A 57,671-nucleotide genomic window follows, 5' to 3' on the forward strand; every position below is an offset into this window, starting at 1 on the left:
GTTGGTGGCAGCGTGAGCGTGGGAACGACGGTCACGCCGATTCCGGCTTCCACCATTGCGAGAATGGTCGCGTTGTCCACGACTTCGTATTTAATCTGCGGCTTCAGCTGTCTTCTACCGAATTCCTGATGGAGCAGGAGCTCACAGCCAGCCATAGGCATGATAAAGGGCTCTTGTGCGAGCTGCTCGAAGGTGACAGTCCCTTCCTTTGCCAGGGGATGCTGCGCAGACACGACAGCCGTAAGTGGATCTTGCATCAGTGTCATCCCATCCAACCCTTCCTCCGGGAGGACATGGAATCCAACGTCGATTACTCCGGTGCGTATCCACTCTTTGATTTCCGGATACGTTCCCTCAAAAAGGCGCGTTTCCAAGTGAGGATGCAGGCTGCCCAGCTCTCGAATGAGCGGAAGCACCAAATGCTCGGTGGCACTCGGGAAAGAGCCGATGCGAATGGTCGTATGGAGCAGGCCAGAAGATTGGGAGGCAATCTCTTTGATTCGGGACGAATGCGCCAAGATCACCCGTGCCGAGGAGACGATTTCTTCGCCGGCTGCCGTAAGCGTAACGCCAGTGCGATTTCGTACAAACAGGGAGATGCCCAGCTCTTTCTCCAAGGAACCGATGGTATGACTCACTCCGGATTGACTCAGGCCGATCTCCTCCCCAGCCCGCGTAAAGTTGCCGATATTCGCAACAGCTACCAGTACCTCCATTTGAAACAAGGTCATGCCTCTCGTCCTTTCATGAAGGAAATATCATGCCTAGCATGGGAAACTCTCATTTTACACAGAATCGCGGGAGAATTATGATAATGACCAAGGAAGCAGACGCGATTCATTCAAAGGAGAGAGCGAAATGAAATTGGTGAATGTTTATCACGTGGACGCCTTTACAAAGGACCCCTTCGCCGGGAATCCCGCTGGCGTGGTTCCGGATGCTGATACTTTGACTGTACAGCAAATGCAGCAGATTGCCAACGAGCTGAACCTGCCAGAGTCGGCCTTTTTGATGCAGAGTGATCATCCAGAGGCTGATTATCGCATCCGTTATTTTACCCCTACCACGGAGATCAACTTTTGCGGGCATGCCACAGTCGGGTCATCCTGGCTTCTCGCGACGGAGCGCGGATGGCTGGAAAAGGGCCGCCCCATCGTTTTCGAGACAAATGTCGGACTCATTCCAGTCGCGCTGGAAGTGGAAGCAGGGAAGCTGCAAAAGGTGACGATGACACAGATCAGCCCCTCTGTGCGGGAGATAGACTTGAATCAGGAGGAGGTCGCGCGAATGGTCGGGATTCGACCGGAAGACCTGGATGATCGCTATCCGATGAAACTGGCTTCGACGGGTGGCTTGCATCTGCTGGTGCCTGTCCGGACGAGGGAGGCGATTGATCGGGCCATTCCGGTCTTGTCAGAATTGGGGGCTTTGAACAAAGAGCACGGCATCACCACGACTCATCTGTTTACGTGGGATGCGCCAGAAGGATATGACGTGTACACCCGTGATTTTGCCCCGGCGATCGGGATACCTGAGGATCCGGTCACAGGTGCAGCCAATGGAGCTTTGTCAGGCTATTTTGCCCTCGAAGGCTTTTTGGGAGAAGGAGAAATCCACCAGCTAGTAATCGGCCAGGGTCATGCGATGGGTCGACCAGGAACACTGACTGTTACTGTCGAGACAGCAGGAGCTGATCCCGTCATTCATGTCGGAGGTGCCGCGCATATCACCATCGCGGGTCAGCTCCGTCTTAGAGAGGACCTGTGAAATAGGAGCAGCCCCCGTCAAGTCCGCTTCAGCCGGATTGACGGGGCTTTTACATTTGGGTGGTGATTGGGGAGTGGTTCAATACGGCTGCCAGCGCAGCTTGCGTGCCTGTGCAAAGCGCTCCTCCACATAGGGCCAATGAACGATGTTCCACCAGGCCTCCACGTATTTATCCCGCTCGTTTTGGTACTGGAGAAAATAAGAATGCTCCCAGACGTCTAGGGCGAGAAGGGGATGGTATCCCATTGCGAAAGATTTTGATGTTTTTCAGCCGTCAGGATCTCCAGATGCTGCGCGCGCGGGGCCCAGACCAGGATCGCCCAGCCAGGTCCCTCCACTTTGATGGCCGCCTGCGTGAAATGCTTTTTAAACGCATCAAAGGAGCCGAAGTAGCGTTTGATCGCTTCAGCGAGATCTCCGCTCGGCTCACCGCCGCCATTTGGGCTCATGGAAGGCCAGAAGATCGTATGCAGGTAGTGACCGGCTCCGTTGAAGGCAAGCTCCCGCTCCCAATGACGAACCAGATCAAAATTTCCATTTGCGCGGGCTTCTGCCAGCTTCACCTCGGCCGTATTCAGATCATCGACGTACTTTTTGTGCAGCTTATCGTGATGGATGCGCATGGTATCGGCATCGATGTATGGCTCCAACGCTTGATAGTCATAAGGAAGCGGGGGAAGGGTATGGCGTCCAGCATTGACTGGGCGTGCGACGGGTACCGGCTCGCGCTGGGCGGGGTACGAGACAGGGGTTACGACTGTCTCAGCCGCGTCCTGTTCATTCAGCTGTACGAGTCGCAGGAAACGGTGAAACTGCTCCTGGACTTCTTCAGCTTTGGCAACCATTTGGGGAAGCTCTTCTAACTCGCTGCTTGTGTTCAATCGTTTCGCTTTTCTGCCCAGCTGCGTGAAAGTTTCCTCGAATTTGTGCAAATGGCGTTCCAACTCGCGGTTCAATTTCTTGTGGCTCCTCAAATGCTTTATCCATTGGCGTCCCCATTGGCTCCAATCTTGAAGCTGTCTCGTTTGCTCTTCCAATGAACATTCCTCCTGCCATAGGCGATTCTCTCTCCCAAGGTATGAAAAACGCCCAGAGAAGGTGCGGCATTCGCGGAGTACAAGAAATTTAAACCCCGCATATGGTAGTAGCACACATGTCAGAGTGGTATGCTGTACTATATTCATCACAACAGGGGAGACACAACTGCATGAGTAGAGAGCGAGCGATAGCCGTCATTGATTCAGGAGTAGGAGGATTAACCGTAGCCAAGGAAGTCATGCGTCAGCTGCCAGGGGAACGGATTCTATATGTAGGTGACAATGCACGTTGTCCGTACGGCTCCAAATCGCCGGAGGACATTCGTGCCTACAGTTTTCAAATGATTGATTTTGTGATGAACACCCCGCTTAAGGCGTTGGTCATCGCTTGCAACACCGCGACAGCGGTCGTTTTGGAGGAAGCAAAAGCAAATCTGCCGCTCCCTGTCATCGGGGTCATTGATCCCGGGGCGCGTGCGGCTGTCCAAGCGACCAAGAGCGGTCATATCGGGGTCATCGGTACTGAAACGACGATCCGTACAAAAGCTTATGAGCGCGCATTGCTGCGAGTTGGGCAAGATCTTACCGTGACGGGCATGGCCTGTCCCGCTTTTGTGCCACTGGTGGAGAACCATATGGCCGACTCGGATGAAGCGCGGCGTGCGGTGAGAGAGACGCTGGCTCCGCTTGTGGGGCAAGAGCTGGACACATTGATTCTCGGATGCACGCACTACCCGCTGCTGGCGCCCATCATCCAAGAAGTGATGGGGGATCAGGTCACCTTGATCAACTCCGCAGAGGAAACAGCGCGAGAGCTTTCCCAGCAGATCGCGGCGATTGGGGAAAATGCGCAGACTGCTTCCTCGATCAGCGCACCTTCGCACTTGTTCGTGACGAGTGGTGAGACAGACCGCTTCCGCTCGATTGCGGAAGAATGGCTGGGGTGCCATGTGCATGTCATGCATCACACCTTGGAAAAGTCTTTTCAATCGTAATTGCCGACTTTCAACGCATAAACCCAAGCCCTGCTCGTATACATGGTAGTACAAAGTGTCTGGAGGAGGGCTGGGAAATGAAGATACGAAGCATTGGCCAAGCGACAGCTGTTCTAGGAGTCAGCGCCTTGCTGCTGTCGGGCTGCGGTCTCTTTGGCCCGGAAAAGGAAGCGACGAGTATTGATGCTCCGCCGCAGTCGCAGGTGGCGGTTGAATTGCCCGACGCGACTGCGCCTGCTGATAGCTCTGCGCAAGGAACAGAGACTGCCGTCAAAGGAACCGCGGAGCGAACCGTTTATCTTTTGGATGCAAACGGGTACGTGGTGCCCGTGTCATTGACGCTTCCCAAAGAGGAAGGGGTCGCCAAGCAGATCCTGAGCTACATGGTCAAGGGAGGTCCTGTAGAGAGCTTGCTGCAGGGAGGCTTTACCGCCGTTCTGCCTCAAGGGACGGAAGTAAAAGGCATCGTGATCAAGAACGGAGTGGCTACGATCGACTTCTCCAAAGAGTTTAAAGGGTATGAGGAGAAGGACGAAAAACGGATTCTGGACGCCGTGACTCGAGCTATGACCGAATTTAGCAATGTGAAGACGGTTCAGATCTGGGTAAACGGCACCCCGCTGACTGAGATGCCGGCGGCAAGCACGCCAATCACTCAGCTCGATCGCGGCCATGGCGTCAACCTCGAGCTGGCGGATGGCGCAGTGCCAGGCAACACGTCTTCCGTCACCGTTTTCTTCCAGGGGCAGCTCGATGACTCGCGCACGTATTTTGTGCCCGTCACCCGTCTGGTCCCTGCCACGGCAGACATAGCGAAGGCGACTGTCGAAGAGCTGATCAAAGGACCGAAAGAAGGCTCCCAGCTGTTCAGTTCCTTGCTTCGCACGACCCGTGTCCTGGATGTGAAGCAGGAAAAGGATCTGCTCACCGTTAACTTGAGCAGCGACATTCTCAAGTATGACGATGGCAAGGAGGCAAGCCCGGAAGCATTGGAGTCTCTCGTCCTGTCCTTGACGGAGAGCACGGGCATTCCGAAAGTGCAGCTGCTGGTAGAAGGGAAACCGCTCTCCAATGCAGACTACACCAAGCCGGTGAGCCGTCCTGTCCAGCTCAATCCGATGCAGTTTTAATCCAATTCAGGTGCACGAACACGCTCGATTTTCCGGGCGTGTTTTTTGCGCGGACAGGGAGGCTCTCCACAAAGACCAGCCCCCTGCCAACATCGAACTTGCCGATCGCAACCTTTTTTCAGGCAGAGGAATACAGCCGTCCATGATTCATGCGAATATTTGCAATTGATGCAAATAGCCAGTAGGCGTTTGATCAGTGGCAGACCAAATCCTGCCTCTGGTATAATGAGCGAAGTGTACCAAAGCGATTTAGGAGGAACTTGGAATGAGAGTGGATGGCCGCGCCCATGACCAATTGCGCCCGATTACCATTACGCGCAATTACATTAAACACGCAGAAGGATCTTGCCTGATTGAAGTAGGAGACACAAAGGTGATTTGCACGGCTACCTTGGAGGAGAGGGTACCGCCGTTTATGCGTGGTGGCGGGAAGGGATGGATCACAGCCGAGTACTCCATGCTCCCGCGTGCGACAGCTACGCGAAATGCACGGGAGTCGTCCAAAGGAAAAGTAGGCGGACGTACGATGGAGATCCAGCGCCTGATCGGACGCGCTCTGCGTTCCGTTGTTCATTTGGAAGCAATGGGTGAGAGAACGATTTGGATCGATTGCGACGTGATTCAAGCAGATGGCGGCACGAGAACCGCTTCTATTACCGGGGCATTCGTGGCGATGGTCGACGCGATGCAAAAGCTCGTGGCTAGCGGTGCGTGGAAACAGCTTCCCCTCCACGATTTCCTGGCAGCTACTTCGGTAGGAGTCATCGGGGAAGAGACGCTGCTGGACTTGAATTATAAAGAAGACTCGACCGCCACTGTCGATATGAACGTGGTGATGACTGGCAAAGGCAAATTTGTCGAGCTCCAGGGAACAGGAGAGGATGCGCCATTTACCGCAGATCAGCTGCAGGACATGATCGCGCTCGCCAAATCCGGGATCAATCAGCTGATTGCCGGCCAAAAACAAGCATTGGCAGATGTGCCGTTGACGTTTGCCGACAACGTAGCGGAGGAGAGCCATGTCTGATCGCAAACAGGTGGTTTTGGCCACGCGCAACCAGGGGAAAGTGAAGGAGTTTAACAAGCTCTTTGCCGAATTGGGCTGGGAAGGAATCAGTCTGGAGGGTTTTGACGGTGTTCCTGAAGTGGTGGAGGACGGAGATACGTTTGAAGCCAATGCCGTTAAAAAAGCAGTTACCATTTCTACATACTTAGGGTTGCCGGCAGTGGGAGACGATTCGGGTCTGGAAGTTGACGCTCTGCACGGCAGCCCAGGCGTATACTCCGCCCGTTATGCGGGCGAGAATGCGACCGACGAAGCAAACTGGCGTAAGCTCTTAGGAGAGATGGATTCCGTGCCGGATGAAGAACGTACCGCGCGTTTTCGCTGCACACTGGCGTTTGTGGAGCCAGGTCAAGACCCAGTCATTGCGACTGGAGCATGCGAGGGAGTCATCGCACGCGAGCCCGCGGGCACAAACGGCTTTGGCTACGATCCCGTCTTTTACTTGCCGCAGATGGGGAAAATGATGGCGCAGCTTTCGCCGGATGAGAAGAATCAAATCAGCCACAGAGCACGTGCCATGCGTCAATTGCTGGATGCGTTGAAATAGTGGTTTTGGCTCCATCACGATTCGCAAAAGAGAGAACAGGAGAGTGAGGGCAGCATGGGGATTCTGGTCATAAGCGATACCCACGGTCTGGTGAGGGAAGTTCAGAGGGTGACTGACAGGCATGCGGTGGAGAAAATGTTGCACTGTGGCGATTTTTGTGTCGATCACAATCGGGATCCCTTTTCCCGCATGACCCTCGTGCGAGGCAACTGCGACACGGCCAATGAAGTGCCGACCGAACAGGAGACGAAATGGCGCGACCTCCATATCCTGCAGACCCACGGGCATCTGTACGGCGTGAAAAGCACGCTTTTGCGCCTTCACTACCGCGCGGAGGAGACGGGCGCGAATGTCGTGATCTTTGGACACTCCCATGTTCCCGCATGCGGAGTGGTTCGGGACATTCTGTTCCTCAATCCGGGCAGCCTGCAATTGCCGCGAGGCTTTGAAGTGCCCACTTACGCCATCATCGAACAGACAGGAGTGACGCAGAGTACGGTTCTCCTATCCGTTTCTTACTATGATCACCACGGGAATCCCGTCCGAAGTCTGGGAGGAAATTACTCCGTTAGACGTTGAATGAGAGGCTTGTTGAAAATGAAAAGATTTGTGCTATACTAGAATGGTTATAATGGCTAGAATATTATCGTCTGAGCCCGAATCAAGATTGCACGATCGGGCAGACGGTGTTCTTTGATCCAATCTAGGAGGGGAAGTTTACGTGGCAGCAAATTGGGAAAAGGTAGAGAATAACCAGGGAGTCCTGACGGTTGAAGTAGATGCTTCGCAAGTAGACGCAGCATTGGACCAAGCGTTCAAAAAAGTAGTACAAAAAGTTCAGGTTCCTGGATTCCGCAAAGGGAAAGTTCCGCGCAAAATGTTTGAAGCGCGTTTTGGTGTAGAATCTTTGTATCAAGATGCACTCGACATTCTGCTTCCTACTGCATACGGACAAGCTGTGAAAGAAGCTGGCATCGAGCCGGTTGACCGTCCAGAAGTTGACGTAGCGCAAATGGAGCAAGGGAAAACCCTGATCTTCAAAGCGACTGTAACCGTGAAACCAGAAGTGAAGCTCGGCGATTACAAAAACCTGAGCATCGAAGAGAAAGATTTCTCCGTAACCGAAGAGAGCCTCGACGCAGAGCTGAAACGCATGCAAGAGCGCCACGCTGAACTGGTTGCAGTAGAAGAAGGCGCTGCACAAAACGGCGACCTGGCAGTCATCGACTTCGAAGGCTTCCAAGACGGTGTTGCTTTTGAAGGCGGAAAAGCTGAAGACTACTCTCTGGAGCTGGGTTCCGGTACTTTCATCGCTGGCTTTGAAGAGCAAGTAGTCGGCATGAACGTAGGCGAAGAGAAAGACATCACCGTAACATTCCCAGAAGAATACCACTCTCCGAACCTCGCAGGTAAAGAAGCGGTATTCAAAGTGAAGCTCAGCAGCCTGAAGCGCAAAAACCTGCCAGCTTTGGACGATGAGTTCGCTAAAGACGTGAGCGAGTTCGACACGCTGGAAGAGCTGAAAGCAGACACCAAGAAAAAGCTCGAAGAAAAAACCGCGCAAGAAAAAGATCAATATGTTCGTGAACAGCTGGTTCTGAAAGCAGCTGAAAACGCTGAGATCGATCTGCCGGCTGTCATGGTTGAGCATGAGCTGGATCAAATGGTAAGCGAGTTCGGCCAACGCCTCCAATACCAAGGAATGACACTGGAGCTGTACTTCCAGTTCTCCGGTATGGATGAAAGCCAACTGCGTGACCAACTGCGTGCAGATGCAACATCCCGTGTACGTACGTCCCTGACGCTCGAAGCAATCGGAAAAGCAGAAAACATCGAAGCTACGGAAGAAGATGTAAACGAAGAGCTGAACAAGCTGGCTGGCGTATATGGCCGCCCTGCTGACGAGCTGCGCAAAATCTTCTCCGCACAAGATGGCATGGCTGCACTGTACCGCGACGTGCAAACTCGCAAAACAGTAGATTTCCTGGTTGCAGAAAGCAAAGTAAGTGCATAAGCTTAGGAAGAACGAATGATGGACCAGTGGTCGGGCTATCCTGAACGTGACAGAATCGATATGCGCTCGCGCTTATTGATTCTGGAGCGCATGTAAACCTTCCGCTCAATCGCGGTCGCTCATTCCTGAATTGACCCCGATAGAGGTTTACTTACTGCTATCATTGAAGATGACAAGGCACGATTCTCTCGTGCCTTGTTTTTCCACCAATGGATATTTTCAAAAGTCCTTCTCACTGCAAGTCGAGGTCGCATAGTCGCGAATCGTCCTCAAAATGAGGTTCTTTTCGGCAAAGGAGGAGCATACATATGTTGATCCCTATGGTCATCGAGCAAACGAGCAGAGGCGAACGCTCCTATGATATCTACTCGCGCCTCTTGAAAGACCGGATTATCCTTTTGGGCACAGAGATTGATGATGAAGTCGCCAATCTGATCGTCGCCCAACTGCTGTTTTTGCAGGCAGAAGATCCGGACAAAGACATATCGCTATACATAAACTCTCCAGGCGGTTCCGTAACCGCAGGCATGGCTATTTACGACACGATGCAGTACATCAAGCCAGATGTTTCCACCATTTGCGTGGGAATGGCTGCGAGCATGGGGGCTTTCCTCTTGGCGGCGGGTGCAAAAGGCAAGCGTTTTGCCTTGCCAAACAGTGAAGTCATGATTCACCAACCGCTCGGTGGTGTGCGCGGGCAGGCGGAGGACATCCGGATCCATGCCGACTGGATTCTGAAAACCAAGCGCCAGCTGAATGAAATTTTGTCGGAGCGGACGGGTCAGCCTATTGAACGAGTAGAGGCGGATACAGATCGCGATAATTTCATGAGTGCAGAAGACGCAAAGGCCTATGGCTTGATTGACGCTATTATTGAACGCAAAAACTGACCCGTTGTGAGGTGAAGCGCATGTTTAAGTTTAACGACGACAAAGGCCAACTGAAGTGCTCCTTCTGCGGCAAGTCCCAGGAACAGGTGCGCAAGCTGGTAGCTGGTCCTGGTGTATACATTTGTGATGAGTGTATCGAGCTGTGCAATGAAATTGTGCAGGAAGAGCTGGGCACTGAAGAAGAAATCGATATGAAAGAAATCCCGAAACCGGTGGAGATCCGCAAAATCCTGGACGACTATGTCATCGGACAGGATCTGGCGAAAAAATCCCTGTCTGTAGCGGTGTACAACCACTACAAACGGATTAACTCCGGTGCCAAGATCGAGGATGTGGAACTGCAAAAATCCAACATCATGCTGATCGGGCCTACTGGTAGCGGGAAAACCTTGCTCGCGCAAACGCTGGCTCGTATTTTGAATGTACCGTTTGCGATCGCGGATGCTACTTCTTTGACGGAAGCTGGCTACGTGGGCGAAGACGTGGAAAATATTTTGCTGAAGCTGATTCAGGCAGCTGATTACGATGTGGAGAAAGCCGAAAAAGGCATCATTTACATCGACGAGATCGACAAAGTGGCCCGTAAATCGGAAAACCCATCGATCACGCGTGATGTTTCCGGAGAAGGCGTACAGCAAGCTCTGCTGAAAATCTTGGAAGGTACCGTTGCGAGCGTTCCACCTCAAGGAGGCCGCAAGCATCCACATCAGGAGTTCATCCAGATCGATACCTCCAATATCCTGTTCATTTGCGGTGGTGCATTTGACGGGGTAGAGCAAATCATCAAGCGCCGTTTGGGCAAAAAAGTCATCGGTTTCGGCGCTGACTTCGGTGAAGGAGTCAAAGGAGACCTGAAGGCGGGCGAGTATCTGAAATACGTACTGCCAGAAGACCTCTTGAAATTCGGCCTCATTCCGGAGTTCGTGGGTCGTCTGCCGGTACTGGCTACATTGGAGCCGCTGGATGAAGAGACGCTCGTACGCATCTTGACCGAGCCGAAAAACTCCCTGGTGAAGCAGTACCAAAAACTGCTGAGCCTCGATGGAGTAGAGCTTGAGTTTGATGCAGGTGCTCTCCTGCAGATTGCCAAGGAAGCGATCAAGCGCAACACCGGCGCGCGCGGACTGCGTGCGATCATCGAGCAAATCATGCTCGACATGATGTATGAGCTTCCGTCTCGTGAAGATGTCGGCAAGTGCGTCATCACCGAAGAAACGGTTCGTGATAAAGTAAAGCCGCAGCTCATGAACAAAGAAGGCAATGAGGTTCGCGGAGAAACTGCATAAGTATTTTCTGGTAAATGGACCGCTCCGAGCAATCGGTGCGGTCTTTTTGTCTTTTCCAGAGCCTCTCGCCGAGCCATCGTTTGGTTTACGTCTACGATTGCGGGGCAATACTACAAGATATAGTTCAAGAGACGCTTTTACATAGGTGCAATGGGAGGGATTCAAATGGACTATACGACATTGGTCATTGCCGTCATCGAGGTAGTCGTTGGGATCGTAATTGGGACCTACTTTTGGAACTTGCTGAGAGCGCAGCGGAATACCAAGACATCTACGGAAAAGGAATCGAGAAAGGACCTGGATTCGATTCGCCGGATGAGAATGGTCGCACTGACTGAGCCTTTATCAGAAAAGACAAGACCGGCCAAATTGGAGGAAATCGTGGGGCAGGAGGATGGACTCAGAGCATTGCGAGCAGCGCTGTGCGGTCCCAATCCGCAGCACGTGATCGTATACGGACCGCCGGGAGTAGGGAAAACCGCAGCAGCGAGGGTCGTGCTGGAGGAAGCCAAGAAGAACCAACTGTCCCCGTTTTCATCTGATGCCAAGTTCATCGAGATCGATGCCACGATTGCCCGGTTTGACGAACGCGGAATAGCGGATCCGTTGATTGGCTCCGTTCATGACCCGATTTACCAAGGGGCGGGCTCGCTGGGACAGGCAGGAATTCCTCAGCCAAAGCCAGGCGCGGTTACCAAAGCGCATGGGGGCATGCTGTTTCTCGATGAAATCGGTGAGCTTCATCCTGTACAGATGAACAAGCTCTTGAAAGTGCTGGAAGATCGCAAAGTCATGCTGGAGAGCGCTTATTACAGCGAGGAAAACACTCAAATCCCATCGCATATTCATGATGTGTTCAAGTACGGACTTCCTGCTGATTTCCGCTTGGTAGGTGCGACGACGAGACTGCCGGAGGAGCTGCCGGCTGCGTTGCGCTCGCGCTGTCTGGAAATCTTCTTCCGCCCTTTGAAGCCGGGAGAAATCGGCAGCATTGTAAGGACGGCCGTAGGAAAGATGGATCTGGCGATTGACGATGCGGCGGTGTCTGTGATCGAACGCTATGCGACCAATGGTCGGGAAGCGATCAATACATTGCAAATCGCGGCAGGACTCGCTCTGACCGAGGAACGTAATAATATCATAGCTGCGGATGTAGAATGGGTCATGCACAGCAGTCAAAAGTCGCCCCGCCCTGAAAAGCAGGTGCATGAGACGCCGCAGGTCGGCTTGGTAAACGGACTTGCTGTGTACGGTCCCAACATGGGCAGTGTCATGGAGCTGGAGGTCACGGCTTCACCGGCTATGGTGCCCGGTCAAGGGAGAATGGCGGTTACGGGCATGGCAGAGGAAGAAGAAATGGGCAGCCGCAGCAGGACCATTCGACGGAAATCCATGGCCAAAGGGTCGGTGGAAAATGTGTTGACCGTGCTTCATCGGATGGGCGTGCGTCCCTATGATTACGATCTGCATATTAATTTTCCTGGCGGGATTCCCGTTGACGGTCCATCTGCCGGGATCACGATTGCGACAGCGATTTACTCGGCGATCCGTGGGATTCCGGTCGACAATCAGTTGGCGATGACGGGTGAAGTGAGCATTCACGGGAAAGTAAAGCCAGTGGGTGGCGTTGTGGCCAAAGTGGAAGCGGCTAAACAAGCGGGAGCGACGCGTGTGCTTATTCCGGAGGAGAACTGGCAAAGCATTTTTGCCGAGATGCACGGAATCGAAATCATCCCGGTAGCCACGGTTGCTCAGGTGATTCATCTGGCAGTGCCAGAGCAGGTTCAACCTGAGGCTGAGACAGCAGGCTTCACTCTTCAATTGCCTGCGGAGGATCTGGCATCTTCGCCATTTTCCTTGTAACACTCGGGAGCGCATGCAAATTAGACATCGGTTTGCGTTTGCGCTACAATGGAAAAAAGCTTCTGCTTGCAAAGAGGTTTGGGCCATGCCCGCTTTGCTTTTGGGGGCGCCGTGCAGGAGCGAAAACGGCTGTTTCGGCCGTTTTTGCATGTGCGACTATCGAAGGTATTGACGTGTACGCAGACGATGGTAAAAGCGCGACGAGGCTACGCCGTCCCACTGGTGTAGCCGAGTTTTCTCATTAGCTGACTCTTGGTAAGAGGGATAGATTCAACAAGGAGAGGTGCATCCGCTTGGGCGAACGTTCCGGTAAGAGAGAATTACCGCTTCTCCCGTTGCGAGGCTTGCTTGTATATCCGACTATGGTTCTTCATTTGGACGTTGGACGGGAAAAGTCCATTCGTGCATTGGAGCAAGCGATGGTGGACGACAACAAGATCTTGCTTGCGACGCAGGAAGAAGTACACATAGAAGAACCTGATGCTGAACAAATCTACAGCATCGGAACCGTTGCGCGCGTAAAACAAATGCTGAAGCTGCCAAACGGTACGATCCGTGTATTGGTGGAAGGCTTGCAGCGTGCCAAAATCGAGGAATATCTTCAAAAAGAAGATTACTTCGTCGTGTCCATTACATACTTGAAGGAAGAAAAAGCGGAAGAAAACGAAGTGGAAGCGTTGATGCGCTCTTTGCTGACCCATTTCGAGCAGTATATCAAGCTGTCGAAAAAGGTTTCTCCCGAGACGCTCACATCCGTGCAGGACATCGAAGAACCAGGAAGGCTGGCTGATGTCATCGCCTCCCATCTGCCGCTCAAAATGAAGGATAAACAGGAGATTCTGGAGACAGTCAATATCCAGGAGCGTTTGGAAATCCTTTTGACCATTTTGAACAACGAGCGCGAAGTTCTGGAGCTGGAGCGAAAAATCGGCAATCGCGTGAAGAAGCAGATGGAGCGCACGCAAAAGGAATATTACCTGCGTGAGCAAATGAAGGCGATCCAGAAAGAGCTCGGGGACAAGGACGGGCGACAGGGCGAAGTCGATGAGCTGCGCGCTCAGCTGGAAAAGTCCGACGCACCGGAGCGCATCAAAGCCAAGATCGAGAAAGAGCTGGAGCGCCTGGAGAAAATGCCGTCTACTTCTGCAGAGGGCTCTGTCATCCGCACCTACATCGATACGCTGTTTGCGCTGCCGTGGACCAAGACGACAGAAGACAATCTCGACATCAAGCATGCGGAAGAAGTGCTGGATGAAGATCACTACGGACTGGAAAAACCGAAAGAGCGCGTACTGGAGTACTTGGCTGTACAGAAGCTGGTCAATTCCATGCGCGGTCCGATTCTCTGCCTGGTAGGTCCTCCAGGGGTGGGGAAAACCTCTCTGGCCCGCTCTGTTGCACGAGCGCTGGGTCGTGAGTTCGTGCGGATATCCCTCGGGGGTGTACGGGATGAAGCTGAGATTCGCGGACATCGCCGTACGTACGTAGGGGCTCTGCCGGGACGCATTATTCAAGGGATGAAGCAGGCGGGTACGATCAATCCCGTGTTCCTGCTGGATGAGATCGACAAGCTCGCGTCTGATTTCCGCGGGGATCCAGCGTCAGCTTTGCTGGAAGTGCTCGACCCGAACCAAAATGACAAGTTCAGCGATCATTATATAGAAGAAACGTATGACTTGACGAACGTCATGTTCATTACGACCGCAAACAGCCTCGACACCATTCCGCGACCATTGCTCGACCGGATGGAAGTCATTTCGATTTCGGGCTACACGGAGCTGGAAAAACTGAATATCCTCCGCGGCTACCTGCTGCCGAAGCAGATGGAAGATCATGGTCTCGGCAAGGATAAGCTGCAAATGAACGAGGATGCCATGCTTAAGCTGGTCCGCCTGTACACGCGCGAAGCCGGTGTGCGCAACCTGAACAGGGAAGCGGCCAATGTCTGTCGAAAAGCGGCCAAGATCATCGTCGGCGGAGAGAAGAAGCGTGTAGTGGTGACGGCCAAAACGCTGGAAGCCCTCCTCGGAAAACCTCGCTACCGCTACGGTCTGGCTGAGAAAAAAGACCAGGTCGGCTCTGTAACGGGTCTCGCCTGGACACAGGCTGGCGGGGATACGCTGAACGTGGAAGTCAGCATCCTTGCAGGGAAAGGCAAGCTGACCTTGACTGGACAGCTGGGCGATGTGATGAAGGAATCCGCTCAGGCGGCATTCAGCTATATTCGTTCCCGTGCGAGCGAATGGGGAATCGATCCGGAGTTCCACGAAAAGAACGACATCCATATCCACGTTCCGGAAGGCGCCATTCCAAAGGATGGTCCATCTGCAGGCATTACGATGGCGACTGCGCTCGTATCGGCGCTGACCGGAATTCCTGTGAAAAAGGAAGTCGGAATGACAGGTGAAATCACCCTGCGCGGCCGGGTGCTTCCAATCGGCGGACTGAAGGAAAAATGCATGTCCGCTCATCGGGCAGGACTCACGACCATCATTTTGCCAAAAGACAATGAGAAAGACATCGAAGATATTCCAGAAAGCGTACGGGAAGCCCTCACGTTCTATCCGGTTGAGCATTTGGACGAAGTGCTGCGGCATGCCCTGACGAAACAGCCAGTAGGTGACAAAAAATGAAAGTAACTTCATCCGAGTTTGTCATCAGTGCTGTAGGACCCAAGCAGTACCCGGAGGACGGCCTGCACGAGATTGCCCTCGTGGGCCGTTCCAACGTAGGTAAGTCGTCTCTTTTGAACAAAATGATGAATCGCAAAGGGCTGGCGCGCATCAGTTCCCGCCCTGGCAAAACGCAGACGTTGAATTACTTCCGCGTCAACAACATGCTCTATTTCGTTGACTTCCCTGGCTACGGCTACGCAAAAGTGGCCAAGACCATTAAAGAGCAATGGGGCAAAATGATTGAAGGCTACCTCAAGAATCGCAAAGAGCTCCGTTTTGTGATTCAATTGGTGGACATTCGCCACGCTCCGAGCAAGGACGATATTGCCATGTACGATTGGTGCAAGCAAATCGGAATTCCGACCGTGGTAGTCGCTACCAAAGGGGATAAGATTGCACGCGGACGCTGGCTGCAGCATACGAAGGTCATCCGTCAAAGCTTGAGACTGCGCGGCGATGATACGATCATTATCTTTTCGTCCGAGACAGGACAAGGCAAGGATGAGCTGTGGGGCGAGATTCTTCGCCGCTTGCGTGCAGGCGACTCGGAAGCAGAAACCGATAAGGCGCATGGTTCACATGCACCTGCGCAAGAAACACCGGCACCTGCGATGCAGAAAAACGACTAGAGAATGGAACAGGTCGTGACCCAATCCGGAGGGGGAAAGGGGAGGCAGTTTTCGTGAGCGAGCTTGCACGCTTTGCCGTACGCGGTGTGATCGAAGGTTTTTACGGAACGCCCTGGACGCACGCAGAGCGGCTGGACATGATCGATTTCCTCAGTCGGCATGATTACAATACGTACTTTTATTCCCCGAAGGACGATTTGTACCTGCGGGAAAAATGGATGGAAATACACCCTGATGCTGCCTATCGAGAGATCGATGAGCTGATCCGTGCTACCCAGCAAGGGGGCATCCGATTCGTATACTGCCTAAGTCCGGGCCTTAGCATGGAGTACTCCAACCGCGGGCATAGTGACAGGCTTTTGCACAAATATCGTTCGATGTTTGACAGAGGCGTTCGGTATTTTGGTCTCCTTTTTGATGATATCCCGATGCACCTTTTGCATTCGGAAGACGTCGAGCGTTATGCACACCTGGCCGAAGCGCATGTCGATGTGACGATGAGGGTGTGGGAGGCAGTAAGTCAATGGTCGGATGAGGTCAAGCTCGTGATTTGCCCGACCCAGTACAATGGCCTCGGTAAAGAACCGTACATCCAGCATCTGGGGCTTCATCTGCCGGTTGAGATTGACCTTTTCTGGACGGGGCGCTTTGTCTGTTCACCCTTTTTGACGGATGGCGATGCGCAGCGCTTTCAGAAGTATACACAGCATAAGCCGCTGTATTGGGACAATTATCCGGTAAACGATCTAGCCATGGCGAACGAGCTGCACATTGGGCCATTGCGACACCGTGACCCAGAGCTGTGGAGCCACTCGGCTGGCTATGTGGCCAATGCTATGTCCAGGCCGGAATGCTCGAAGATTCCTTTGATTACGACAGCTGCCTATTTGCGTGATCCGCATGGCTATGATCCGCAGACAGCTTGGGAGCAAGCCGTGATCGAAGTGGCGGGACCCGTGGATGCAGCGGCATTTATGCGGTTTGCCGATAACGTGCAGAGCTCCTTTCTCAACGAAATCGAGTCACCAGCGATGATGGAAGCCTTGCTGAAGTTTCGTTTCCAGTTCCTTCAGGGAGATCGGCGTGAAGCGGTGATGCAGCTGCAAGCGTTGTTCGTCGAGATGGAGGAGTCCGCCGAGCAGCTGCTGAAGGGGATGACAAACCAGAAGCTGGCGATTGAATGCAGGCCGTGGCTGGAGAAGTATCGGCATTGGGCAAAAGTCGGGCAATCCGCGGTTGGCCTGGTAGAAGCAGGGACGAGTGGGCGGCTGACGCAAGCCGCATACCACTTGCTGAAGCTCAAGCAATGGCTAAAACGGACGGAGAGGCTTCCCCACAAGGTGTGCGGTCAAGTCATGAAGCTGTTCGTAGAGGCTGTCCTGCAGGAAGTGCGCAAGCCGACGTAATCGGTCGCAAATAAAGAAAAGGTTCCTTTTCCATGGAGGAGAAGGAACCTTTTTTTCATGCTGCAAGGGATCAGGCAGACTCACTGCCGTCATTTGCCTTTCCCTTTCGTGTGCGGCTGCTCTGCATCCATTGCTGAATCGGGAGCTCGGCGAGGATCATCCCCACAAAAATCATGAGACATCCGGTGAGCTGGCGTCCGCTCAAGATCTCATTGATGAAAACATAGGAGGTCAATGCGGCAAATACGGGCTCCAGAGCAAAAATGAGTGCGACTCTGGTCGAACTGGTCTGCTTTTGCAGGGCAGTTTGAGCAAGAAAAGCCAAGGCCGTCGCAAAAATGGAAGTGATGACGAGGCCAAACGCGACTTCAGGGCTGAACAAAATCTGTGGATCAAACGCACGGCCATAGTCTTCAAAGAAGAAGGCATAGATCCAGCTCATGACGGCGACGGTTCCCAGCTGTGTGATCGCGAGCGGCAGGGCTGGGAAATGCGGCGCGTACTTTCCCGTAAAGACGATCTGCATGGCGAAGCAGATTGCGCATCCGAAGACGAGGATATCTCCGAGATTAAAGGAGAACTCCTGGCTTTGCGTCAGCAAGTAGAGCCCGACAGCGGCAAGAACAACACCGACCACAGCAGCGGGCTTGACCCGTTCCTTCATCAATAGAAGGGAAAACAGCGGCACCAGGACGACGGACAATCCGGTGATAAAGCCTGCTTTGGAAGGCGTCGTATACAAGAGCCCGACGGTTTGCAGGGCGTATCCGAGACAGAGCCAGAAGCCGAGGATGATGCCGGCTTTAAACAGCGGGCCGCGCCACTCCTTCCATTGATGACGGTAAAGAACAGCTTGGATGATGACTAGAAAAAGAGCGGCTACTGTGAAGCGGACTGCGTTGAACGTATTGGGAGGCAGGGATGAGATCGCCTGCTGGACGATTAGGAATGTACTCCCCCAAATAAATGCAATGAGAAAAAGCGTGGTGTCTGCCATCCATGGTTTTTTCAATGACTCTTTTCTCTCCCTCCAGAACAATTCAAAATCTTTCTGATGTTTCATATCTAGCCTGCATCATAAGCCATTCTACACATGAACGCAAGGTGATCTGCCAAAGACTTTCGACAGTCGAAATTTGGCAAGTGCAGTCCGTTAATAAATTTTTCACAATTACTGGTGGTCGATTCTGGACATAATGTTATAATAATAGTGCATTTTACACATGGTGTAAGGAAGCACGTCATTCTGGGAGGACATTATGGATATTCTTTTGCTGGGCCTCAATTATAAAACGGCGCCTGTCGAAATTCGCGAAAAGTTTACATTCAGCGATGACGGGACCGCACGTGCTCTTCATCTACTCTCCCAGACGAAGAGTATCGCCGAATGCATCATTCTCGGAACGTGCAATCGCACGGAGATTTATGTTGTATGTGATCAGGCCAACATCGGCCGTGATTATACTCGCCGCTTTTTGGCGGAATGGTTTGGTGTGGAGAAAGAGCAATTCAAGGATCATTTGTATATAAAGGAAAACGAGCAGGCGATCGATCACCTGTTCCGCGTCTCCTCCGGTCTCGATTCCATGGTTGTGGGCGAGACGCAAATCTTGGGTCAGGTGCGGGATGCCTTTCTGCTGGCGCAAGAGCATGCGACGACAGGGACGGTGTTCAACACGCTGTTCAAGCAGGCGATTACATTTGCGAAGCGTGCGCATACAGAGACGGCGATCGGACAAAATGCCGTATCGGTCAGCTATGCTGCAGTCGAGCTCGGGAAAAAGATCTTCGGCTCCTTTGCCGGCAAATCCGTACTGATCGTCGGGGCAGGAAAAATGAGTGAGCTGACCGCCAAGCATTTGCATGCGAACGGATCGGAAAAAGTCGTCGTTGCCAACCGGACGCTGGAAAGAGCGCAGCTGCTGGCAGAAAAATTCAAAGGGGATTCCTGTACGATGGAGCAGCTGCCAGAAGCGCTGCTCACCGCAGACATCGTCATCAGTTCGACCGGGGCAAACGGTTATGTCCTGGGTAAAAATGAACTGGCGCCCATCATGAAAAAGCGCAAGCATCGTCCGTTGTTCCTGGTGGACATTGCGGTGCCGCGTGATCTGAACCCAGACCTGCACGATCTGGACAATGTGTTCCTGTACGATATTGATGACCTGGAAGGAATCGTGGCGAGCAACGTGGCGGAGCGTTCCCGGGAAGCCGATCGCATCGACGCCATGATCCAAGACGAGATCGTCGCTTTCACCAACTGGTACCAAACGCTGGGTGTGGCTCCTCTGATTGCAGCTCTGCGTGAAAAAACGTTGGGTGTCCAAGCAGAAGCGATACGGAAGATCGAAAACAAGCTGCCTAACCTGACAGAACGAGAGCTACATATCATCCGTAAGACCACGAAAGGAATCGTCAATCAGCTCATGCATGATCCGGTCGTGCGACTGAAAGAAATGGCGGCTTCGAGAAATGGTGAAGAGGTATTGGAGATGTTCACCAAGATGTTTGCCTTGGAGGAAATTCTGGAGCGCACGGAACAGGAAGCGAAGTGGGCAGACGAGAAAACCAAACAGGTATCCCCTCGTGAGCAGGTTCTGGCATCCCGCGTCCGTGACTAGTAGAGCGGACAACTACTGATAGAAACCGATGGGAAAGAGGGGAGAGAGTGCATGGCCGAGGTGAGATGGATCTACGACCTGACGATCTTTCTCTACGCTGCAAGTGTTCTCTTCTATTTTAACGACTTCTTGCAAAGCAACCGGAAAGTCAATCGCCTGGCTTTCGGGTTGCTTGTTGTCGTTTGGGCCTTGCAAACCGCTTTTTTTGTTTCACAGACCATTATGAAAACGTATTTTCCTGTCATCACCTTGTTTGAAACGCTCTTTTTTTATTCGTGGGTGTTGGTGAGTCTGTCACTCGCCATTCACTATTTTTTTCGAATAGATTTACTGGTGTTTTTTACCAACATCATCGGGTTTGTCGTTCTGGTCATGTCGATGTTCTTGCCGGAGACTCCGATCGTGGCTGTCTCCAGCATCCTGACATCGGAGCTGCTTCTGACGCATGTGACACTCGCGATGTTTAGCTACGGGGCGTTTTCGCTTTCGATGATTTTCTCAGGAATGTATCTGCTGCAGCACAAGATGCTCAAGGAACGGCGATGGACACAGCTGCTGAGGCGCCTGCCGAGCTTGGACCAGCTGGAAGGCTACGCCTACCGGATGAACATGCTGGGTGTGCCGATGCTGCTATTGTCTATTGTACTGGGGATTATTTGGGGAAAAATGGTATTGCCGGAGAAGTTTATGTTCGATGCAAAAGTGTTCCTTTCCATCATGGTGCTTGTCAGCTATTCGATTTGGCTTTACAAGCGGTACCGGGACACCATGCCGATGCGCAGGATGCAGCAGTGGAACGTCTCGGCGTTTGCCTTGCTGCTCATCAACTTCTTTGGAGCGAACACATCTACATTTCACAGCTGGTGGTAAGGCTGTTCTAGGAGGCTATCATGAAAAATTGGAACGTGGGTACGCGTCGCAGCCGATTGGCTTTGATTCAAACGAATTGGGTGGTCGATCAACTGAAAAAGGTCTCTCCCGAATCGGAGTTCACCTTGCACGAGATCGTGACCAAAGGCGACCGAATCCTGGACGTGACGCTGTCCAAAGTCGGCGGAAAAGGCTTGTTTGTCAAAGAGATCGAACAATCTCTGTACGATAAAGAAACGGACTTCGCCGTTCACAGCTTGAAGGACATGCCTGCTGAATTACCGGAAGGACTGGTAATCGGAGCGATCCCGAAGCGGGTCGATCCTCGGGATGTGCTGCTTTCCAAGGATGGAAAAACGCTGGATGAGCTGCCTGAAGGAGCGGTGGTGGGTACAAGCAGCCTGCGGCGTGCCGCCCAGCTGATGGCGTATCGCCCTGACATTCAGATTGAATCCTTGCGTGGCAATATCGACACGCGCATGCGCAAGCTGGAGGAAGGGAATTTTGACGGAATTATTTTGGCCGCTGCAGGTCTGGAGCGCGCCAGCTTCGAGGGGACCATTTCACAGTATTTGCCGGTAGAAATCAGTCTGCCTGCAGTCGGTCAGGGTGCACTTGCGATCGAGTGCCGCTCAGACGATGAAGAGACACTCGAACTGCTGCGACGTCTCGACGATCAGCCGACGAGATTGGCTGTAACGGCGGAGCGCAGCTTCCTGCACAAGCTTCAGGGTGGCTGCCAGGTGCCGATCGGGGCGTATGCGACCATCGGTGAAGGGAATTTGATTACCATGACAGGCATGGTGGGTTCCCCTGACGGCAAGCAAATGTTTAAAAATACAGCGAGCGGTCATGATCCCCTCGCACTGGGCATACAAGTAGCGGAGGCGTTGCTTGCACAAGGCGCAGGAGACGTTCTGGCTGAGGTCTTGCGGGAGAATCAGCAATGACCAAGCCGGATGCGCAGGCTGGATCTGCTGGAGCGCTCACCGGCAAGCGCATCATGGTGACGCGGGCTCGCAGCCAGGTGCGGGAGCTGGTGGATACGATAGAAGGATTGGGAGGAGAGGCGTATGCCTTTCCTATTCTGAAAATGGTGGAGCCGGACGATAAGCGTAATCTGGACGAGGCCATCGCAAAGCTAGGCACTTTTGACTGGGTGATCTTTACCAGTGTCAACGGCGTTCGGTTCTTTGTGGAGCGGATGCGAGAGATTGGTGTAGGGATCGAGGCAATCAAGGGCCAGGTAGCGGCGGTCGGACCCAAGACGGCAGCGGCACTGACAGAGCAAGGGCTGAATGTAGCGGTCATCCCATCCGATTATGTGGCGGAAGGGCTTTTGACCAGCCTGCACGATCAGTTGAAGCCGGGGCAGCGTGTCCTCCTGCCTCGTGCTGACATCGCCCGCAAGACTTTGCCGAAGGAGCTTGCTGCGCTAGGCATGGCCGTGACTGAGGTAGATGTTTACCATACCGTCATTGACGGCGAGCAAGCGCCTGAGGCAGCTAGGCGCCTGAGAAACAAAGAAATAGACAGCATCCTGTTTACGAGCTCTTCCACCGTGACCCATTTCATACAAGCGATGGCTCCTTTTGCCGAAAAGGGTTGGCTCGACCAGGTGAAAATCGCCTGCATCGGACCGATCACTGCCGAAACGGCGCGGAAAAACGGGCTGACGGTTCACGTGGTAGCGACAGAATTTACAGTGGAAGGCTTGCTTGCAGCTTTGATAGAAAAATTGGGAGGGAAATGACATGACACAAACATTTGACCGCCATCGCCGCCTGCGTAGAAGCGCGGCCATGCGCAATCTGGTTCGGGAAAATCACGTTCGGATGGAGGATTTGATCTATCCACTGTTTGTCGTAGAAGGCAGCAACGTAAAAAACGAAATCCCGTCCATGCCAGGTGTGTATCACCTTTCCTTGGATCAATTGGCTATCGAGATGAAAGAAATCGTAGAGGCAGGGATCCAGTCCGTCATCATGTTTGGCGTGCCGGAAGAAAAAGATGCATGCGGCTCTGGAGCGTATGACGACAATGCCATTACGCAGGAAGCGATTCGTCAGATCAAGGAAGCTTATCCGGAAATGGTCGTCATCGCAGATACCTGTCTGTGTGAATATACCGATCACGGTCATTGCGGCGTGCTGCAAGACGGTGATGTAGATAATGACGAATCTCTCAAGCTCTTGGCTCAAACAGCCGTTTCCCAAGCGAAGGCAGGGGCTGACATCATTGCACCTTCCAATATGATGGACGGATTCGTGATTGCGATCCGGGAAGCTCTCGACGAAGCAGGGTTTACCCATATTCCGATCATGTCCTATGCCGTCAAATACGCGTCTGCGTTCTACGGTCCTTTCCGCGAAGCAGCGAATTCCACGCCGCAGTTTGGCGACCGCAAAAGCTATCAAATGGACCCTTCCAATTCGCGTGAAGGTTTGCGTGAAGCGGCTTCCGATGTGAAGGAAGGAGCAGACTTCCTGATCGTCAAGCCTGGTCTCGCATTCATGGACATGGTGGTGCGCCTGCGTGAAAACTTCAACCAGCCGATCGTGGCATACAACGTGAGCGGCGAGTATTCCATGGTGAAGGCAGCGGCCGCGAATGGCTGGATCGACGAAGAGAAGATCGTGATGGAGACACTGGTCGGCTTCAAGCGTGCGGGTGCCGATTTGATCATTACGTATCACGCGAAAGACGTTTCCAAATGGCTGAAAGGGTGAGCAGAGGATGAAGCGTGAAAAATCAACGGAGCTCTTTGCAGAAGCGCAGCACTACATACCAGGCGGCGTAAACAGCCCGGTTCGTGCTTTTAAAAGCGTCGGCGGAAATCCGATCTACATCGAAAAAGGAGAAGGCTCCCGAATCTTCGATGTGGACGGAAACAGCTATATCGATTACATCGGCTCTTGGGGACCGCTGATTCTCGGTCATGCGCATCCGCGTGTACTGTCAGCGATTACGGAAGTAGCTGCGCTGGGCACGAGCTTTGGTGCACCGACTGAGCGCGAGACAGATATGGCGAAGCTGGTATGCGAGCTCGTGCCATCCGTGGAAGTGGTACGGATGGTGAACTCCGGTACGGAAGCTACCATGAGCGCACTGCGTCTGGCGCGCGGCTATACCAAGCGCAATAAAATCATGAAGTTCGAAGGCTGCTACCACGGCCATGCGGACAGCCTGCTGATCAAAGCGGGTTCCGGCGTGGCTACGCTGGGTCTCCCGGACAGCCCGGGTGTACCTGAAGGAACGGCGGTCAATACCATCACGGTTCCCTACAACGATCTGGAAAGCGTCAAGCTCGCTTTCTCCTCGTACGGAGACGATATCGCTGCGGTCATCGTCGAGCCAGTCGGCGGCAACATGGGTGTCGTTCCTCCACTGCCAGGCTTCCTGGAAGGATTGCGTGAAATCACCCAGCAACACGGCGCCCTGCTCATTTTTGATGAAGTGATGACAGGCTTCCGCGTGGCTCGCGGCGGTGCACAAGAGCTGTTTGGAATCACGCCGGATTTGACTACCATGGGGAAAGTCATCGGTGGCGGTCTGCCGGTCGGGGCGTACGGCGGAAAACGGGAGATCATGCAGCAGATCGCTCCGGCGGGTCCGATCTATCAGGCAGGTACCCTTTCTGGGAATCCGCTGGCGATGGCTGCCGGATTGACTACGCTGCAAGAGCTGAGCAAGCCAGGTGCCTATGAGCAGCTGGAAAAACTGTCGGCGCGTCTGGCAGAAGGCCTCGCGGGCAACGCGAGCAAGCTCGGCATTCCGCACACACTCAACCGTGTCGGCTCCATGGTGTGCCTGTTCTTTACAGACACGCCTGTCGTCAACTACGAGACAGCGAAAACCTCCGATCTGGAGCGCTTCTCCGCGTACTTCAGCCACCTGCTGGAGGAAGGCATCATGATTCCGCCTTCCCAGTTTGAAGGGATGTTCGTATCCCTGGCTCACTCCGAGGCGGACATCGAAAGAACGATTGAAGCCAGCTATCAAGCAATGAAAAAGCTGTAACGTATAAGCAAACCCACCTGAGCAAGATCAGGTGGGTTTCTAATTTTTACATGCTTTGTCTGACGAGTGTGATAAAATGAGTGGGAAAAACTGGTCGAAAGGGAGTGGACCCCATGAGCGGTAGCCCTGTAGTGGTACCCGAAAAACATCTGATTGGACTTAGCTTTTCCGGTAACTTTCCGGCACTAGTAGCGGAGATGCCCAAGCTGTGGGCGACTTTTCTGCAGCGGCAGTCCGAAATTCCACTCGTGATCCAGCCTGACATTCGCTATGACATCAGCAGCGAGAATCGCTCCTACCAAATGCATACGGAGTACATCGCTGTGGAGGTAGAGCGGTTCGAGCGCATTCCCGTGGGGATGGTCGGCTTTACGATCCCTGAGAGGAGATACGCTCGCTTTACCCATACAGGACCGATGGAGCGAGTGCAGGCTACTTATCGGAGCGCGTTTGAATGGCTAAGCCAACAGGGGCTTCAGGTAGATGAGACTGTCATGCGGATGGAACAATACGACCAGCGCTTTGTCCCTTCTGTGCATCCGCCTGAGCGTGCTGAGAATGCTTATGACATCTTCATCCCGATCTTGTGATCCCCATGCGCAGCTGTTTGGTGACGAAATCGTCTAGAGCCGTCATGACCTCCTCAAAGACAGTCAGCGAAGCTTTTAGGTCCCATCCGACTTCCAGCGAGTGATTGGCGCCTGGGACGATATGGAGATGCACATTTGGCTTTGTCTCCCTCAGCTTCTCGAGCAAAGGCTCCTGATAGAAGTGGTCAGTAGAGCCGATCACGAGGTAAACAGGATGGTTCGATTTCAGCAAGTTTGCGGCTACCTGCTCGCTCGTCAGGATCGGAGTCAGCAGGATGGCTGTGGCTGCTGAGAATTCGGGATTTTGCAGCAATCCGTCGATGATGGGCATGGTCCCGATGGATTTTCCCAAAAAGAAGATCTGCTCATACGGCTGCTCCGCGAGTACCTTGGTGACGACCGCGTGGACATCCGGCTGCATCCACTGACTTCGCTCTTCCATGGAGAGATCCCCAAAGGCGATATTGTCCTTTCCATAGGCATAGTGGATATGTACGATGTCTGCCTGATGGCTGAGCATCAGCATCGTCGAGTAGTGCAGGTAAGGCTTGTCGAACAGATAGCTCGATCCTGGACAGAAAAAGCAGATCGCACGCGAGCGAGTCTGTCCGGGCTGGATGTAGGTGTAGCTGACTTCCTGGTTGTTTCGGCCGACTGCATGGAAAGTAGCTGTCCGTACCATAAAAGATAGTCTCCTCTCCTCGAAAGGTTGAAATGGAAGGGATTGTGTTACATATCATAAGGGGGGAAACCCTACCTGACAAGCATTCTTTCGCCTTGGACAGGGAAGTATTTTGAACAAAGACTGGAAAGGAAGATGGCAGATGGTCAAGCAAGTACAGCTGGGAAATGGACTAGAGATCGCATATCGGGAAGAAGGAAGCGACAAAAAGGAGACGGTCGTGCTGCTGCACGGCTTTTGCGGAAGCTCTGGCTATTGGAGCAAAATTCTCCCTGCGCTATCGCAATCGTATCGTGTGCTCGCGGTAGACTTGCGAGGACATGGAGGGAGTGCTGCTCCGGATGAACCGTATACAATGGAGCGTTTTGCAGAGGACCTGTCATTGCTGGTGGACAAGCTCGAATTGGGACCGATCCATCTTTTTGGCCATTCCCTCGGTGGATATGTGACTCTCGCATTTGCGCAGAAGTACGCAGACAAGCTCAAAAGCTTTGGACTGATTCACTCAACGGGCTATCCTGACGATGAAGCCGCCAAGGCGAACCGGGATAAGGGTGCCGAGAACATCCGGGAGAACGGGATGGAGCCATTTATCAAAGCGCTTGTCCCCAAGCTGTTTGCCCCTGGGCACGTATCGACGATGCCAGAGGACGTGCAGGTGGCTAAAGAAATTGGTTTTGCCACCAAGCCGACAGGTGCCATCCAAACACTGAAAGGCATGCGGGATCGAGACGATCGCAACGAGGTGCTCCAAAACACGAAACTTCCTGTTCTTTTAGTCGCGGGTCGCGAGGATCAGATCATTCCGAGTGAAAAAACTTTCATCGTGAACGGACCGAACGTGGAGCAAGTGCTGCTCAGCAATTCCGGGCACATGGGCATGCTGGAAGAACCAGAGGCAATGGCAGATGCCATCGTCCGATTTGTGTCGAAAAATTAGAGAAACCCCACCAATGGCCTAGCAAATTTTGCTATAATGGACAGGGAATCCTATCAATATAGATACATATGAGAGGGGAATTACAAATGAAAAAAGCACGTCGCATCACCATGACGGCTTTTGCGTCCGTTGTCTTCGCTTCCATGATGGCAACCTCCGCATTTGCCGCTCCGCTCCACCCAGTCCAGCACGCGGATTGGATGGTAAAAAAATCGATCATCTCTGCTGGTCAAAACGGGGATCTGGCTCTAGACCGCAGCGTGACTTTGGCCGAGGCGGCTGTTGTATTTGCCAAGCTGAAGGGCGTTAAGATCGCTGCGCCGGTAAAAGGCGAAACCTGGGCGACTCCTTATCTGGCTTGGGCGAAAACACAGGGTGCTGTAACGCAGGACGATTTCAAAAAACCTGCGCAAGTGCTGACTTCCGCGAAGCTGGCTGATATCGCGAAAAAGCTGGGCTACACACTCGCACTGGAAAACAAGGCGACCGTGACTCGCGGCGAGTTCTTCAATGCATTGGGTGAAGCGGCTACGACACACATCACCCTCGCTCATACCAACGACACACATGGACATATCCAAGAAGATAAAGGGCAAAAGGAATTCGGCTACGCGAAAATCGCGACTCTCCTGAAAGATTGGCGCGCAGAAAACCCGAACTTCCTGCTGCTTGATGCAGGTGACACCTTCCAAGGTACGGTTTTCGTAAACCAATTCAAGGGCGAATCCATCGTGCCGATCCTCAACAGCCTGGATTACACGCTGATGACGGCGGGTAACCACGAATTTGACTTCGGCTATGAGCAGCTGCTGAAGCTCCGCGATTCCCTGGATCATCCGGTAATCAATGCCAACGTATTCACCGCGGATGGTAAAAACCTGCTGGTTCCGACTTACAAGGCTGAGATCGGTGGCAAGAAGTTCGCATTCGTAGGCTTCGTTGCGGAAGACACTCCTGTTTTGACTCACCCTGACAACGTAAAGGGCTTGACCTTCAAAAGCCCAGTGGAAGTGGCAAAAACAATCGTTCCTGAACTGAAGAAAGAAGCGGACCACGTGGTGGTAGTTTCCCATATCGGTGTGGACGTAGACCGTGAAATCGCGAAAAACGTTCCTGGAATCGATCTGATCGTAGGCGGACACTCCCACACCCCGCTGAAAACACCTGAAGTAGTGAACGGCACATACATCGTTCAAGACTGGGAGTACGGCAAATCCCTGGGACGCGCTGACCTGTACTACCTGGGCGAAGAACTGGTAGCATTCTCTGGCGGATTGAAAGAGTACGACGAAAACGTGCAGGCTGACCCAGAAGTGGACAAAATGGTGAAAGACATCGTGAATCAAATCGACAGCGTGATGAACGTGGTCATTGCGAAGTCCGAGGTTCCATTGGATGGCGACCGCACGCTCGTGCGCACCCGTGAGACCAACGTCGGAAACCTGATTGCGGATATCATGCTGGAGCGTACCCAATCCATCAAAGGTCATGAAGCAGACGTAGCGCTGGCAAACGGCGGCGGAATTCGCACCCAGCTGGATGCAGGTGACATCACGAAGAAAAACCTTTACACACTGCTGCCTTTCGAGAACAACACGTTGGCGATCGTGGAAGTCACTGGCGAAGAGCTCTTAAAAGCTCTGGAGAACGGCGTGAGCCAGGTAGAAACGGGTGCAGGTCGCTTCCCGCAAATCAGCGGCATGAGCTTCACGTACAACCCTACCAAGCCAGCCGGCGACCGTGTCATCGAAGTGAAAGTAGGCGACAAGCCGCTTGACCTGACCAAAACGTACAAAGTAGCGACAATCGACTTCCTGGCAGCAGGCGGCGATGGCTACGAGTCGTTCAAAAAGCCTTTCTTCAACACCGGCCTGTCGATGTACAGCGTCGTAGAAGAAGCGCTGATCAAGCGCCAAGTGGTCAATCCAAAAGTGGAAGGCCGCATTGTCGAAGTAAAATAAACGATTATTTGTGCGACAGGGAGCATCGAGGCTCCCTGTCTCTTTGATTTCCTAAAGTACCTTGCAATATATAATACCTATTTGGTAAGCTTTTACATGGGTGATGTGCATTGAATGTTCAGTTTAAAAAGGGCGTACTAGAGCTATGCGTGCTGGTTTTGACGGCCAAGCGCGACCGATATGGCTATGAGCTCGTTGCCAGCATCTCGGAAAAGTTTCACATCGCTGAAGGAACGGTGTACCCTTTGCTGCGTCGGTTGACCCAGGAAGGTTTTTTTACCACGTATTTAAAGGAATCTCAAGAAGGTCCGCCGCGCAAGTATTATCAGTTGACGGAACAAGGACGTCAGTACATGAACGATCTTGTTTTGGAATGGCGCATTTTCGACCGCGGTGTCAACCAGATCATAGGGGAGGGACTCGGTTATGACAAGGCGTGAGTTCATGGATGAATTGGGCACGCTTCTCGGTGAATTGCCCGACAAGGAAAGGCTGGATATTTTAGCTGACTATACGGAGCACTTTTTAATGGGGATCCAGGAAGGAAAGAGCGAGCATGAAATTGCGGACGCATTGGGAAGTCCAAAGGTAGTGGCCAGAGAGCTTCTCGCAGGGTATCGCATCACGCAAGCGCAATCCAATGCATCCGTCGGGAACATGACACGTGCGATCGTAGCAACTGTCAGCCTCGGATTTTTCAATCTCATTTTTGTGTTGGGACCTTTTATGGCGCTGATCGGTGTCTTGATAGCCTTTTACGGGGTATCCGTATCCTTGCTGGTTGCACCGCTGGGGATGCTCGCCCAGTACGGCGTCCCCAATCTGTCTCACGAGCGGCTTTTCCTGTTGTTTGGCAGTCTGGCTTCTGTCGGATTGGGGGGAATGCTTGTGATCGGCTTAGTGCGTTTGACCAAATGGCTGTACCGTCAATTTTTGCGGTATCTCCAGTTCAACGTGCAAATGATCAGGGGGAAATAAAATGAGAAACCTGGGCAAAAAACTCTTTGGACTATGCTTGCTTCTCTTTATCATCGGAGCGGGCGGACTCGTATGGTTATTTTCCAAACAGGAATACTTCACATTTTCATTAAAAGAAGTGAACGATGAACGGGTGGTAGAGAAGCCGATCAAGGGTCTGAATCTGTCGACGGATACGACGGATGTGATCGTGAGTCCGAGCACAAATTCGTCTGCCATCGTCCGTTTGGCAGGCAATGCAGCGGAACAGCAAATGGACCGGCTCCAGTTTTCGAGCGATGTGGGCTCAGACGGCATCCTCCGGGTCATGGTGCGTGAGCAAAGCCATCTCAATCTGTTTTTCATGGGAAATGGGCATCTGCAGGTAGAAGTCCTGCTGCCTGAGGCCATGTATGAGAGCATTGCGCTGAAGAGCGAGACAGGCGATATCAGAAGCAGTGCGCTTCAATCGAAACAAGCAACCATATCGACCAGCACGGGAGATATTGAACTGGCTGGCTTCCAGGGCGATGAGCTGCAGATCGATACCGACACAGGGGACATGAGGCTTCTCCGGATTCATTCCGCTTTGAAGGTGGATAGCAGCACTGGAGATGTAAACAAGCTGGTTCTTTCAGAGGTTACCTATCCGGTAGACATTCGCACGGATACGGGAGATGTGCACATCTCAGCCGACAAAAAGCCCACGGACGCCAGGTTGGAGCTGGAATCCGATACGGGTGACATCCATGTCGATTGGCCAGAGCTGAAATATGACCAAAAGCAAGAAAACCTGGTCGAAGCGACTGTCGGTTCAGGAAGTTCGCTATTATCCGTAAAAACAGCGACGGGAGATATCCGCATTCAATAGGGGAAGTTTGGAAACACTGATGGAAGAGCTTGGGAAAAGAAAGAAACGAAAAGATTTTGACACAAAAGGTCCCTACATTGTCGAATGCCCAATGGTATCATGAAGTAGGGGAAGATTCTTGTGTAAAGAGAGGTTTATTCATGACCGCAAAACCATTTAACGATACTTTTTTGAAAGCGTGCCGAAAGGAAGCGACGGACCATGTGCCTGTATGGTACATGCGTCAAGCTGGACGCTACCAGCCTGAATACCGCGCGATTCGAGCGAAGCATAGCTTTTTTGAAATGAATTACATACCTGAAGTCTGTGCAGAAGTGACACGCTTGCCAGTGGAACAGCTCGGAGTGGATGCCGCTATCCTGTTTGCAGACATCATGACTCCGCTAAAGCCAATCGGAGTGGATGTGAACATCGAATCGGGGATTGGGCCGGTGATTGCCAATCCGATTCAGTCGCTCGCCGATGTCCATCGCCTGCATGAGCTGGAACCGGAGACGCATGTGCCTTATATTCTGGAATCCATCAAAATCTTGCGTCAGCAGCTGTCTGTTCCGCTGATCGGTTTTGCCGGTGCGCCGTTTACCCTCGCCAGCTACATGATCGAAGGCGGTCCATCCAAGCATTATCACAAGACCAAAGCATTCATGTACACGGAGCCGCAAGCATGGCAAGCGCTGATGGACAAATTGGGTGACATGACGATCACGTACTTAAAAGCCCAAATTGCCGCGGGCGCTCAAGCGGTACAGGTGTTTGACTCCTGGGTAGGAGCTTTGAACGACGAAGATTACCGCGAATACATTACTCCAGTGATGAACCGAATTTTCAATGCGTTGAAAGATACGAACGTGCCAACGATTTATTTCGGGATTGGAGCCGGCCACTTGTTGATGGATTGGAATCGCCTGCCGGTAGACGTAGTCGGTCTGGATTGGCGCACGTCTATTACGACTGCGAGAGAAATGGGCGTGACCAAAACGCTGCAAGGGAACCTGGATCCGACTTTGCTGCTGGCGCCGTGGGAGAAGCTCGAGGCAAAAGCGAAAGAAATTCTGGACGAAGGAACCAAGCAGCCAGGGTTCATTTTCAATCTGGGGCACGGTGTATTCCCGGATGCAAAGGTAGAGACGCTGCAAAAGCTGACGCAGTTCATTCATAGCTACAAACAGGGCGTGTAACCAGGAGGTGCAAAGACGATGGCAAAAAGAAAGACAGGACTTCTGCTCATGGCGTACGGTACGCCGCGCAGCAGAGAGGACATCGAACCTTATTACACACATATCCGGCGCGGTCGCAAGCCGCCCGAGGAGCTGCTGGAGGATCTGAAGGCACGCTACGAGGCTGTCGGGGGACTGAATCGCTTTGCTGAGATTACGGACGAGCAAGTGGACGCCTTGGTGAAAGAAATGAATGAGCGTTATCCGGACCGCGAATTTGTCGGGTACCTGGGGCTCAAGCATATATCTCCATTTATCGAGGATGCTGTCGAGCAAATGAAGCGCGACGGGATCACGGAGGCTGTCAGTCTGGTTCTCGCACCGCATTACTCCAGCTACAGCGTAAAAGAGTATAACGGGCGGGCAAAAGAGCATGCAGAGTCCATTGGCGGTCCAGTTATTCACAGTATTGAAAGCTGGTATTTGGAGCCTGGATTTATCGATTATTGGGTAAAAGTGATCACGGATACGTTTGCCTCGATGCCTGCAGCGGATAAGGAGAAGGCGGTAGTCATTTTCTCCGCGCACAGTTTGCCAGAGAAGATCCTGAATGCGGGTGACCCGTATCCGCAGCAGCTGGAAGAGACAGCGAAAACGATTGCCGAGAAGGCGGGCATTCCAGATTTTGCGATCGGCTGGCAGAGCGCAGGCAACACACCCGAACCATGGCTGGGACCGGATGTTCAGGATTTGACCCGTGAGCTGCATGAAAAGCATGGCTTTACTGCATTTGTGTACTGTCCGGTCGGATTCGTTGCGGAGCATCTCGAAGTGCTGTACGACAACGATTACGAATGCAAGGCTGTGACAGAAGAGCTGGGCGTCCATTATTACCGCCCTCCGATGCCGAATGCCAGACCTGCCTTTATCTCCTGTCTGGCTGATGCCGTCGGGAAAAAGCTGGCGGACTAGGGGATCGATGGTATGAGCGAAAAAACATATCATATTACGATTGTAGGTGGCGGCATCACTGGACTGGCCGCCGCCTTTTACTTGCAAAAGGAAGTGGAAGCGAAGGGGCTGCCCATTCGCTTTCAAGTCGTGGAAGAAAAAGAACGGTTGGGTGGCAAGATCAAGACTTGGAGACATGACGGGTTTGTCATCGAGCAAGGACCTGACTCTTTCCTGGAGAGAAAGACGAGTGCAGCTCAGCTGGCGAAGGATCTCGGCCTGGAGAATGATCTCGTGCGCAACAGCACCGGACAAGCGTACATCTGGCACAAGGATCGGCTCATGCCCATTCCGGAAGGGGCGGTCATGGGAGTTCCGACGAAGGTCATGCCGTTTGTGACCTCGGAGCTGATTTCCTGGCCCGGGAAAATCCGCGCGGCTGCGGATTTGTTTTTGCCTGCCTCAACAGGAGACGGGGATATCTCAGTCGGTGACTTTTTTCGCAGACGTCTTGGAGATGAGGTCATTGAAAACCTGATTCAGCCGCTTTTGTCAGGGGTCTATTCAGGAGATATCGACAATCTCAGTCTGTTGGCCAGCTTCCCGCAGTTCGCCCAGATGGAAAAGCAGCACCGTAGTCTCATTTTGGCGATGAAGCATTCGCGGCCCCAGTCGAAAGACCAGGGAAAGCCGAAGGGGATCTTCCTTACCCTGAAAAATGGATTGGAGTCGTTGGTAGAAGGCGTAGAAAGCAAGCTCCCTGCTGACGCGGTTCGCAAAAGCACAGGGGTGCAGGAGCTGATCAAGCGCGAGTCAGGCGGCTATACGCTCATCACAAAAGACGGTGAGCGCATCGAGACGGATGCTGTCTTGTTCACCGTTCCTCATGCGGTGGCAGAGCCGCTGCTGCGCCCTTACGCGTCCGTTCCCACCCTGTCACAGGCCAATCCGCACATGGTCGCAACGATCAGCTTGGCGTTTCCGGAAACCGCCGTCGACATTGGAATGGAGGGGACCGGGTTTATCGTTCCGCGCAACTCGGGGGCCAAGATTACAGCGTGCACCTGGGCTCATCGCAAGTGGCCGCATACGACTCCTGCCGGCAAGGCATTGCTTCGCTGTTTCGTCGGGAAAGCCAAAGAGCAGGCATTCATGCAATTGACGGACGAAGAGATCGTGGAGGTAGCCTTGCGTGACCTGCACAAGACCATGACGATTCGCCAGGAGCCTGATTTTTATCGAGTGACCCGCTTGCAAAACGCGATCCCGTATGTCGTGGGGCACCAGGCTTGGGTGCGGGACGTCTCGGGAAAAGTGGCGGAGAGCCTCCCAGGCGTGCTCCTGGCAGGTGCTTCCTACAGTGGAGTAGGGGTGCCGGATTGCATTGATCAAGGAAAGAAAGCTGTGACGAAATTAATCGAAATGGTCCTGCCGGGGAAATAGCTCCCCGGTTTTTTTATTGGAAATGAAAAAAAGATGGTGACTTCAACAAAGCTGAGGGTGGGAGAAGAAGGTTAGCGATCTTGCGAAGTGTGGTTTGGAATTTCCGGTGCTAAACGGCTCGTCCTGTCCATATAGTATAGGGAAATGTCCTGCACCTGAAAGGAGGAGCATGAATGGCGTTACAGGATGGACTGCTCTCGTTTGCCATCAAGGAGACCATTTTCCTCTCATCCGATAGAGCCGGAATAGGAGAATTGCAAGAGCTGGAGCTGGTACCGGATGTAGAGGTGTTGGAGAACGATTCCTACATCTCCATTACAGGCTGCTTGCAGCTGTTTGGGAAGTACGAGCCGATCAGGGATGCCGCTGAGACAGAGGGCGGTGGAGCGGAAACTCTGGTTCAGGCCATGACTTTCTCTCCGTTTCGTCCTGAAGGAACAGAGGGGCCGTATTATGGCTGGGAGGAGCAAATCGGACATCGCGTCCCGCTCAATATCACGATTCCTCTCGAGCGAATTGCAGAGATCGGGGATATTTATGCCATTGTGGACAGCTTCGATTACAAGCTGGAATCACCGCATCAGCTGCTGATTGAAGCAGAGCTGAAGATCGTCGGGATTGTGCTCTCCGACCAGCCGACTCAATCCAGCGCAAATCCAAATCCTTACGAGCAGCCTGAAGCAGCACACGAGGAAGAGGCATGGGAGTTTGCCCATGTGGCATCGAATCAGACGGAAGGCGTTCCTGAGCTGACTTCACTCGAGGACATCGAGCAAAAGCTGGCTCAACTGGAGCAGCAGCTGGAGCTACAGGGCGAGCCGGTCGCGTACGAGTCAGGGGCCGTCGAGCCGGTGTCTTACGAATCAGGGACGTACGAGTCAGGAGTAGAACAGCCGGTGTCTTATGAATCAGAGACTTACGGATCAGAGTCGTACGAATCAGAGTCGTACGAATCAGAGTCGTACGAATCAGGGGGATATGCAGCGGAAGAGTCGACCTCTCTGTATGATGCTCCGGCCATGGAAGTGGCTGCGCGCGACTATTATCCCGATCAGCATTTCGGTGAAGTGACGGAACCGGATGAGGCGCAGCTCGCTTCGTATCCAGAGGAGAGGTATGCAGACGCACCGTTGTCATGGGAGGCGGATCAGCCTGCCATTGAGTCTGCCGCATACGCTTCACCTGTATACGGAACGCAGGTGACCAACGCTGACCAGACGGAGCAGTGGGTGGATGTACCTGTCCAGCGGGAGGAGCAAGAGGAAGCTACCCTCGCCATTCACGATCATCATGAGCCTGACTTTACCCCAGTCGTTACCGATGAGACGCAAGAAGCGGAAGCGGAGTTGGAAGCGTCTGGGCAAGAGGACGTAACAGACGTGGCTGCTGAGTTTGACGCGAGCGATGAGGTGGAGCTGAAAATTGCCATCTCCGGCAAGCCATCCCGTGAAGAGGCGGGCAACGTTAACATTACGTCGATTTTCTCGCAAGCAAGTCGTGCCAAACAGGAAGCAATGGCTCTGGAGGCGGAATCGTCAGCTAGCTCCTCTTCACGTAGAGGGTCATCTGCGAATTCCAGCCCTAACACGTTGGAAGCCATGCAAAATCTCACCTCGTTCATTCGCAATAAGGAGGAGCGCTCGAGTCAGTTGAAAATGTGCATTATCCAGCGGGATGAGACATTGGAGCTGATTTCCCAACGCTATTCCTTGCCCGTTTCCAAAATTGTCGAAGTGAACCGATTGGCTTCCGAGCAGCTTGTCGCCGGACAAATCCTGTACATTCCACAGTGAGGAGTGGGGGACCGTGGACAAGATTGATCTTTCCGAGGTTTGTCAAAACTACCGCGCCCGCGTGATTCGTGTCACGCCTCTTGACGATTATTACTTACTGGAGACAAACCGGGGCCCCAAAGAATTGCACGTTTGGCCGCGTGTCGATGTGATGCGCTGGTCGTTTGCCTGGCGCGAACGACTGGCGCGTCAGGGGTTTCGCGAGGTCGAGCGTTTTATTCGCACGCGGGAATCCAAGCCATACGTACTCGTGGGCAAACAAGGAGTCACGATGACAGACCATCTGCGGAAGGTCGATTCCTATCCGTCTACTGTATACACGAGCTACCAGTGTGGCCGCGTCGTCGCCATGATGCATCAATCGCAGCAGGAAAGCAATTTGCTGGCGGGGATCGATTACTTGCAGCAAGAACAGATGAAGGCAGAAACCGAGTGGACCCGCGCCAAAGCGTTGGTCGAGTCATTCCGCTCCAAGTACAGGAGGGAGAAGGGGGAGAAGCGCTGGGTAGCTGGGCTGATGGATCCGCTGCTGCAGAGGATGGAACGCTCGACTATCATGCTGGGAAGCGACAGCATTGCCGCCGATTCTGTGGGCGTCTCTCACCGGGATCTCTTTCGTGACAACTGGGGACTGGTGAGTGGGAAGCTGCATCTGAGGGGGTTCTTTCGACCTGCTCTGTCCGTTCAGCAGCGAGATGTCGCAAGCTATTTGCGGGATGTCTACCTGAGGAATCAGGATTTGCAGCAGGTTGATTCGTTCCTCGATGGCTATGAGGAAGTAAAGCCTCTCAGCTATGGTGACTACACCCTGCTGCTTGCGTTCATGGCAAGACCTCGTGAAATCTGGAAAAGTGTGGAGTCTTATGTAAAACGCGTAGCGGTCAACGAGGATGTACCGATAACAGGGATTGAGCAGGCGCTTTTGAGCCAGCAATCCATCGATACTCTTTTGAGGCACATCGCCGATCGGGCCGAGCGACCAAGGAGTGAGGGAATCCATGAGCCGCTTTGAAGACATTTTTCCGTTGTTTCAGGAGTACGACATGTATGCCCAGAACATCGATGTCCTGAAGGAGCCAAACGTCTTCAAGGCGATCACTCCGTATGGCTCGTACGTCTGCAAGCGGACTTCGGCACCTGGTCAGCGTCTGCAGCACGTCAGCGATGTACTTCGCCAATTGAAGAAGAGAGGCTGGGACGGAGCAGTCCCGTTTTTACACACCAAATACGACGACCCGTTTGTCCAATTTCAAGATGCCACCTATTATCTGACTTCTTGGCAGCCCAACAGCGAACCGGGCGAAGACCAGCCATTGGCCTGGGCTACCCCTACCCTGGAGCGATTGGCTGAGCTGCACCATTTGACGCAAAACTATCGCTTTGACGATCCGAGACAAGTGGAGCCATTGATCGATTCCTTGCTCATCCGTTGGGGCTATTGGCAGAGGCAAATGGAAAAGGCGGCGCAAATTGCAAACGAGCGTCCGTACCAATCCCCGTTCGATCTGGTCTTTTTGGCGAATCGTGCATTCATCCAAGAGATGGCCAAGACGGCAAAGGACCTTTTGCAGGACTGGCGTGAACGGCATGAGACGCATGCTCATTTTCGTTTGTCCATGATCCACGGATCCCCCCATCCCGCACACGTCATCCTGGATCGCTTTGGAAAAGGCAAACTGCTGAATTTTGACCGTGCTACCTTTGATACGCCGATTCGAGATCTGACCTTGTTTTATCGGATGTATTTCCAGATGGCGGGAGATGAGGTCGGAGCTTCTCAGCTGTTCCATCACTACGCCTCCATCTTTCCGTTGCGACCAGAGGAAATCGAGCTTTTGGCTGCCTTCCTCTCTTATCCGGAGCGAATCATGAGGGATGTGGATATTTATTACAACGGCCGCAAAGAGTGGAGTGAGCTGTACGCGGTCAAACGGCTGGAAAAAGATATGGACCGCCTGATGCGACTGCATCGTTGGGTCCAACAGGCTTTTTAGCGAGCAGCGTCTCACCGCGTGGGGCGTTGTTTTTCTTTTTCTCAGCACCATTCCAGAGCAATAGCGACATATGCCAGGGCCAGAATTCCGAGAATGACGACATCAAAGGAGGTTGGGAGGATGATGGTGCGGATGAATTGAAAGGTAATGAGAGGAATGAGCACCTGTTTGAATCCATACTTGATTCGCAAATAGGTGGGATTGTACTTCCAACGGAAATTCATCAAAATCACCTCATTCCAGCATATGCGCCAAATGGTGGGACAGTGCTAGATTGGCAAAAGATGATAGCAGTAGTTCGGGACTTTATTTGTCCGGGATCAGGTTTGAATCGTCAGGCAAACGGGAACGTAAATGGTCAGGAACCAAAAGGACGCACACATAAAGGTGATCGACATGTTAGGGGAATCCTTGCTTTTCGTGCTGGGAGTATGCGCAGGTGCGTTCATTTTGGCACGCGTAAGTGGACTCTCTTCCGTAAAGCGCTGGTATCATGCTTCTGTTTTGCAAGGACTGGGTTTAATCACATGGGGGGCAGGGAAATTTGTGACACTGTTTCCCTCTCTGGAGCTGCAACAAGCTTTTCTGCCCTCCTTCGTGATGACGTATACGTTTTTTCTGTTGTCCATTCATGCGCTTCAGCACTCGACTTTGACCTATGAATCCTGGAAAACCACTTTTGATACAGTGGCTTTGATCATCACGAGCATGACGATGGTCATCCTGCATGAAATGGGTTACTGCAATTCCGAACCGGAGAATATTCCGTACATGCTGCCTCTGCTTGGCGGGATGTTTGTCGTCATTCCCGCTATTACGCTTCTCGCAGAAAGCGGGCAGGGGGAAGCTCCAAAAGCAGCAGAGAGGAGCAGAAGGGCGCTGGTGGCACTCGCCACGATCTTGTTTGCAGTCTGCTCGATTCTGCAACCGTTCGTTCCCCAGGCTGCAATTCTGGCGCTGGGCGTGATCTTCCTGGCTGTTTTGCTGCGGGCGCATTTCGGATGGGAGAATCAAGGGCTATTGCCTGCTGATCAGGCAGATTATCGCTATCTTTTTCAGAAGCTGACTTTTTGCAAAAGAGATGTCATCATGGTGCAAGTCATGCTGCTGCTGTGTGTGGCTCTGCTCATCGGCGCTCCCGACCTTCCTGCTTACGGGAGGATGGGGTTGTGGGTAGCGATCGCGTTTGGCTGCATCCGCGTGTATTTGACGATACGGGACAATCGTACGCAAATGAATCGGACGTATTTTTCTGCCGCAAGACTCGAACAAAAATACGAAGAGCAATTGGCTTTGACGAGAAAATCCAATGAACAACTGAGTCATGTGCTGGAGCTCAAGCAAAACTATGAGCACGTGCTGATTGCGAGCAATGAACAAAGCTTGCGGGAGGTAACCTATGAAACCTTGCAGCAAGTGATAGAAGAGCTGGTAGAAACGTGGTTCACAAAAATGGATTCCCTCGTCTATATGAGACTCTCACTGGAATCGCAAAATCAGACAGTCTACTATCAAACCGAGAGAGGCGAGAAAAACCGTCTTGATGTGCTGCATCAGGTGTCGGAGCAGATCGTCGCGAATGAAAAGCTGGATTCTGCACTGACCCCCAGGTACGTGAGTCTTGAGGCCTATACGAGTGCAGAGGACATCCAGCAAAAAGAGTTGGAACAATCTTTATTCCAATTGCTTCTGATCAACGTGAGGGGGCTTGCGCAGCGCTGCCTGCAGCAGCATCAAGCATTGGAGCTGCGGTTTATGGAATCGGAAATGGAGCTGGCCAGACAGATTCAATCCACGCTGGTGCCGAAAGAGCAGCTGACGCTGGAGAGATTGCGTGCGCGAGCCGTTTATGCACCTTTTACCTATGTTGGTGGGGATTATGTTGATTACATTCGTGTCGATGAACGGTATACTTGTTTTATTGTAGCGGATGTATCCGGTCACGGACTGCCTGCGAGTCTGCTGGCTTCGGGAATTCGCAGTGCGGTCAGAGCCGTGCTGCAAAAGAGCTGGTCGCCAGATGAAGTGCTGACGAGACTCAATCAGCTGCTGTACGACGACCTGTCCAAAACCAGATCCTTTGTAACGATGCTGGTCGCCCTGTATGATGCAGACGAGCATGCCCTGCTGCTGAGTCGCGCCGGTCATCCGAGGCCGATCTATATGTCGGCAACGCAAAAGATGGTTTTGCCTTGTGTCGGAGGGGTTGGTCTAGGGCTTTTGCCTGATAGCACGTACCCGCTCGAAAAAGTACCATTGTTAGAAGAGGGCTTTCTGCTTTTATATACAGATGGACTCATGGAGTCCGGAAGAAAAGAACTAGTTCGCGATACTCATTCATGGCTTCATGGCTTTTCCCTGTTGATGGACGAGCATGGGAATGTACTGGAGCATTTGATGGATGGGGTGGAATCGTACATATGGGAAGTGACTCGCCAAGGACGACAGACAGATGATTTGTCCGTCTTGATCCTGTATTTTCAATCCTATTCGGCACAGCCGTTTCCGGACATCGATGTGTCTACGGCACCGGCTGCCCGTTTATGATTGCCCTGCGAAAGGAGGATGACATGTGATTTTGTGTGAGGGTTGTCCTGACAATCCCGCTTGCGATAATTGCCTGATCGAGCTTCGATGTGGGGGGTCGGCTCAAAAGGTAATCCCTCCACGGCCAGTCCGGATCACGAACCTTTCTACATCGGAAGAATGCCAGGCCCAGCTTGTCACAGTCAGTCGGACAGCCATTGGCCTGTTCAGTTACGAGAAACCGCTGCACGGACGTATGGAGGTTGAGCTCGCCGGCGATTTTCGGATCATCGGGGACGGACTGCACGGGATCCATGGCGTTCCGTATTATGTGATCGATATTGAGAAAGTTTTGCGTCGGGATGAAGTGCTCGAACGTCTGCTGCTTGAAGAGTTTCACAACTGGCATATGAGCGGCGAGCTCGACCCGTCCGAACTTTTGGTGGATCTGAAAGAAAGAGATGATGAACGAGGGCGCCTGATCAGGCAGGAGCTGCAGAAGCTCTCCATCCTGCGGCAGATCGGGACCATTTTTCTGTATTTGTTTGATGAAGGCAATCTGAGGCCGCTGGGAACATCGCGAGCGGAACGCGACATTGAGAGGGAAATGTATCGCCTGATCACGGATGGCAGGAGCTCCCTGGATTCTTTTCGCGAGCAGCTCATTTCCGAAGACGGCCGAAAGCTGTTTGAAATGTACGCTTCTCCCTTGCCTGATCAAACGTTCGGGATCGCACTGATCGATGTGACGGAAGCGATTGCGGAAGAGAGGAAGCGTCAGCGAAGGGAATGGGAAATCTACAAGGATATTTTGGGAGTGGTTACCCATAACAAGCTGCTCCTGCTAAATGACGAGGAGCTGTTTTTTCTGCTCCGCAACGGTCACAAATCGTTTGCCATGGACGTGCGTGCTCCAAAGGATCTGGCACAGCTGCGGCGGGCGTGCAAGCGTGCCCTAGAGCCGCTCGGATTGTCCGACAAGCGCATCCTGCAATTTCTGGTCGCTGTCAATGAAGCGGCTTCGAACACCTTAAAGCATGGCGATGGCGGGACGATCACGGTGTACGTGTCGAACGAGCAGCACATGTGCAGAGCGGTCATTCATGATGAGGGCCAAGGCATCCTGCTGGAAGAGCTGCCGAGAGCGACTCTGCAGCAAGGGTATTCGACTCGTCATTCCCTCGGCGCAGGGTTTCATGTCATGCTGCAATATTGTGATCGGGTTTATCTGGGCAGCTCTCTCGCAGGGACCAAGCTCATCCTCGAATGCGAGGCCACTTCCTAGAGAATGTGCTGTCATTTACGAAAATGTTTGTACTCGTGTGAAAAAGGGTATCTAGTAATTGAGGGAGTACGGTGGGGACCTATACATCAATGAGAGGAGTTTATACATGGACTATCGGGCGACAGAAACAAATGGGCAAGCCACGCTATTTTTTGCCGGGGAACTGGATATGGCTGTGGGAGACCGGGTAGGGGAGTTGCTCCAGCAATATGGAGGACGCAACGAATCCGTTACTGTCGATTTCCAGGGCGTCTCTTTTGTTGACTCATCGGGGATAGGCAGCCTGTTTTTTACGACGAAAGAACTGCTGGCACTAGGCAAGCAAGTAGAAATTGTGAATGTGCGAGAAGAGATCTTGGATATCTTGAGTGTGCTCGGCTTTACGGAGGCTTTGGGAATCTCCGTGGGGAAAGCCGTTGAAACTGGGTTTGACGCGAAACCGACTGATTGTATATAATAACGTAGAAATGTCCATGATAATTCCATATGTAAGCAACGTGGAGTGGGAAGAGTAAGTCAGGAACCCTTGTCAGAGAGGAGAATCAATAGCTGCGAGATTCTCTAAGGTGACGAATGACTGAAGGTCGCCCAGGAGTTGTTCCGGTGAGACGTACGTTCAGCCGGAAACGGTTCGCAACCGTTATCGTGTTTGAGGGAATACGCATCGTCATCGACCGTGCGTGTTAACAAAGGTGGTACCGCGAAAATATCCTTTCGTCCTTTGGATGAAGGGTTTTTTTATTTTCTGGCGGCCTCAGCCGAAGATCTGCCTTCTGCAAGAGTGCTTCCAGCATGTTTTTTATTAAGGAGGAGTCACGCATGTCATCTCAACCAACACAAGACATCGACCAGCTGCTGCCGAAAAACTATGATCCAAAAGCGGCTGAAACCAAATGGTATCCCTATTGGATTCAAAAGCAATTTTTCAAAGCGGAGCGCGATCCGAACAAACGACCATTTACGATCGTGATTCCCCCGCCAAACGTAACAGGGAAGCTCCATCTGGGCCATGCGCTGGATACGACCCTGCAGGACATCATCACGCGGACTAAGCGGATGCAAGACTACAGCACGTTGTTCCTGCCGGGAATGGACCATGCAGGGATTGCGACGCAAGCGCGTGTTGAAGCAACACTGCGTGAGGAAGGCATCTCCCGTCATGACCTCGGCCGCGAAAAGTTCGTGGAAAAGGTGTGGGAGTGGAAGCACATTTACGCATCGCACATCCGTGAGCAGTGGGAAAAGCTGGGCCTGGCCCTCGATTATTCCCGCGAGCGCTTTACGATGGATGAGGGCCTGTCCCGCGCTGTTCGCGAAGTGTTTGTTCGCCTCTATGAAAAAGGGCTGATCTATCGCGGCAACCGTATCATCAACTGGGACCCTGCGGCTCGCACTGCACTTTCCGACATCGAAGTAATCTATAAGGAAGTAAAAGGTGCCCTGCACCATATGCGCTACCCGCTCTCTGATGGCTCTGGCTACATCGAGGTGGCGACGACCCGTCCGGAAACCATGCTGGGCGATACTGCGGTAGCGGTACACCCGGAGGACGAGCGCTACAAAAACCTGGTTGGCAAAACCGTCATTCTGCCAATCGTAGGACGCGAAATTCCGATCGTGGCGGACGATTATGTCGATCCTGAATTTGGTTCAGGTGCAGTGAAAATCACGCCAGCACACGACCCGAACGACTTTGAACTGGGACTTCGACACAACCTGCCGCAAATCGTGGTCATGGATGAGACGGGTACGATGAATGAGCAGGCAGGCATTTACAAAGGCATGGATCGTTTCGCTTGCCGCAAGCAGATCATCAAAGACCTGAGCGAGCAAGGTGTCATGTTCAAGGTCGAGGAGCACATTCACCAAGTGGGACACAGCGAGCGCAGCGATGCTGTCGTAGAGCCTTACCTGTCCACACAATGGTTCGTAAAAATGCAGCCGCTGGCAGATGAAGCCCTCGCAAATGCAGCGAGCGAAGAGAGCGTGAAGTTTGTACCGGAGCGCTTTAAAAACAACTATCTGCGCTGGATCGAGAATATCCGCGACTGGTGCATTTCCCGTCAGCTGTGGTGGGGACACCGCATTCCTGCATGGTATTGCGCCGATTGCGGCGAGACGATCGTATCCCGCGAAGATGTGACGGAGTGCCCGAGCTGCCACAGCCACAAGCTGGAGCAGGACAACGACGTGCTCGATACATGGTTCTCTTCCGGTCTGTGGCCGTTTTCCACGCTGGGCTGGCCGGATGACAGCGAAGACATGAAGTACTTCTATCCGACGAATGTACTCGTAACAGGCTACGATATCATCTTCTTCTGGGTAGCCCGCATGATTTTCAGCGGGATGGAATTCACCGGGAAAAATCCGTTTGAAACGGTACTGATTCACGGCATCATTCGCGACTCCGAAGGGCGCAAGATGTCCAAGTCGCTCGGCAACGGTGTCGATCCGATGGAAGTCATTGAAAAATACGGGGCAGATGCCTTGCGCTATACGCTGGCAACAGGCAACTCTCCAGGGAATGACCAACGTTTCTATTGGGAGAAGGTTGAGGCAAACCGTAACTTTGCCAACAAGATCTGGAACGCATCTCGCTTTGCTTTGATGAATCTGGAAGGCTTCCGCTACGAAGATATCGACCTCGGCGGTGAACTCACCACGCCAGACAAGTGGATATTATCCCGCCTGCAAGCGACGATCGCGGATGCGACCCGCCTGACGGATGCATTTGAATTCGGGGAAGTTGGCCGTGTGCTCTACAACTTCATCTGGGACGATTTGTGCGACTGGTACATCGAAATGGCGAAGCTGCCGCTCTACGGAACCGATGAGGCAGCGAAAAAGACTACGCAATCCGTCCTGGTCACCGTGCTCGATCAGACATTGCGCCTGCTGCACCCATTCATGCCATTCATCACTGAAGAAATTTGGCAGGCTCTGCCGCACCAGGGCGAAAGCATCACGGTAGCTGCCTGGCCGACTGTGAAGGAAGAGTGGATTTTTGCCGATGCCGAAGCGGAGATGAATCTCTTGATGGAGGTCATCCGCAGCGTTCGCAACATCCGTGCAGAAGTGAATGTACCGATGTCCAAGAAAATCGAGCTGTTGATCAAGCCGAGCGATGCGATTTCCGCCGAGCGCCTGACACGCGGTCAAGACTACATCACTCGATTCTGCAATCCGGAGCGTCTGGAAATCAGCGAGCAGCTGGCGACACCGGATAAAGCGATGTCGGCCATCATCACGGGAGCTGAGATGTTCTTGCCGCTGGCTGGCCTGATCGATCTGGATCAGGAAATCAAGCGTCTGGATAAAGAACTGGCCACCCTGCACAGCGAAGTAGAGCGCATCGAAAAGAAATTGAACAATGCAGGCTTTATGGCGAAAGCTCCAGAAAAAGTCGTAGCAGAAGAAAGAGCCAAAATGGCGGACTACATGGAAAAGCGGGATAAAGTGATCGCTCGACTTGCTGAATTGAAGAGCGAATGATCCGCCCCATCAGCGCATATTTTTGAGAATGGAGCATGGTAGCATGCATGCAGAAGAACAATTTACCCAATACAAGCAAGCGCTTGACTGGCTGCATGGACTTCTCCGCTTCGGTCAACGGCCGGGGCTGGAGAGGATGCAGTGGGTACTTGAGGAACTAGGAAATCCGGAGCGGCAAGTGCCTTTTATCCATGTGGCTGGGACCAACGGAAAGGGCTCTACCTGCGCGTTTTTGACGCAGATGCTCATGGAAGCAGGGTATAGTGTAGGCACATTTACCTCTCCATACCTGCTCGATTTCCGGGAGCGCATCCGGTACAACGGCAGCATGATTCCTGAGGAAGACCTGCTGCAGCTCGCGAATGAAGTGCGAGTGCTCGTAGAACGGTGTGAAAAAGAAACAGAATTCGGTTCCCCGACCGAGTTTGAAGTCATTACGCTCATCGCCATTCTATACTTCACGAGAGTGGCGCGGCCGGCTGTCGTCGTTTGGGAAACGGGCTTGGGAGGGCGCCTGGATTCTACCAACGTCGTCGTTCCCCTCGTCTCTGTCATTACGAACATTGGTCTGGATCATATGAATGTGCTGGGAGACAGCCTCGTCGATATTGCCAAGGAAAAAGCGGGGATCATCAAGCCAGGAGTGCCGGTTGTGACAGCTGAACGCCGTCCAGAGGTGCTTGCCGTTTTTCAAGAAAAAGCCAATGAAACGAGAAGCACGCTGTATCATAGCGGTACTCACTTTTCCGGGGACCAAGTGGAGGAGCAGCTGGGGGAACAGCAGTTTATCTACCGCAGCATACTCCGCCGCCACGAAGGAAGCTACCGCTTGACCATGAACGGGATTCATCAAACGGACAATGCATCCCTTGCACTTATGACCTTGGATGTCCTGCGAAATTACTTTGCCTTCATGCTGGAGGAAGAAGAAATGTTTCGCGGTTTGCAACAAACGCGTTGGCCTGGTCGTCTAGAGATAGTCTCCCCAAGACCTTTGGTCATCTTGGATGGAGCACACAACCAGGAAGGAATGGAGGCGCTCGCAAGCAGCCTGGATCGGCTGATGCCTGAGGGTGCCCGTTTGCATCTGCTGTTTTCCGGCTTGGCGGATAAGCCGCTCTCCAAAATGGCGGAATCGCTGAAGCCGTTACAGTCGCGGATGGACTCTCTGCATCTGGCAACGTTTGACTTTCCCCGTGCAGCTGAAGCAAAAGCCTTGGAAGAGGCGTTTTACGAAGGCGGATGGGAAGAGGGTAAACTGGAGACCGTCCCTGACTGGCGAGCATTTCTCCTTTCTTGGATGCGTGAGAAGCAATCGGCGAAGGCGGATGACTGGCTAGTCGTCTGTGGATCGCTCTACTTCATCGCCCAAGTGCGCGCATTCTTTCCAACTACAGTAGAAGAGGCAGGTGAATAGGGTGGATCAGGCACGGCACGTACATTTTGTGGGCATTGGCGGATATGGCATGAGTGCCATTGCCCGCGTCTTGATCGACCTTGGATACAAGGTAACCGGTTCCGATGTCGCCATGAACGATTTGGCGAGGAAGCTGGAAGCAAGAGGGGCGGTCATTCAGTTAGGCCATGCTGCCAGCCATGTGGATGGAGCAGACATCATTGTTTACTCCACCAGCATTCCAAAGGATAATCCCGAGGTAATCGCAGCCGAGGAAAAAGGAATTCCTGTGATGCATCGTTCCCAGATGCTCGCCCGTATTCTGAATGAACGGACAGGGGTAGCAGTTGCGGGTGCACACGGAAAAACAACGACGACATCCATGATTTCTCATGTTCTGGAGGAATGTGGAGTCGACCCGACCTTTATCATTGGCGGTGAGCTGATGAATGCCGGTACCAATGCGAAGGCAGGAAGCAGCGATTACGTGATTGCCGAAGCGGATGAGAGCGATGGCTCTTTCCTCGAATACCGTCCGATGTACGAAATCGTGACAAGTATTGAGCCGGATCACCTGGAGCATTTTGATGGTGATTTCAATAATTTGAAGCAAGCATACGTAAAATTCCTGAGTCATCTGAAGCCAGGCGGCAAAGCAGTCCTGTGCATCGATGATCTGCATGTGCGTGAAGTGCTTCCGACAGTCACGGAGCAAGTCGTTACCTATGCGATTGAAGAGCCTTTTACACAATCGGCGAATTTCAAGGCGCTTTCTATCGAGTGTGGAGATCGTCGCAGCCATTGTCAGGTTTACCGCAATGAAGAATGCTTAGGGGAGCTGGCACTGACGGTTCCCGGCAAGCACAATATCGCCAATGCACTGGCGGCCATCATTGTGTGTCTGGACGCAGGCTTGTCATTTGAACAGATTGCATCTGCACTGACCACCTTCAGAGGCGCCAAGAGACGTTTTCAAATCATCGGGGAAGTAAAGGATATCCTCGTGGTTGACGATTACGCGCATCATCCGACGGAAATTGTGGCCACCCTCAAAGGGGCAAAGGCTTCCGGGCGGCGTGTTATCGCAGTCTTTCAACCGCAGCGCTATACACGCACATTCTTCCTGATGGATGAATTTAGCCGCGCGTTTTCCGATGCGGATGAAGTGATCATTACGGATATTTACTCACCGGCTGGGGAAGCCAAGATCGAAGGCGTGTCATCAGAGGTGCTGGTGCAAAAGATCCGCGAGAACAGCCATGGAGGGGCACGATACATCCCGACCAAGGAAGAGTTGCAGGATCAATTGTACAAGGAATTGCAGGCGGGTGACCTCGTTTTGACGATGGGAGCGGGCGACATTTGGAAGTCCGCCTTCTGGCTGGCGGAAAGACTCGGCAAATAACGAATAGCACTTCGTTTGAAAAGGGCTTGAACCATTTAGCGTTCAAGCCTTTTTTGCGTCCTGGAAAGGGCTGGGGGCATTTTGCCGAGGACGAGTTTCAAATATTAGTACCAGATACTAATAGTTAGTGATATAATCAAGTCATAAATCAGGAAGAGGTGATGGATCTTGACCATGCATTCTAGCGCACGAATAACCGCAATCGGTACGTATGTGCCAGAGCGTGTACTGACCAACGCAGATTTGGAAAAACTGGTGGATACCTCGGATGAGTGGATTTTGCAACGAACAGGCATCCACGAAAGACGGATTGCCAAGGAAAATGAATTTACCAGCCATCTGTCTATCGCGGCTGTGGAAAATATGCTTCAGACCTATCAAAAATCCCTTCACGATGTCGATATGGTGTTAGTCGCGACGTCGACCCCTGACTATCCGTTTCCGAGCGTGGCCAGTCAGATCCAAGCCCATTTCGGCATCGAGCAGGCCGGAGCGCTCGATTTGCAAGCGACGTGCGCCGGTTTTACGTACGCCTTGCACATGGCAAATGCTCTGATCAGCTCGGGACTGCATCGAAAGGTACTCTTGGTAGCTGCAGAAACGTTGTCAAAGGTCACGGATTACACGGATCGGACGACATGCATCCTGTTTGGGGATGGTGCTGGAGCTGTTCTGGTTGAGCAAGACGACGCCCATCCAAGCTTTCGTGCTGCTTATTTGGGCGCCAAGGGGGAAGGAGGCATTCACGTGTATCGGTCGGGCTTGTCCACTCAGATGACAGGTCGCGAGCTTGCCGGCGACGGATGCATTGTTCAAAACGGCAGAGAAGTGTACAAATGGGTAGCCACTACGGTCCCCAAAGGAATGCAGGAAGTGGTCAAACAGGCGAATGCGAGTCTGGAGGAGGTCGATTGGTTCATTCCGCACAGTGCGAATTTGCGCATGATTGAATCCGTTTGTGAAAAAAGCGGCTTCCCCATCGAGAAGACACTCTACAGTCTCGAGTATTACGGCAATACGTCTGCCGCGACCATCCCGCTCGCACTCGCGAAAGGAATCCGAGATGGGGCGGTAAAAGAAGGAGACACACTGCTCCTGTACGGCTTTGGGGGTGGACTCGTCCACGCTGGACTGCTTCTGACCTGGAATCCATCCTAAAGATCTTGAAAATCAATTCACTCATGCCGTTCCCGGGCTACGACCTGTCGCCCCGGGACGGCTTTTTTTGTACGAACAGACCAAGGTACGATAAGCGCACGAGGACAGCTGCAATCCTAAGTGGGGAGGGACTGAAAGTGGCCATTGCATGGATCCTAATCCTTCTTTGTGTGATCGTATCGTGGTCGGATGTCGGAAAAAGACGGATTCCCAACCGCGCTCTCCTGGCGGGGCTGCTCGTTATTGCGGGGAGTGCAATCGAGAGCTGGACCATGGAAGAATGGATGGCTCACCTCTCATTCGGGGTGGCGATCATACTCGCCTTTGGCTGTGTTGCCTGGCTTTGGCCCGATCACCTCGGAATGGGGGATGCCAAGCTGCTTGGCGTGCTTGGCTTTACTTTAGGCCTGCGCCCATTCGTATGGGTATTGACAGCCGCTTGCTTCCTCATCCTGCTTTTCTCCCTATGGTTGCTGACGCTCAAACGGATGAATGGAAAGTCCTCTCTGCCTTTTGCCCCGTTTGCGACCCTCGGGCTGATCTGCTATCAAATTTCTGTTTGGTTGAGTGCGAGCTGATAGAATCGCTAGCTTTAGTCATAACCTGTCCGAGGGCAACGTAAGCTGTTACAAAGAGCCTGTTACTGGGGGGCATGGATGTGAGCGGTGAAAAAAGAAGCAATGTCACGGTCAAAATGAATGGCAGGTTTTGGGACGGGAAGCAGGAAAGTACAATTGGAGCAGATGCGGGGAAGGACACGAAGGGAGCAGCAAAGAAGAGGTCGATCCCGTTTCCTTCCCAGCCGCTTGCCAAACAGGGCAATGAAGCCTGGGATCGAATGATTGAGCTGCGCGACAAGGCTGAGCAGCAGACGGTCAAAGAGCAGGATGACACCAGAGCAGACGCGGAGCCTGTTCAAGTGGATGTGGAGGAGAGTGTGTTTAGCAAAACGCCGGCAACCAGACTGTTTTCTGGGCTGCCGAAAGGGCCCTTCGTGCGTACGGTCGTCTCTACCGGGGGAGCGATTGCCATCGGCCTATTATTCGGCTTTCTGGTTTTGACCGTTTTTTCAGAAAAGGAATTGTCTAATTCGTATCGCAATGTCTTGGGCGATACGGTCGAGACGCTGACGGCGCAAAATACGTCTGGGGGAGGGCAGACCGCGATTGTTGGACCCGTTTTGCCAGGGATCAATCAGCCTGCAGCAGATGCTTCCTCGACGCAGGCAGCTGGGACGCAGGCAGATGCCAATGTATTGCTGCCTGAATGGAAAATGTTCGTAGCTCAAGCCGGCGTTTTCAACCCTGATACGGCTGCCGAAGCAGCAACGGCGCCTCTCGACAAGCTCAGTCTTCCGCATTTTCTGTACAAGGACAGCGCCAAACAATATATGTTCGCTGCTGCGGCGCCGACGCGGGACGCGGTGCTCGGTTTTGCAGCCAGCTTGAAGAACAAGGGCGTCGAAGTCTATGTCAAAGAGTTTACTTTGCCTGCTTACCAAGGGAAGGTCGCGGTGACGACAGCCGCATCTTCTGGGGCGCAGCCGAATTTGCAGCAGTTTTTTGAGAATGGCCAGAAGCTGGCACAAACGTTAAGCGATCATTCTGGGAAAGTCATTACCAATGCACAGCCGGTTCTGCCTCAGGAAGAAGCGGCAGCCATGAAGGAGCAGCATCGCCAATTTCTGGAGCAAAGCCGTCTCGTTTCGTCACAGTCAGGAGGTTCCCCGTATATCAGCGGCATGGTAGCGGGGATCAATCAGGCCATGGACGCCCGTGACAAGATGGCTGAGGCGAATGCAGGGAAGAAGTCGCAGAGTGCCGAATCGTACGCGTGGCAAGTGCAAGCGGGCATTTTGGGATTCCTGGAGAACTATGCGGCATGGATCCAGCAAGCTCAAAAAACCGAATAATCAGCAGATAGAGACTTCCGTCAAGGTTTTCTTGCAGGAAGTCTTTTCTTTCTTTACAGTAACTACCATGAGCATTCAGGGATTGTTTCGTACCCTCCCATTTGCTACACTTATTGATGGCAAAAAGAGAATCCCTCGTAAACAGGGAGTGGGAAGGTTCATGGGGAAAGAAACGCTTATACTTTTGCTTCTTTTGATTTGCGGACTATTGTGTGGCAGCATTATCGGGGAGATTTTGGGTCCCTGGGTCCCTTTTCTCACAAAGAGCAAAGTGATAACATGGTCACCTGCGGCAGATTTAGAAATTTTGAAGTACGACCTGAACTTTCAGGTAAAACTAAATCTAGCCAGTGTAGGAGGGCTTGCTCTCGCTTTTTGGATACATCGACGAATGAAGTAGGTTGAAAAATGATGAAAACACAAACACCTCTTGTTCTTGCCTCATCATCACCGCGCAGACGAGAATTGCTGCAAACCCTAGGCATTCCGTTTACGGTGCAGACTAGCGATGTGGACGAGACGACTGCGCCCGGCCTCTCTCCCAAAGAAATCGTGGAAGAATTGGCTGTGCGCAAGGCTCAGGCAGTCGCCTCCACTTTAGCGGATGGAGTCGTTCTGGGCTCGGATACGATTGTTGTCTTGGAAGATAGCATTCTGGGCAAACCAGTGGATGACGCAGATGCGTTTCGCACACTGTCCATGCTGCAAGGGCGCGAGCACACCGTATACAGCGGAGTCGCGCTGATCGATGCATCCAATGGACGGGTGGAAGTTTCGCACAGTCTCACGAAAGTCCGGATTCGTCCTCTCACCCAATCGGAAATTGAATCTTACATCGCAACCCGAGAGCCGATGGATAAAGCTGGATCGTACGCCATCCAAGGGCTTGGTGCGACAATCGTGGAAGGTATCACCGGTGATTATTTTACCGTGGTAGGACTTCCGCTGCGTCTATTGGCAAGTATGCTTTCCCGCTTTGGAATCACGGTCTTGTAAGGCTTTGGTGTTTGGTTTCAAGCGGCAACGGCAGTACTTCATCTGTTCGTCCTCGATGCCAGCCGTTACCGATCAATGCGAATGGCTGGAGGTCGGTTTATTTTGGCAACAAATACCTGTAACAAAAACGCGATGAAAAACGTCCCTTACTATGACCGTCCACGCGAAAGACTGCTCCGCGATGGAGCGGTCCATCTGTCTGACACGGAGCTGCTAGCCATTTTACTGCGGACAGGCACGGAAAAGGAGACGGCATATGAACTAGCTCAGCGCTTGTTGTCCAGGTTTGAAGACCTGAGGGGATTGGCGCAAGCCTCTCATGCTGAGTTAATCGAACAAAAGGGAATCGGTCAGGTCAAGGCGATTGAATTGCACGCCGCGTTTGAGCTGGGAAGACGGCTCACTGGTGTTCCGCGGCAGAATCGTGCATCCATTCGATTGCCTCGTGATGTGGCTGATTTGATGATACCTGAGTTGGCTCATTTGACGCAGGAACACTTTGTCTGCCTCTTCCTCAATACCAAGAATCATGTGATTGGCAAGCAGACTATTTTTGTAGGCAGTTTGGACTCCTCGATCGTGCATCCTAGAGAAGTGTTCAAGGAAGCGATTCGTCGAAGTAGCGCGTCGGTAATTTGCCTACATAATCATCCGAGCGGAGACCCAACTCCCAGCCGGGAAGACATTGCGATTACGCATACGCTGAAGGAAGCGGGCGAGCTGGTGGGGATTTCCCTTTTGGATCATGTAATCATTGGGGATGGAAAGTACGTCAGCCTAAAAGAGCAGGGGTATTTCTGAACAACAAATTGGCTTGCGACTGTAACTATTGGAAGGAGTTTTTTTATGTTTGGTGGATTCACACGTGACTTGGGGATTGACCTCGGCACTGCCAATACACTTGTCTTTGTGAAGGGAAAGGGAATCGTTGTAAGAGAGCCGTCTGTAGTGGCGATCCGTACGAACAACAATTCCATCGAAGCAGTGGGGAATGCGGCGAAAAGCATGATCGGCCGCACGCCAGGTAATATCGTTGCAGTACGTCCTATGAAGGATGGGGTAATCGCTGACTTCGATACGACAGCCACGATGATGCGTTACTTTATTAATCAGGCTCAAAAAAATCAAGGGTTGTTCAGCCGCCGTCCGAACGTGATGGTCTGTGTCCCATCGGGCATTACTGCTGTGGAAAAGCGCGCTGTAGAAGACGCTACCAAACAGGCTGGTGCGAAAGAAGCTCACACCATCGAGGAGCCATTTGCGGCAGCGATCGGTGCTGACCTTCCTGTATGGGAACCGACCGGCAGCATGGTTGTCGATATCGGGGGAGGTACGACAGAGGTAGCCATCATCTCTTTGGGTGGTATCGTGACATCCCGTTCCATCCGCGTTGCCGGCGATGAGATGGACGAAGCTATCATTCAATACATCAAGCGCAGATACAATCTGATGATCGGGGAGCGCACGGCAGAGACATTGAAGCTGGAAATCGGGTCTGCCATTGCTCCGGATGAGCCGGAGAATGTAGAGATCCGTGGTCGTGACCTGGTGACAGGACTGCCGAAAACATTGTCGGTAAGCAGCTCGGAAATCGCAGAGGCTCTGGCAGAAACGGTATCTGCCATTGTGGAAGCAGTGAAGGTTACATTGGAGAAAAGTCCGCCGGAATTGGCAGCAGACATTATGGATCGGGGCATTGTACTGACTGGCGGCGGGGCGCTCCTGCGAAATCTGGATCGCTTGCTCGCGAAGGAAACAGGCATGCCTGTACACGTCGCAGAAAATGCACTGGACTGCGTAGCGATCGGAACAGGACGTGCATTGGAGAACATTCACTTGTTCAAATCAAAGCACGGCATCACCTCTTCCCGACAAAAACGGGGCAAATAAACGGAGGGTAGGGCATGTCGTTTTTTGGGAACAAGCGGCTAATCATTGTACTCGTTGGCCTGGTTTTGCTCATTTCCGTTGTGGGTTACACATCCCGCGAGCGTGCGGTGCTGACCTGGCCAGAGATGTTTTTCAAGGATACTTTCAGCGTGGTGCAGGGCTTTTTTTATCGCCCTGCCCAGGCTGTTTCTGGCTTTTTTCAGGATGTAGACGATGCGTACAACGTCTATCAGGAAAACAAAGCATTAAAGGCCGGGCTGGATCAATACGCCCGTTTGACAGCAGAGCTGCATGATTTGAAAGCGGAAAACACCCGTTTGCGCGAGGCGTTGAAGGCTACTGATTCGATGAAATCCTACCAATTGCGTTTTGCGGAAGTCGTGGCGCGCAATCCGGATACGTGGAACAACGTGATCACGATCGACAAGGGCTTGAAGCACGGAATCAAGAAGGATATGGCAGTCATCACTTCCAAAGGCTTGATCGGTCGCGTGCAGAGCGTGGCCAACTTCTCATCCACCGTGGAGCTATTGACCAGCTATGAGCGCCGCGACCATATTTCGGCCGTGGTTCAGACGACGCAGGTCGTAAATGGTCAGACGACCGTACATCCTGTGAGCGGTGTCGTCGAGGAGTATGATCCACAGGAGCGTTTGCTCATCATGCGGAAAATTCCTTGGGGACAGAAAATTGAAGCAAAGCAGCAAGTCATTACATCGGGGTTAGGCGGGGTTGTCCCACGCAATCTGCCTATTGGGTATATTGTGCGGGTAGAGCCGGATGACTACGGCTTGACGCAAACGGCTTACATCCAACCGAGCGCAGACTTCTCCCAACTAAATGAAGTCATGATCGTGGAAAGAAACTTTACCATTTCCCCGAATGGTGAGCTGATTCCTCAGCAACCGACAGGTCAAACAACCACACCATCAAATAGTGGCAAGGCTACTCAGTCGTCCGGGACCCAATCGGTAACCGGGACAGCTGGGGGTGGCCAATAATGCAGCGTTTTCTCTTGACGCTTACGGTGCTGGTCCTGTTCGTAATGGAAGGAACAGTGGTCCAGGTGATTGCAACCGCAACATGGGGTCTGTCATGGATGACAGTACCCCGATTTGCGCTGGTATGTTGTATTCTCATCTCGATGTTTTTGGGCAGGCGAGAGGGACTGTACTACGGACTCGCATTCGGTTTTTTGCAAGATGTACTCTACGGTCAGGTCATTGGCATTTACAGTGTGTCGATGATGGTTGCCAGCTATTTTGCAGGGCTGATTGTTCTCCTGTTCCAACGCGGGTTTGGAATGGTGTTTGTGACGAGCGCCCTCATTCTTTTCGGGCATGAGTGGCTGCTGTACAGTATGTTTCGGTTGTTTTCCGTTGCGCCGTACGATGTACAGTGGATACTTACCCGGCAAATTTTGCCCAGCGTCATTCTCAACGTCATTTTCGCCCTGCTGATCTATGTTCCCATCCAGAGAATGTGCAACAAGATTCAGGATAAAAAGCGAGATATGAGCGCGGAATAGGACCGTGAAGGAGGGGGAGAACTCGTGGAGGAAACAAAAGAACCGAAGTCGCATATACCCATACGGCTTAACATCTTGTTCCTGATCGTGTTCCTGTTTTTTGCCGCTATCATTATGCGTCTCGCCTTCGTGCAGCTGGTAGAAGGAGAGCAGTACCGGCATGAGCTCGAGAAATTCAGCATCCGTGAGCTGCCGATTTCTGCTCCGCGGGGAAGAATCCTCGATAAAAATGGAGCAGTGCTCGTTTCCAACAAACCCGTTTACACTGTGCAGTATGTAGAAGAGCAAGGACAGGATATTGATGAAGAAAAAGTAGCGGACCGACTGGCAAAGATCCTCATTCCCGACGACGGGAAGATGGGCACGGACAAGGAGCTGCTGAAAAAGACAATCGAGCTGCGATCGACGCTTCCTGTTGCATTTGATTCCAAAAAGACCAATGAGCTGAAGGCGTTAATATCGCCCAAGCTGCAATTGGTCCCGAAGCAGGAGCAGGTAGACTCGATGTCCGATTACAATCTGGTCAAGACAGCCCTTTACGTAGGCTTGCGCGTCCGATCGCCTTTTGATGAAAAGGAACGTGAATCCGTCATTGGGAAGCTGAAAGCGAGCACCAAGACGTCTGGCAACGCTACGGCACTGGATGGACTATCCGACCTGGAGCTGCTGAAAACAGCGATCAATGCAAACGTTCAATTCCCGCTTACCTTGGAAAAGGAAGATCGGGATGATCTGATCAAAGAGGTGAAGGCACAGATCCGCCTTCTGCCGACTCCATCTGAGCTGTCGGACAAATCGGATATGGATCTGCTGCGCTATGCTTCGCTATTTGAATTGGATGTTCCCCTGCCTTTGACTGACCAGCAGCGCCAGTTTCAATGGCACAAGCTGTCACTCTTGCAGGAGATGCGGTCTCCGCAAATGGCGAGTTACATTCCACGCCGAGTAAAGGTGAATATTACGCAGCAAGAGATGTTCCAGATTGAAGAGCGCCGGACAGAGCTGCCGGGTATCAGCGTAGAATTGGAGCCTGTGCGACAAATCATGCCTGATCCGGATGGCTCCGCATTCGGTACCCATTTCCTCGGCTACATCAACGCGATCAGGCCGGAGAGCCTGAAGGAATACGAAGCGCAGGGCTACAACGCGATCGACCGCGTAGGGGTAACCGGACTGGAGGCTTATTACGAGCGGTATTTGCGAGGAAAAGACGGCATCATGGATGTCCATGTCAACAAAAACTCCGAAACCGTAGAAAAGACGATGCGCCAAGCGCCGGAGCCTGGAAACGATCTCGTCCTCTCGATGGATTGGCGCTTCCAGAGCAAGGTAGAAGCGATCTTGAAGGAAGAGGTAGAGGCGTACAAGAAGCGTCCGACCACGCCTAAAGAGTTTAAAGATGCACACGTGCTGGCGATGAACCCGAATACGGGAGAAGTGCTGGCGATGGCGAGCTATCCGGACTACAACCTGAACCTCTACTATGACCGCAAGGAATTTAACAAGGTGTATTCCTCGCTGATTTTGCCGAATGAATCCAATCGCTTCATCTATACGCCGTATCCGCCGGCTTCGACTTACAAGCCGTTATCCGTCATGATCGCTCTGCAGGAGGGGTTGACGAATCCGAATGAGACGATCTATGACCGCGGTGGGCTTGAAGTGGGGACTTCGTACAAACGGAACTGGAAAGCAGGAGGTCACGGGCCGGTAAACGCACGTCGCGCCCTGCAAGTATCCAATAACACGTACATGTACGAAATGGCGATCCGCCTGGCGAAAAAAGGCACGCATGGGTGGGAAAAGCAGTTTTCCGTGCTTGATTTCTACAATGCGCAGTTTGGACTCGGCGTAAAAACCGGAATTGATCTGCCTGGGGAAAAGACTGGCTGGGAAAATCCGAATCTCTACTATGGTAACCTTGCTGA

General features: G+C 52.6%; 51 protein-coding genes, 1 pseudogene and 1 other annotated feature (2 of these 53 cut by a window edge). Of the genes and pseudogenes, 47 read left to right on the forward strand and 5 right to left on the reverse strand.

Annotated elements, in window-relative coordinates:
- A protein-coding gene (locus tag JNE38_RS09620; RefSeq protein WP_203356351.1) for a LysR family transcriptional regulator crosses the window boundary here: on the reverse strand, window positions 1-731 show its 5' portion. The gene continues 148 nt to the left of window position 1, outside the view; only the first 731 of its 879 coding nucleotides appear in the window; it begins with the start codon at window positions 729-731; its stop codon lies beyond the left edge, outside the window.
- 127 nt (window positions 732-858) lie between these two features.
- Between JNE38_RS09620 and JNE38_RS09625 the strand changes: the two genes are divergently transcribed.
- Window positions 859-1,767 (forward strand): PhzF family phenazine biosynthesis protein, encoded by a 909-nt coding sequence (locus tag JNE38_RS09625; protein ID WP_203356352.1) that lies wholly within the window; start codon window positions 859-861, stop codon window positions 1,765-1,767.
- Between the two features lie 78 nt (window positions 1,768-1,845).
- Here JNE38_RS09625 and JNE38_RS09630 read toward each other — a convergent pair.
- Window positions 1,846-2,804: pseudogene (locus JNE38_RS09630) on the reverse strand (superoxide dismutase).
- A 170-nt stretch (window positions 2,805-2,974) separates the two neighbouring features.
- Here JNE38_RS09630 and racE point away from each other — a divergent pair.
- The 12 genes from racE to JNE38_RS09690 all read left to right on the forward strand — a co-directional run bounded on the left by racE (window position 2,975) and on the right by JNE38_RS09690 (window position 17,305).
- Entirely contained in the window at window positions 2,975-3,799 is an 825-nt protein-coding gene (gene racE, locus JNE38_RS09635) for a glutamate racemase (protein ID WP_203356353.1), read from the forward strand.
- Between the two features lie 77 nt (window positions 3,800-3,876).
- Window positions 3,877-4,929 (forward strand): GerMN domain-containing protein, encoded by a 1,053-nt coding sequence (locus tag JNE38_RS09640; RefSeq protein ID WP_203356354.1) that lies wholly within the window; start codon window positions 3,877-3,879, stop codon window positions 4,927-4,929.
- Between the two features lie 265 nt (window positions 4,930-5,194).
- The gene (rph, locus tag JNE38_RS09645; RefSeq protein ID WP_203356355.1) at window positions 5,195-5,956 is read left to right on the forward strand and encodes a ribonuclease PH; all 762 of its coding nucleotides are present in this window, start codon (window positions 5,195-5,197) and stop codon (window positions 5,954-5,956) included.
- Complete coding sequence (locus JNE38_RS09650; RefSeq protein ID WP_203356356.1) at window positions 5,949-6,542, forward strand: XTP/dITP diphosphatase; 594 nt, start codon at window positions 5,949-5,951, stop codon at window positions 6,540-6,542. Before rph ends, JNE38_RS09650 begins: the two co-directional genes overlap by 8 nt.
- Before the next feature lie 54 nt (window positions 6,543-6,596).
- On the forward strand, window positions 6,597-7,121 hold the full coding sequence (locus JNE38_RS09655; RefSeq protein ID WP_203356357.1) for a YfcE family phosphodiesterase: 525 nt from the start codon (window positions 6,597-6,599) through the stop codon (window positions 7,119-7,121).
- Window positions 7,122-7,263: 142 nt separating this feature from the next.
- Window positions 7,264-8,556: a trigger factor gene (tig, locus tag JNE38_RS09660; RefSeq protein WP_203356358.1), complete on the forward strand. Its 1,293-nt coding sequence runs from the start codon at window positions 7,264-7,266 to the stop codon at window positions 8,554-8,556.
- 308 nt (window positions 8,557-8,864) lie between these two features.
- Window positions 8,865-9,446 (forward strand): ATP-dependent Clp endopeptidase proteolytic subunit ClpP, encoded by a 582-nt coding sequence (clpP, locus tag JNE38_RS09665; RefSeq protein WP_092273954.1) that lies wholly within the window; start codon window positions 8,865-8,867, stop codon window positions 9,444-9,446.
- A 20-nt stretch (window positions 9,447-9,466) separates the two neighbouring features.
- Entirely contained in the window at window positions 9,467-10,732 is a 1,266-nt protein-coding gene (gene clpX, locus JNE38_RS09670) for an ATP-dependent protease ATP-binding subunit ClpX (RefSeq protein ID WP_203356359.1), read from the forward strand.
- 165 nt (window positions 10,733-10,897) lie between these two features.
- Complete coding sequence (lonB, locus tag JNE38_RS09675) at window positions 10,898-12,595, forward strand: ATP-dependent protease LonB (protein WP_203356360.1); 1,698 nt, start codon at window positions 10,898-10,900, stop codon at window positions 12,593-12,595.
- Between the two features lie 293 nt (window positions 12,596-12,888).
- Window positions 12,889-15,228, forward strand: coding sequence for an endopeptidase La (gene lon, locus JNE38_RS09680; RefSeq protein ID WP_203356361.1), 2,340 nt, complete (start codon window positions 12,889-12,891; stop codon window positions 15,226-15,228).
- Window positions 15,225-15,899, forward strand: a complete 675-nt coding sequence (gene yihA, locus JNE38_RS09685; RefSeq protein WP_203356362.1) for a ribosome biogenesis GTP-binding protein YihA/YsxC — start codon at window positions 15,225-15,227, stop codon at window positions 15,897-15,899. Before lon ends, yihA begins: the two co-directional genes overlap by 4 nt.
- A gap of 53 nt (window positions 15,900-15,952) precedes the next feature.
- The gene (locus tag JNE38_RS09690; RefSeq protein WP_203356363.1) at window positions 15,953-17,305 is read left to right on the forward strand and encodes a protein O-GlcNAcase; all 1,353 of its coding nucleotides are present in this window, start codon (window positions 15,953-15,955) and stop codon (window positions 17,303-17,305) included.
- Between the two features lie 70 nt (window positions 17,306-17,375).
- Here the strand turns inward: JNE38_RS09690 and JNE38_RS09695 are convergent, their stop codons facing one another.
- A complete protein-coding gene (locus tag JNE38_RS09695; protein ID WP_343071693.1) occupies window positions 17,376-18,317 on the reverse strand; it encodes a DMT family transporter in 942 nt (313 codons plus the stop codon).
- 247 nt (window positions 18,318-18,564) lie between these two features.
- Between JNE38_RS09695 and hemA the strand changes: the two genes are divergently transcribed.
- The 7 genes from hemA to JNE38_RS09730 all read left to right on the forward strand — a co-directional run bounded on the left by hemA (window position 18,565) and on the right by JNE38_RS09730 (window position 25,406).
- Complete coding sequence (hemA, locus tag JNE38_RS09700) at window positions 18,565-19,926, forward strand: glutamyl-tRNA reductase (protein WP_203356364.1); 1,362 nt, start codon at window positions 18,565-18,567, stop codon at window positions 19,924-19,926.
- A 51-nt stretch (window positions 19,927-19,977) separates the two neighbouring features.
- The gene (locus tag JNE38_RS09705; protein ID WP_203356365.1) at window positions 19,978-20,796 is read left to right on the forward strand and encodes a cytochrome C assembly family protein; all 819 of its coding nucleotides are present in this window, start codon (window positions 19,978-19,980) and stop codon (window positions 20,794-20,796) included.
- A 20-nt stretch (window positions 20,797-20,816) separates the two neighbouring features.
- Complete coding sequence (hemC, locus tag JNE38_RS09710) at window positions 20,817-21,746, forward strand: hydroxymethylbilane synthase (RefSeq protein ID WP_203356366.1); 930 nt, start codon at window positions 20,817-20,819, stop codon at window positions 21,744-21,746.
- Entirely contained in the window at window positions 21,743-22,549 is an 807-nt protein-coding gene (locus JNE38_RS09715) for a uroporphyrinogen-III synthase (protein ID WP_203356367.1), read from the forward strand. The genes hemC and JNE38_RS09715 overlap by 4 nt, the downstream gene beginning before the upstream one ends.
- A 1-nt stretch (window position 22,550) precedes the next feature.
- Window positions 22,551-23,525, forward strand: a complete 975-nt coding sequence (gene hemB, locus JNE38_RS09720) for a porphobilinogen synthase (RefSeq protein ID WP_203356368.1) — start codon at window positions 22,551-22,553, stop codon at window positions 23,523-23,525.
- 7 nt (window positions 23,526-23,532) lie between these two features.
- Window positions 23,533-24,816 (forward strand): glutamate-1-semialdehyde 2,1-aminomutase, encoded by a 1,284-nt coding sequence (gene hemL / locus JNE38_RS09725; protein ID WP_203356369.1) that lies wholly within the window; start codon window positions 23,533-23,535, stop codon window positions 24,814-24,816.
- A 113-nt stretch (window positions 24,817-24,929) separates the two neighbouring features.
- On the forward strand, window positions 24,930-25,406 hold the full coding sequence (locus tag JNE38_RS09730) for a GyrI-like domain-containing protein (RefSeq protein ID WP_203356370.1): 477 nt from the start codon (window positions 24,930-24,932) through the stop codon (window positions 25,404-25,406).
- Here the strand turns inward: JNE38_RS09730 and JNE38_RS09735 are convergent.
- A complete protein-coding gene (locus tag JNE38_RS09735) occupies window positions 25,390-26,088 on the reverse strand; it encodes an alpha/beta family hydrolase (protein ID WP_203356371.1) in 699 nt (232 codons plus the stop codon). The genes JNE38_RS09730 and JNE38_RS09735 overlap by 17 nt on opposite strands.
- Before the next feature lie 142 nt (window positions 26,089-26,230).
- Here JNE38_RS09735 and JNE38_RS09740 point away from each other — a divergent pair, with 142 nt between their 5' ends.
- The 11 genes from JNE38_RS09740 (at window position 26,231) to JNE38_RS09790 (ending at window position 38,155) form a co-directional block, all read left to right on the forward strand.
- Entirely contained in the window at window positions 26,231-27,028 is a 798-nt protein-coding gene (locus JNE38_RS09740; protein WP_203356372.1) for an alpha/beta fold hydrolase, read from the forward strand.
- Between the two features lie 86 nt (window positions 27,029-27,114).
- A complete protein-coding gene (locus JNE38_RS09745; RefSeq protein WP_203356373.1) occupies window positions 27,115-28,989 on the forward strand; it encodes a bifunctional metallophosphatase/5'-nucleotidase in 1,875 nt (624 codons plus the stop codon).
- A 110-nt stretch (window positions 28,990-29,099) separates the two neighbouring features.
- Window positions 29,100-29,429 (forward strand): PadR family transcriptional regulator, encoded by a 330-nt coding sequence (locus JNE38_RS09750; protein WP_203356374.1) that lies wholly within the window; start codon window positions 29,100-29,102, stop codon window positions 29,427-29,429.
- Window positions 29,416-29,967, forward strand: a complete 552-nt coding sequence (locus JNE38_RS09755; protein WP_203356375.1) for an HAAS signaling domain-containing protein — start codon at window positions 29,416-29,418, stop codon at window positions 29,965-29,967. The genes JNE38_RS09750 and JNE38_RS09755 overlap by 14 nt, the downstream gene beginning before the upstream one ends.
- 1 nt (window position 29,968) lies before the next feature.
- On the forward strand, window positions 29,969-30,817 hold the full coding sequence (locus tag JNE38_RS09760; protein ID WP_203356376.1) for a DUF4097 family beta strand repeat-containing protein: 849 nt from the start codon (window positions 29,969-29,971) through the stop codon (window positions 30,815-30,817).
- A gap of 140 nt (window positions 30,818-30,957) precedes the next feature.
- On the forward strand, window positions 30,958-31,995 hold the full coding sequence (gene hemE, locus JNE38_RS09765) for a uroporphyrinogen decarboxylase (protein WP_203356377.1): 1,038 nt from the start codon (window positions 30,958-30,960) through the stop codon (window positions 31,993-31,995).
- An 18-nt stretch (window positions 31,996-32,013) separates the two neighbouring features.
- On the forward strand, window positions 32,014-32,946 hold the full coding sequence (hemH, locus tag JNE38_RS09770; protein WP_203356378.1) for a ferrochelatase: 933 nt from the start codon (window positions 32,014-32,016) through the stop codon (window positions 32,944-32,946).
- Window positions 32,947-32,958: 12 nt separating this feature from the next.
- Complete coding sequence (gene hemY / locus JNE38_RS09775; protein WP_203356379.1) at window positions 32,959-34,368, forward strand: protoporphyrinogen oxidase; 1,410 nt, start codon at window positions 32,959-32,961, stop codon at window positions 34,366-34,368.
- A 173-nt stretch (window positions 34,369-34,541) separates the two neighbouring features.
- Complete coding sequence (locus tag JNE38_RS09780; protein WP_203356380.1) at window positions 34,542-36,161, forward strand: LysM peptidoglycan-binding domain-containing protein; 1,620 nt, start codon at window positions 34,542-34,544, stop codon at window positions 36,159-36,161.
- Window positions 36,162-36,174: 13 nt separating this feature from the next.
- The gene (locus tag JNE38_RS09785; protein ID WP_203356381.1) at window positions 36,175-37,173 is read left to right on the forward strand and encodes a phosphotransferase; all 999 of its coding nucleotides are present in this window, start codon (window positions 36,175-36,177) and stop codon (window positions 37,171-37,173) included.
- Window positions 37,160-38,155 (forward strand): protein kinase family protein, encoded by a 996-nt coding sequence (locus JNE38_RS09790; RefSeq protein WP_203356382.1) that lies wholly within the window; start codon window positions 37,160-37,162, stop codon window positions 38,153-38,155. The genes JNE38_RS09785 and JNE38_RS09790 overlap by 14 nt, the downstream gene beginning before the upstream one ends.
- A 41-nt stretch (window positions 38,156-38,196) precedes the next feature.
- Here the strand turns inward: JNE38_RS09790 and JNE38_RS09795 are convergent, their stop codons facing one another.
- Entirely contained in the window at window positions 38,197-38,379 is a 183-nt protein-coding gene (locus tag JNE38_RS09795) for a hypothetical protein (protein ID WP_203356383.1), read from the reverse strand.
- Between the two features lie 172 nt (window positions 38,380-38,551).
- On the opposite strand from JNE38_RS09795, the gene JNE38_RS30585 reads away from it, so the two are divergent.
- From JNE38_RS30585 to JNE38_RS09875, 16 genes are all read left to right on the forward strand, one after another.
- Window positions 38,552-40,702, forward strand: a complete 2,151-nt coding sequence (locus tag JNE38_RS30585) for a PP2C family protein-serine/threonine phosphatase (protein ID WP_238933713.1) — start codon at window positions 38,552-38,554, stop codon at window positions 40,700-40,702.
- Window positions 40,703-40,727: 25 nt separating this feature from the next.
- Complete coding sequence (locus tag JNE38_RS09805) at window positions 40,728-41,966, forward strand: ATP-binding protein (RefSeq protein ID WP_203356384.1); 1,239 nt, start codon at window positions 40,728-40,730, stop codon at window positions 41,964-41,966.
- A gap of 106 nt (window positions 41,967-42,072) precedes the next feature.
- Window positions 42,073-42,423 (forward strand): STAS domain-containing protein, encoded by a 351-nt coding sequence (locus tag JNE38_RS09810; protein ID WP_203356385.1) that lies wholly within the window; start codon window positions 42,073-42,075, stop codon window positions 42,421-42,423.
- Window positions 42,424-42,455: 32 nt separating this feature from the next.
- Window positions 42,456-42,691, forward strand: a binding site (T-box leader).
- Between the two features lie 94 nt (window positions 42,692-42,785).
- Window positions 42,786-45,458: a valine--tRNA ligase gene (locus JNE38_RS09815; RefSeq protein ID WP_203356386.1), complete on the forward strand. Its 2,673-nt coding sequence runs from the start codon at window positions 42,786-42,788 to the stop codon at window positions 45,456-45,458.
- Between the two features lie 43 nt (window positions 45,459-45,501).
- Window positions 45,502-46,875, forward strand: coding sequence for a bifunctional folylpolyglutamate synthase/dihydrofolate synthase (locus tag JNE38_RS09820; protein ID WP_203356387.1), 1,374 nt, complete (start codon window positions 45,502-45,504; stop codon window positions 46,873-46,875).
- Window position 46,876: 1 nt separating this feature from the next.
- Window positions 46,877-48,259 (forward strand): UDP-N-acetylmuramate--L-alanine ligase, encoded by a 1,383-nt coding sequence (gene murC / locus JNE38_RS09825; RefSeq protein ID WP_203356388.1) that lies wholly within the window; start codon window positions 46,877-46,879, stop codon window positions 48,257-48,259.
- Window positions 48,260-48,433: 174 nt separating this feature from the next.
- Window positions 48,434-49,417 (forward strand): ketoacyl-ACP synthase III, encoded by a 984-nt coding sequence (locus JNE38_RS09830; protein ID WP_203357488.1) that lies wholly within the window; start codon window positions 48,434-48,436, stop codon window positions 49,415-49,417.
- Window positions 49,418-49,554: 137 nt separating this feature from the next.
- Window positions 49,555-49,995: a prepilin peptidase gene (locus JNE38_RS09835; RefSeq protein ID WP_203356389.1), complete on the forward strand. Its 441-nt coding sequence runs from the start codon at window positions 49,555-49,557 to the stop codon at window positions 49,993-49,995.
- A gap of 74 nt (window positions 49,996-50,069) precedes the next feature.
- On the forward strand, window positions 50,070-51,329 hold the full coding sequence (locus tag JNE38_RS09840; protein ID WP_238933606.1) for a hypothetical protein: 1,260 nt from the start codon (window positions 50,070-50,072) through the stop codon (window positions 51,327-51,329).
- Window positions 51,330-51,489: 160 nt separating this feature from the next.
- Window positions 51,490-51,729: a DUF4321 domain-containing protein gene (locus tag JNE38_RS09845; protein WP_203356391.1), complete on the forward strand. Its 240-nt coding sequence runs from the start codon at window positions 51,490-51,492 to the stop codon at window positions 51,727-51,729.
- Window positions 51,730-51,737: 8 nt separating this feature from the next.
- Window positions 51,738-52,325, forward strand: coding sequence for a Maf family protein (locus JNE38_RS09850; RefSeq protein ID WP_428993697.1), 588 nt, complete (start codon window positions 51,738-51,740; stop codon window positions 52,323-52,325).
- Between the two features lie 132 nt (window positions 52,326-52,457).
- Entirely contained in the window at window positions 52,458-53,126 is a 669-nt protein-coding gene (gene radC, locus JNE38_RS09855) for a RadC family protein (protein WP_238933714.1), read from the forward strand.
- A 45-nt stretch (window positions 53,127-53,171) separates the two neighbouring features.
- Complete coding sequence (locus tag JNE38_RS09860) at window positions 53,172-54,215, forward strand: rod shape-determining protein (protein WP_203356392.1); 1,044 nt, start codon at window positions 53,172-53,174, stop codon at window positions 54,213-54,215.
- Between the two features lie 14 nt (window positions 54,216-54,229).
- A complete protein-coding gene (gene mreC / locus JNE38_RS09865; protein ID WP_203356393.1) occupies window positions 54,230-55,216 on the forward strand; it encodes a rod shape-determining protein MreC in 987 nt (328 codons plus the stop codon).
- Window positions 55,216-55,743: a rod shape-determining protein MreD gene (gene mreD / locus JNE38_RS09870; RefSeq protein ID WP_203356394.1), complete on the forward strand. Its 528-nt coding sequence runs from the start codon at window positions 55,216-55,218 to the stop codon at window positions 55,741-55,743. Before mreC ends, mreD begins: the two co-directional genes overlap by 1 nt.
- Window positions 55,744-55,767: 24 nt before the next feature.
- Window positions 55,768-57,671, forward strand: the 5' portion of a protein-coding gene (locus tag JNE38_RS09875) for a peptidoglycan D,D-transpeptidase FtsI family protein (RefSeq protein ID WP_203356395.1). Its footprint extends 529 nt past the window's final position; only the first 1,904 of its 2,433 coding nucleotides appear in the window; its start codon is at window positions 55,768-55,770; the stop codon falls past the right edge of the window.

It is taken from the genome of Brevibacillus choshinensis, assembly GCF_016811915.1.
GTDB classification, from domain to species: domain Bacteria; phylum Bacillota; class Bacilli; order Brevibacillales; family Brevibacillaceae; genus Brevibacillus; species Brevibacillus choshinensis_A.

What these genes read in the sequence shown, in the direction of transcription:
- rph (WP_203356355.1), top strand. Translation starts at nt 5,195, where the DNA reads ATGAGAGTGGATGGCCGCGCCCATGACCAATTGCGCCCGATTACCATT.
- hemB (WP_203356368.1), top strand. Translation starts at nt 22,551, where the DNA reads ATGACACAAACATTTGACCGCCATCGCCGCCTGCGTAGAAGCGCGGCC.
- JNE38_RS09650 (WP_203356356.1), top strand. Translation starts at nt 5,949, where the DNA reads ATGTCTGATCGCAAACAGGTGGTTTTGGCCACGCGCAACCAGGGGAAA.
- radC (WP_238933714.1), top strand. Translation starts at nt 52,458, where the DNA reads ATGAAAAACGTCCCTTACTATGACCGTCCACGCGAAAGACTGCTCCGC.
- JNE38_RS09820 (WP_203356387.1), top strand. Translation starts at nt 45,502, where the DNA reads ATGCATGCAGAAGAACAATTTACCCAATACAAGCAAGCGCTTGACTGG.
- JNE38_RS30585 (WP_238933713.1), top strand. Translation starts at nt 38,552, where the DNA reads ATGTTAGGGGAATCCTTGCTTTTCGTGCTGGGAGTATGCGCAGGTGCG.
- clpP (WP_092273954.1), top strand. Translation starts at nt 8,865, where the DNA reads ATGTTGATCCCTATGGTCATCGAGCAAACGAGCAGAGGCGAACGCTCC.
- hemY (WP_203356379.1), top strand. Translation starts at nt 32,959, where the DNA reads ATGAGCGAAAAAACATATCATATTACGATTGTAGGTGGCGGCATCACT.
- mreD (WP_203356394.1), top strand. Translation starts at nt 55,216, where the DNA reads ATGCAGCGTTTTCTCTTGACGCTTACGGTGCTGGTCCTGTTCGTAATG.
- JNE38_RS09640 (WP_203356354.1), top strand. Translation starts at nt 3,877, where the DNA reads ATGAAGATACGAAGCATTGGCCAAGCGACAGCTGTTCTAGGAGTCAGC.
- hemC (WP_203356366.1), top strand. Translation starts at nt 20,817, where the DNA reads ATGAAAAATTGGAACGTGGGTACGCGTCGCAGCCGATTGGCTTTGATT.
- lonB (WP_203356360.1), top strand. Translation starts at nt 10,898, where the DNA reads ATGGACTATACGACATTGGTCATTGCCGTCATCGAGGTAGTCGTTGGG.
- JNE38_RS09715 (WP_203356367.1), top strand. Translation starts at nt 21,743, where the DNA reads ATGACCAAGCCGGATGCGCAGGCTGGATCTGCTGGAGCGCTCACCGGC.
- JNE38_RS09740 (WP_203356372.1), top strand. Translation starts at nt 26,231, where the DNA reads ATGGTCAAGCAAGTACAGCTGGGAAATGGACTAGAGATCGCATATCGG.
- JNE38_RS09745 (WP_203356373.1), top strand. Translation starts at nt 27,115, where the DNA reads ATGAAAAAAGCACGTCGCATCACCATGACGGCTTTTGCGTCCGTTGTC.
- JNE38_RS09810 (WP_203356385.1), top strand. Translation starts at nt 42,073, where the DNA reads ATGGACTATCGGGCGACAGAAACAAATGGGCAAGCCACGCTATTTTTT.
- JNE38_RS09830 (WP_203357488.1), top strand. Translation starts at nt 48,434, where the DNA reads ATGCATTCTAGCGCACGAATAACCGCAATCGGTACGTATGTGCCAGAG.
- JNE38_RS09795 (WP_203356383.1), bottom strand. Translation starts at nt 38,379, where the DNA reads ATGAATTTCCGTTGGAAGTACAATCCCACCTATTTGCGAATCAAGTAT.
- clpX (WP_203356359.1), top strand. Translation starts at nt 9,467, where the DNA reads ATGTTTAAGTTTAACGACGACAAAGGCCAACTGAAGTGCTCCTTCTGC.
- JNE38_RS09850 (WP_428993697.1), top strand. Translation starts at nt 51,738, where the DNA reads ATGATGAAAACACAAACACCTCTTGTTCTTGCCTCATCATCACCGCGC.
- JNE38_RS09845 (WP_203356391.1), top strand. Translation starts at nt 51,490, where the DNA reads ATGGGGAAAGAAACGCTTATACTTTTGCTTCTTTTGATTTGCGGACTA.
- JNE38_RS09780 (WP_203356380.1), top strand. Translation starts at nt 34,542, where the DNA reads ATGGCGTTACAGGATGGACTGCTCTCGTTTGCCATCAAGGAGACCATT.
- JNE38_RS09860 (WP_203356392.1), top strand. Translation starts at nt 53,172, where the DNA reads ATGTTTGGTGGATTCACACGTGACTTGGGGATTGACCTCGGCACTGCC.
- hemL (WP_203356369.1), top strand. Translation starts at nt 23,533, where the DNA reads ATGAAGCGTGAAAAATCAACGGAGCTCTTTGCAGAAGCGCAGCACTAC.
- yihA (WP_203356362.1), top strand. Translation starts at nt 15,225, where the DNA reads ATGAAAGTAACTTCATCCGAGTTTGTCATCAGTGCTGTAGGACCCAAG.
- hemH (WP_203356378.1), top strand. Translation starts at nt 32,014, where the DNA reads ATGGCAAAAAGAAAGACAGGACTTCTGCTCATGGCGTACGGTACGCCG.
- JNE38_RS09705 (WP_203356365.1), top strand. Translation starts at nt 19,978, where the DNA reads ATGGCCGAGGTGAGATGGATCTACGACCTGACGATCTTTCTCTACGCT.
- JNE38_RS09655 (WP_203356357.1), top strand. Translation starts at nt 6,597, where the DNA reads ATGGGGATTCTGGTCATAAGCGATACCCACGGTCTGGTGAGGGAAGTT.
- hemE (WP_203356377.1), top strand. Translation starts at nt 30,958, where the DNA reads ATGACCGCAAAACCATTTAACGATACTTTTTTGAAAGCGTGCCGAAAG.
- JNE38_RS09760 (WP_203356376.1), top strand. Translation starts at nt 29,969, where the DNA reads ATGAGAAACCTGGGCAAAAAACTCTTTGGACTATGCTTGCTTCTCTTT.
- JNE38_RS09625 (WP_203356352.1), top strand. Translation starts at nt 859, where the DNA reads ATGAAATTGGTGAATGTTTATCACGTGGACGCCTTTACAAAGGACCCC.
- JNE38_RS09815 (WP_203356386.1), top strand. Translation starts at nt 42,786, where the DNA reads ATGTCATCTCAACCAACACAAGACATCGACCAGCTGCTGCCGAAAAAC.
- JNE38_RS09735 (WP_203356371.1), bottom strand. Translation starts at nt 26,088, where the DNA reads ATGGTACGGACAGCTACTTTCCATGCAGTCGGCCGAAACAACCAGGAA.
- mreC (WP_203356393.1), top strand. Translation starts at nt 54,230, where the DNA reads ATGTCGTTTTTTGGGAACAAGCGGCTAATCATTGTACTCGTTGGCCTG.
- hemA (WP_203356364.1), top strand. Translation starts at nt 18,565, where the DNA reads ATGGATATTCTTTTGCTGGGCCTCAATTATAAAACGGCGCCTGTCGAA.
- JNE38_RS09755 (WP_203356375.1), top strand. Translation starts at nt 29,416, where the DNA reads ATGACAAGGCGTGAGTTCATGGATGAATTGGGCACGCTTCTCGGTGAA.
- JNE38_RS09840 (WP_238933606.1), top strand. Translation starts at nt 50,070, where the DNA reads ATGGATGTGAGCGGTGAAAAAAGAAGCAATGTCACGGTCAAAATGAAT.
- JNE38_RS09730 (WP_203356370.1), top strand. Translation starts at nt 24,930, where the DNA reads ATGAGCGGTAGCCCTGTAGTGGTACCCGAAAAACATCTGATTGGACTT.
- JNE38_RS09790 (WP_203356382.1), top strand. Translation starts at nt 37,160, where the DNA reads ATGAGCCGCTTTGAAGACATTTTTCCGTTGTTTCAGGAGTACGACATG.
- racE (WP_203356353.1), top strand. Translation starts at nt 2,975, where the DNA reads ATGAGTAGAGAGCGAGCGATAGCCGTCATTGATTCAGGAGTAGGAGGA.